Origin of the sequence: Hymenobacter sediminis, from assembly GCF_003231285.1 — a bacterium.
GTDB classification, from domain to species: domain Bacteria; phylum Bacteroidota; class Bacteroidia; order Cytophagales; family Hymenobacteraceae; genus Hymenobacter; species Hymenobacter sediminis.
The window spans coordinates 57,672-113,473 of sequence record NZ_QKNS01000010.1 but is presented as its reverse complement, the minus strand read 5'-3'; the positions used below and the strand labels follow the sequence as shown (position 1 = coordinate 113,473).

57 protein-coding genes are annotated in these 55,802 nt (G+C 56.0%); 24 read left to right on the top strand and 33 right to left on the bottom strand.

Annotation, left to right across the window (positions count from 1 at the left end; genetic code table 11):
• Positions 1 to 55: 55 nt before the first annotated feature.
• Entirely contained in the window at positions 56 to 1,060 is a 1,005-nt protein-coding gene (locus tag DNI29_RS22075; protein ID WP_110980318.1) for a S41 family peptidase, read from the bottom strand.
• A gap of 21 nt (positions 1,061 to 1,081) precedes the next feature.
• On the opposite strand from DNI29_RS22075, the gene DNI29_RS25390 reads away from it, so the two are divergent.
• Positions 1,082 to 1,303 carry a cupin domain-containing protein gene (locus DNI29_RS25390; protein WP_369073977.1) on the top strand — a complete coding sequence of 74 codons (222 nt, stop codon included), beginning with the start codon at positions 1,082 to 1,084 and terminating at the stop codon, positions 1,301 to 1,303.
• A 1,067-nt stretch (positions 1,304 to 2,370) separates the two neighbouring features.
• Here DNI29_RS25390 and DNI29_RS22060 read toward each other — a convergent pair.
• Complete coding sequence (locus DNI29_RS22060; protein WP_110980316.1) at positions 2,371 to 3,405, bottom strand: cyclic nucleotide-binding domain-containing protein; 1,035 nt, start codon at positions 3,403 to 3,405, stop codon at positions 2,371 to 2,373.
• A 334-nt stretch (positions 3,406 to 3,739) separates the two neighbouring features.
• On the opposite strand from DNI29_RS22060, the gene DNI29_RS22055 reads away from it, so the two are divergent.
• On the top strand, positions 3,740 to 4,015 hold the full coding sequence (locus tag DNI29_RS22055; protein ID WP_110980315.1) for a hypothetical protein: 276 nt from the start codon (positions 3,740 to 3,742) through the stop codon (positions 4,013 to 4,015).
• A 734-nt stretch (positions 4,016 to 4,749) separates the two neighbouring features.
• Positions 4,750 to 5,424, top strand: a complete 675-nt coding sequence (locus DNI29_RS22050) for a carboxypeptidase-like regulatory domain-containing protein (RefSeq protein ID WP_110980314.1) — start codon at positions 4,750 to 4,752, stop codon at positions 5,422 to 5,424.
• 294 nt (positions 5,425 to 5,718) lie between these two features.
• Here the strand turns inward: DNI29_RS22050 and DNI29_RS22045 are convergent, their stop codons facing one another.
• Entirely contained in the window at positions 5,719 to 6,465 is a 747-nt protein-coding gene (locus DNI29_RS22045; RefSeq protein WP_110980313.1) for an SDR family NAD(P)-dependent oxidoreductase, read from the bottom strand.
• Between the two features lie 177 nt (positions 6,466 to 6,642).
• Here DNI29_RS22045 and DNI29_RS22040 point away from each other — a divergent pair, with 177 nt between their 5' ends.
• Positions 6,643 to 7,020: a winged helix-turn-helix transcriptional regulator gene (locus tag DNI29_RS22040; protein WP_110980312.1), complete on the top strand. Its 378-nt coding sequence runs from the start codon at positions 6,643 to 6,645 to the stop codon at positions 7,018 to 7,020.
• Between the two features lie 251 nt (positions 7,021 to 7,271).
• Here the strand turns inward: DNI29_RS22040 and DNI29_RS22035 are convergent, their stop codons facing one another.
• Positions 7,272 to 7,877 (bottom strand): Crp/Fnr family transcriptional regulator, encoded by a 606-nt coding sequence (locus DNI29_RS22035; RefSeq protein ID WP_110980311.1) that lies wholly within the window; start codon positions 7,875 to 7,877, stop codon positions 7,272 to 7,274.
• Between the two features lie 241 nt (positions 7,878 to 8,118).
• Here DNI29_RS22035 and DNI29_RS22030 point away from each other — a divergent pair, with 241 nt between their 5' ends.
• Together DNI29_RS22030 and DNI29_RS22025 are read left to right on the top strand one after the other, a co-directional pair.
• On the top strand, positions 8,119 to 8,694 hold the full coding sequence (locus DNI29_RS22030; protein ID WP_110980310.1) for a DUF308 domain-containing protein: 576 nt from the start codon (positions 8,119 to 8,121) through the stop codon (positions 8,692 to 8,694).
• 292 nt (positions 8,695 to 8,986) lie between these two features.
• Positions 8,987 to 9,265, top strand: coding sequence for a DUF1294 domain-containing protein (locus DNI29_RS22025; protein WP_110980309.1), 279 nt, complete (start codon positions 8,987 to 8,989; stop codon positions 9,263 to 9,265).
• Positions 9,266 to 9,464: 199 nt separating this feature from the next.
• Here the strand turns inward: DNI29_RS22025 and DNI29_RS25185 are convergent, their stop codons facing one another.
• The 3 genes from DNI29_RS25185 to DNI29_RS22015 all read right to left on the bottom strand — a co-directional run bounded on the left by DNI29_RS25185 (position 9,465) and on the right by DNI29_RS22015 (position 10,702).
• Complete coding sequence (locus DNI29_RS25185; RefSeq protein ID WP_262510237.1) at positions 9,465 to 9,596, bottom strand: hypothetical protein; 132 nt, start codon at positions 9,594 to 9,596, stop codon at positions 9,465 to 9,467.
• Between the two features lie 148 nt (positions 9,597 to 9,744).
• Positions 9,745 to 9,954: a hypothetical protein gene (locus DNI29_RS22020; protein ID WP_110980308.1), complete on the bottom strand. Its 210-nt coding sequence runs from the start codon at positions 9,952 to 9,954 to the stop codon at positions 9,745 to 9,747.
• 61 nt (positions 9,955 to 10,015) lie between these two features.
• Positions 10,016 to 10,702, bottom strand: a complete 687-nt coding sequence (locus DNI29_RS22015) for a recombinase family protein (protein ID WP_110980307.1) — start codon at positions 10,700 to 10,702, stop codon at positions 10,016 to 10,018.
• A 1,386-nt stretch (positions 10,703 to 12,088) separates the two neighbouring features.
• Here DNI29_RS22015 and DNI29_RS22005 point away from each other — a divergent pair.
• Entirely contained in the window at positions 12,089 to 13,111 is a 1,023-nt protein-coding gene (locus DNI29_RS22005; protein ID WP_123823377.1) for a replication initiation protein, read from the top strand.
• Positions 13,112 to 13,715: 604 nt separating this feature from the next.
• On the opposite strand, the gene DNI29_RS22000 is transcribed toward DNI29_RS22005, so the two are convergent.
• Entirely contained in the window at positions 13,716 to 14,612 is an 897-nt protein-coding gene (locus DNI29_RS22000; RefSeq protein ID WP_110980304.1) for an HD domain-containing protein, read from the bottom strand.
• A 227-nt stretch (positions 14,613 to 14,839) separates the two neighbouring features.
• Here DNI29_RS22000 and DNI29_RS21995 point away from each other — a divergent pair, with 227 nt between their 5' ends.
• The 3 genes from DNI29_RS21995 to DNI29_RS25180 all read left to right on the top strand — a co-directional run bounded on the left by DNI29_RS21995 (position 14,840) and on the right by DNI29_RS25180 (position 17,053).
• Positions 14,840 to 15,661 (top strand): SDR family NAD(P)-dependent oxidoreductase, encoded by an 822-nt coding sequence (locus DNI29_RS21995; RefSeq protein ID WP_110980303.1) that lies wholly within the window; start codon positions 14,840 to 14,842, stop codon positions 15,659 to 15,661.
• 117 nt (positions 15,662 to 15,778) lie between these two features.
• Positions 15,779 to 16,678, top strand: coding sequence for a helix-turn-helix domain-containing protein (locus DNI29_RS21990; protein WP_110980302.1), 900 nt, complete (start codon positions 15,779 to 15,781; stop codon positions 16,676 to 16,678).
• Positions 16,679 to 16,903: 225 nt separating this feature from the next.
• Positions 16,904 to 17,053: a sensor histidine kinase gene (locus DNI29_RS25180; protein WP_110980301.1), complete on the top strand. Its 150-nt coding sequence runs from the start codon at positions 16,904 to 16,906 to the stop codon at positions 17,051 to 17,053.
• 86 nt (positions 17,054 to 17,139) lie between these two features.
• Here the strand turns inward: DNI29_RS25180 and DNI29_RS21980 are convergent, their stop codons facing one another.
• The 4 genes from DNI29_RS21980 to DNI29_RS21970 all read right to left on the bottom strand — a co-directional run bounded on the left by DNI29_RS21980 (position 17,140) and on the right by DNI29_RS21970 (position 20,488).
• Positions 17,140 to 18,174 (bottom strand): replication initiation protein, encoded by a 1,035-nt coding sequence (locus DNI29_RS21980; RefSeq protein WP_110980300.1) that lies wholly within the window; start codon positions 18,172 to 18,174, stop codon positions 17,140 to 17,142.
• A 133-nt stretch (positions 18,175 to 18,307) separates the two neighbouring features.
• Positions 18,308 to 18,430, bottom strand: a complete 123-nt coding sequence (locus DNI29_RS25175) for a hypothetical protein (RefSeq protein ID WP_262510236.1) — start codon at positions 18,428 to 18,430, stop codon at positions 18,308 to 18,310.
• 1,106 nt (positions 18,431 to 19,536) lie between these two features.
• Positions 19,537 to 19,845: a hypothetical protein gene (locus DNI29_RS21975; RefSeq protein WP_110980299.1), complete on the bottom strand. Its 309-nt coding sequence runs from the start codon at positions 19,843 to 19,845 to the stop codon at positions 19,537 to 19,539.
• Position 19,846: 1 nt separating this feature from the next.
• Positions 19,847 to 20,488 (bottom strand): nucleotide-binding protein, encoded by a 642-nt coding sequence (locus DNI29_RS21970; RefSeq protein ID WP_110980298.1) that lies wholly within the window; start codon positions 20,486 to 20,488, stop codon positions 19,847 to 19,849.
• A gap of 809 nt (positions 20,489 to 21,297) precedes the next feature.
• Here DNI29_RS21970 and DNI29_RS21965 point away from each other — a divergent pair.
• Positions 21,298 to 21,822, top strand: coding sequence for a DinB family protein (locus DNI29_RS21965; RefSeq protein ID WP_110980297.1), 525 nt, complete (start codon positions 21,298 to 21,300; stop codon positions 21,820 to 21,822).
• A 34-nt stretch (positions 21,823 to 21,856) separates the two neighbouring features.
• Positions 21,857 to 22,732 (top strand): helix-turn-helix transcriptional regulator, encoded by an 876-nt coding sequence (locus tag DNI29_RS21960; protein WP_110980296.1) that lies wholly within the window; start codon positions 21,857 to 21,859, stop codon positions 22,730 to 22,732.
• A 700-nt stretch (positions 22,733 to 23,432) separates the two neighbouring features.
• On the opposite strand, the gene DNI29_RS24310 is transcribed toward DNI29_RS21960, so the two are convergent.
• Entirely contained in the window at positions 23,433 to 23,693 is a 261-nt protein-coding gene (locus DNI29_RS24310; RefSeq protein ID WP_123823376.1) for a hypothetical protein, read from the bottom strand.
• 1,157 nt (positions 23,694 to 24,850) lie between these two features.
• Here DNI29_RS24310 and DNI29_RS21950 point away from each other — a divergent pair.
• The 4 genes from DNI29_RS21950 (at position 24,851) to DNI29_RS21930 (ending at position 27,509) form a co-directional block, all read left to right on the top strand.
• Positions 24,851 to 25,048: a hypothetical protein gene (locus DNI29_RS21950; RefSeq protein WP_110980294.1), complete on the top strand. Its 198-nt coding sequence runs from the start codon at positions 24,851 to 24,853 to the stop codon at positions 25,046 to 25,048.
• A 215-nt stretch (positions 25,049 to 25,263) separates the two neighbouring features.
• Positions 25,264 to 25,563, top strand: coding sequence for a hypothetical protein (locus DNI29_RS21940; RefSeq protein WP_123823375.1), 300 nt, complete (start codon positions 25,264 to 25,266; stop codon positions 25,561 to 25,563).
• A 17-nt stretch (positions 25,564 to 25,580) separates the two neighbouring features.
• Positions 25,581 to 27,077 carry a DUF5712 family protein gene (locus tag DNI29_RS24770; protein ID WP_202910562.1) on the top strand — a complete coding sequence of 499 codons (1,497 nt, stop codon included), beginning with the start codon at positions 25,581 to 25,583 and terminating at the stop codon, positions 27,075 to 27,077.
• A 147-nt stretch (positions 27,078 to 27,224) separates the two neighbouring features.
• Positions 27,225 to 27,509, top strand: coding sequence for a hypothetical protein (locus DNI29_RS21930; RefSeq protein WP_110980291.1), 285 nt, complete (start codon positions 27,225 to 27,227; stop codon positions 27,507 to 27,509).
• Here DNI29_RS21930 and DNI29_RS21925 read toward each other — a convergent pair.
• A complete protein-coding gene (locus DNI29_RS21925) occupies positions 27,496 to 27,753 on the bottom strand; it encodes a helix-turn-helix domain-containing protein (protein ID WP_110980333.1) in 258 nt (85 codons plus the stop codon). The two genes, DNI29_RS21930 and DNI29_RS21925, sit on opposite strands and share 14 nt — an antisense overlap.
• 843 nt (positions 27,754 to 28,596) lie before the next feature.
• On the opposite strand from DNI29_RS21925, the gene DNI29_RS21920 reads away from it, so the two are divergent.
• Positions 28,597 to 29,409, top strand: a complete 813-nt coding sequence (locus tag DNI29_RS21920) for a transglutaminase-like domain-containing protein (RefSeq protein ID WP_162303706.1) — start codon at positions 28,597 to 28,599, stop codon at positions 29,407 to 29,409.
• Positions 29,410 to 29,518: 109 nt separating this feature from the next.
• Here DNI29_RS21920 and mobV read toward each other — a convergent pair whose 3' ends face one another.
• Entirely contained in the window at positions 29,519 to 30,115 is a 597-nt protein-coding gene (gene mobV / locus DNI29_RS21915; RefSeq protein ID WP_110980289.1) for a MobV family relaxase, read from the bottom strand.
• Positions 30,116 to 30,143: 28 nt separating this feature from the next.
• Between mobV and DNI29_RS21910 the strand changes: the two genes are divergently transcribed.
• From DNI29_RS21910 to DNI29_RS21895, 3 genes are all read left to right on the top strand, one after another.
• Entirely contained in the window at positions 30,144 to 31,043 is a 900-nt protein-coding gene (locus DNI29_RS21910; protein ID WP_110980288.1) for a helix-turn-helix domain-containing protein, read from the top strand.
• A 78-nt stretch (positions 31,044 to 31,121) separates the two neighbouring features.
• Complete coding sequence (locus DNI29_RS21905; protein WP_110980287.1) at positions 31,122 to 31,859, top strand: SDR family oxidoreductase; 738 nt, start codon at positions 31,122 to 31,124, stop codon at positions 31,857 to 31,859.
• 804 nt (positions 31,860 to 32,663) lie between these two features.
• The gene (locus DNI29_RS21895; protein ID WP_110980285.1) at positions 32,664 to 33,182 is read left to right on the top strand and encodes a hypothetical protein; all 519 of its coding nucleotides are present in this window, start codon (positions 32,664 to 32,666) and stop codon (positions 33,180 to 33,182) included.
• 187 nt (positions 33,183 to 33,369) lie between these two features.
• Here DNI29_RS21895 and DNI29_RS21890 read toward each other — a convergent pair whose 3' ends face one another.
• The 4 genes from DNI29_RS21890 to DNI29_RS21875 all read right to left on the bottom strand — a co-directional run bounded on the left by DNI29_RS21890 (position 33,370) and on the right by DNI29_RS21875 (position 36,199).
• Positions 33,370 to 34,281: a helix-turn-helix domain-containing protein gene (locus tag DNI29_RS21890; RefSeq protein WP_110980284.1), complete on the bottom strand. Its 912-nt coding sequence runs from the start codon at positions 34,279 to 34,281 to the stop codon at positions 33,370 to 33,372.
• A gap of 13 nt (positions 34,282 to 34,294) precedes the next feature.
• The gene (locus tag DNI29_RS21885; RefSeq protein WP_238388182.1) at positions 34,295 to 34,606 is read right to left on the bottom strand and encodes a hypothetical protein; all 312 of its coding nucleotides are present in this window, start codon (positions 34,604 to 34,606) and stop codon (positions 34,295 to 34,297) included.
• Between the two features lie 38 nt (positions 34,607 to 34,644).
• Positions 34,645 to 35,421 (bottom strand): SDR family oxidoreductase, encoded by a 777-nt coding sequence (locus DNI29_RS21880; protein WP_110980282.1) that lies wholly within the window; start codon positions 35,419 to 35,421, stop codon positions 34,645 to 34,647.
• Positions 35,422 to 35,851: 430 nt separating this feature from the next.
• On the bottom strand, positions 35,852 to 36,199 hold the full coding sequence (locus DNI29_RS21875; RefSeq protein WP_123823374.1) for a hypothetical protein: 348 nt from the start codon (positions 36,197 to 36,199) through the stop codon (positions 35,852 to 35,854).
• Positions 36,200 to 36,448: 249 nt separating this feature from the next.
• On the opposite strand from DNI29_RS21875, the gene DNI29_RS21870 reads away from it, so the two are divergent.
• The 3 genes from DNI29_RS21870 (at position 36,449) to DNI29_RS21860 (ending at position 38,119) form a co-directional block, all read left to right on the top strand.
• Positions 36,449 to 36,631 (top strand): hypothetical protein, encoded by a 183-nt coding sequence (locus DNI29_RS21870; protein WP_110980280.1) that lies wholly within the window; start codon positions 36,449 to 36,451, stop codon positions 36,629 to 36,631.
• A gap of 149 nt (positions 36,632 to 36,780) precedes the next feature.
• Positions 36,781 to 37,140, top strand: a complete 360-nt coding sequence (locus tag DNI29_RS21865; RefSeq protein ID WP_110980279.1) for a putative immunity protein — start codon at positions 36,781 to 36,783, stop codon at positions 37,138 to 37,140.
• A gap of 157 nt (positions 37,141 to 37,297) precedes the next feature.
• Complete coding sequence (locus tag DNI29_RS21860; RefSeq protein WP_110980278.1) at positions 37,298 to 38,119, top strand: DUF3667 domain-containing protein; 822 nt, start codon at positions 37,298 to 37,300, stop codon at positions 38,117 to 38,119.
• Between the two features lie 66 nt (positions 38,120 to 38,185).
• Here the strand turns inward: DNI29_RS21860 and DNI29_RS21855 are convergent, their stop codons facing one another.
• Positions 38,186 to 38,407 (bottom strand): hypothetical protein, encoded by a 222-nt coding sequence (locus DNI29_RS21855; RefSeq protein ID WP_110980277.1) that lies wholly within the window; start codon positions 38,405 to 38,407, stop codon positions 38,186 to 38,188.
• A gap of 478 nt (positions 38,408 to 38,885) precedes the next feature.
• Between DNI29_RS21855 and DNI29_RS21850 the strand changes: the two genes are divergently transcribed.
• Positions 38,886 to 39,236 (top strand): hypothetical protein, encoded by a 351-nt coding sequence (locus tag DNI29_RS21850; protein WP_110980276.1) that lies wholly within the window; start codon positions 38,886 to 38,888, stop codon positions 39,234 to 39,236.
• A gap of 48 nt (positions 39,237 to 39,284) precedes the next feature.
• On the opposite strand, the gene DNI29_RS24620 is transcribed toward DNI29_RS21850, so the two are convergent.
• The 13 genes from DNI29_RS24620 to DNI29_RS21780 all read right to left on the bottom strand — a co-directional run bounded on the left by DNI29_RS24620 (position 39,285) and on the right by DNI29_RS21780 (position 55,275).
• The gene (locus DNI29_RS24620) at positions 39,285 to 39,422 is read right to left on the bottom strand and encodes a hypothetical protein (protein WP_162303705.1); all 138 of its coding nucleotides are present in this window, start codon (positions 39,420 to 39,422) and stop codon (positions 39,285 to 39,287) included.
• Between the two features lie 1,328 nt (positions 39,423 to 40,750).
• On the bottom strand, positions 40,751 to 40,930 hold the full coding sequence (locus DNI29_RS21835; RefSeq protein ID WP_162303704.1) for a hypothetical protein: 180 nt from the start codon (positions 40,928 to 40,930) through the stop codon (positions 40,751 to 40,753).
• A gap of 118 nt (positions 40,931 to 41,048) precedes the next feature.
• Positions 41,049 to 41,969 carry an IS4 family transposase gene (locus tag DNI29_RS21830; RefSeq protein ID WP_262510239.1) on the bottom strand — a complete coding sequence of 307 codons (921 nt, stop codon included), beginning with the start codon at positions 41,967 to 41,969 and terminating at the stop codon, positions 41,049 to 41,051.
• Positions 41,970 to 42,291: 322 nt separating this feature from the next.
• Positions 42,292 to 42,735: a hypothetical protein gene (locus tag DNI29_RS21825; RefSeq protein ID WP_110980271.1), complete on the bottom strand. Its 444-nt coding sequence runs from the start codon at positions 42,733 to 42,735 to the stop codon at positions 42,292 to 42,294.
• A 495-nt stretch (positions 42,736 to 43,230) separates the two neighbouring features.
• Positions 43,231 to 44,085, bottom strand: coding sequence for a hypothetical protein (locus DNI29_RS21820; protein WP_123823373.1), 855 nt, complete (start codon positions 44,083 to 44,085; stop codon positions 43,231 to 43,233).
• 101 nt (positions 44,086 to 44,186) lie between these two features.
• Positions 44,187 to 45,773 carry a DUF6850 family outer membrane beta-barrel protein gene (locus DNI29_RS21815; protein WP_123823372.1) on the bottom strand — a complete coding sequence of 529 codons (1,587 nt, stop codon included), beginning with the start codon at positions 45,771 to 45,773 and terminating at the stop codon, positions 44,187 to 44,189.
• 59 nt (positions 45,774 to 45,832) lie between these two features.
• On the bottom strand, positions 45,833 to 47,035 hold the full coding sequence (locus DNI29_RS21810; protein ID WP_110980268.1) for a DUF4876 domain-containing protein: 1,203 nt from the start codon (positions 47,033 to 47,035) through the stop codon (positions 45,833 to 45,835).
• Between the two features lie 74 nt (positions 47,036 to 47,109).
• Positions 47,110 to 49,818, bottom strand: coding sequence for a carboxypeptidase-like regulatory domain-containing protein (locus tag DNI29_RS21805; protein WP_238388180.1), 2,709 nt, complete (start codon positions 49,816 to 49,818; stop codon positions 47,110 to 47,112).
• Between the two features lie 355 nt (positions 49,819 to 50,173).
• The gene (locus DNI29_RS21800) at positions 50,174 to 50,545 is read right to left on the bottom strand and encodes a MerC domain-containing protein (protein ID WP_162303703.1); all 372 of its coding nucleotides are present in this window, start codon (positions 50,543 to 50,545) and stop codon (positions 50,174 to 50,176) included.
• Positions 50,546 to 51,264: 719 nt separating this feature from the next.
• On the bottom strand, positions 51,265 to 52,005 hold the full coding sequence (locus tag DNI29_RS21795) for an SDR family oxidoreductase (RefSeq protein WP_110980265.1): 741 nt from the start codon (positions 52,003 to 52,005) through the stop codon (positions 51,265 to 51,267).
• A gap of 133 nt (positions 52,006 to 52,138) precedes the next feature.
• Complete coding sequence (locus tag DNI29_RS21790; protein WP_110980264.1) at positions 52,139 to 52,729, bottom strand: TetR/AcrR family transcriptional regulator; 591 nt, start codon at positions 52,727 to 52,729, stop codon at positions 52,139 to 52,141.
• Positions 52,730 to 53,382: 653 nt separating this feature from the next.
• Positions 53,383 to 54,252, bottom strand: a complete 870-nt coding sequence (locus DNI29_RS21785) for an SDR family NAD(P)-dependent oxidoreductase (RefSeq protein ID WP_110980263.1) — start codon at positions 54,250 to 54,252, stop codon at positions 53,383 to 53,385.
• Between the two features lie 120 nt (positions 54,253 to 54,372).
• Entirely contained in the window at positions 54,373 to 55,275 is a 903-nt protein-coding gene (locus DNI29_RS21780) for a helix-turn-helix domain-containing protein (RefSeq protein WP_110980262.1), read from the bottom strand.
• Between the last annotated feature and the right edge of the window lie 527 nt (positions 55,276 to 55,802).

Below are 55,802 nucleotides of genomic sequence, written 5' to 3'. Positions count from 1 at the left end.
GGCGCTGTGCTGCTTGCCACCGCGGCCGCTTTCAGCGAGACGTAAGCCTAAAACGCTACTTTGCTTCCAGCAACCACTTTCTGGCGGCCTCTAGCGTCTTATCCTCCGCACCGGCCGGGCTATACTCCACCACCACATCCGGCGCGATGTTGGGCACATACGTGTTCCGGTTTTTATCCGCCATATAGCCCGTGGCCAATAACAGGTACGCTCCGTCTGAAAGCGGGTACGTTCCGTTGGTGGTGGTATACCCCGCCGAAGGCTGTCCGAAAATCTTTGCCTGGGGCAGCCCCTTCAGGGCGATGGCGACCATCTCCCCGCTACTGCCTGTCAGTGAATCAATCAGAACTGCTACTCTCTGCGGCGTTTTAGCCTTTTCAACGGCACGCTGCTTCGTTTTCTCCTTGTTGCTCCAAACCCACAGCGGTATAGTCTTCTTGATCCTGCGCCGGGGCAGAATGTAGTAGCCGTAAATCCCCTCGCCCAGCAGGGGCTGGAGCCCCTGGATCATGGGGTGCATATTCCCGCCCGTATTGTGCCGCAGGTCGACCACCCACCCCGTGAGGGTGTGTTGGCTTTCCAGCGCCTCTATCTGGTTGCGTATGTTTTGGGAAAAGGTCTGCCCGGCCGATGGGTTCATCGAGCTCAAGGCCGGAATCCGCAGGTAGGCAATCTCCTCTCCCAGGTACCGGCTTTGGGCTTGCTCGCCTGCATAGCTGGCAGAGGTCTGGCTGGTGGCTTTTTCTTTGGAGAGGAGAAAAGAATGCTTGTCCCCCGCGCTCTTGAGCATGCGCAGGATATGGTCGAGGACAGGCTTTGCCTCCTCAAGGGTGGCAAGGCCCCGTGCTTTTTCCGTGACCTCGCGGCTCACCTGAGCCCAATCAAGTGAATCTGCATACAGCGCATTTTCCTTTATGAGGAGTTGAAATGTAGCCAAGTACTCCACCACCTGCTTCGAGGGCTTGGCATCGGGCGTGCTGGTTTGGGCATACGCGCTGCTCGCCGTAACAAGGAGCGGTAAGACTAGTAGGCCTATTGGGGACTTTATTCGGTAGGGCATAAGGCTCAGCTGGCAGCGGTAATGTCAGTAAGGGGGAGCAGCTACCAGATGCAGATAAGGCCAGCGCGGTTGCCTGAGAACAACGCAGTTGAGCAGGAAGACGGAGTCTTTTTTATTCTCAAGGGCCACTTGCGCATCGAACTCGAGCACGGCACCGTCGAGTTGCCCGAAGGGGCCCTGTACGTCGTGCCGAAAGGCGTCCGGCATAACCCCGTGGCCGAGCACGAATGTACATTATGCTGATCGAACGAAAGTCCACCTTGCATACCGGTAGCGAGGGGACCGACAAAACCCGTTCCCTGGCCGATCAGCTGCGGTCTGTATAGGTAAAGAAGCTCTAGTACTGGAAAGCATTCTGACTTCTTCCGGGCGGGCCCAAGAGCCCGTTTCTCAATTAGGCTTTTCTACTGGAGCGTATGCCCCAGTTCTGCACGTAGCGGCACAGCCTGCGCCGCCCGACCTGGAGTTGTTATGGCAGAGCTTGCGGCGGGAGAGCAGCACTTCTTTTGCTGATCGCTCAGAGGTAGTGCGAGCGGATCTGCACTGGAGTAGAGTAGAACGCACTTAATTGTGCGGCCCGCCACAGCCGGGACTAATCTGACCGTCCGAGAGAACTTGGTGGGTAGTTTCATCTGGCATACCTGATGGCGGGAGTAGGCGTTAATATGGAGCGCGCCGCCAAGTCCTCTGTTGCGCATGCGTTTTTTGGGCAGAGCACGCTGGAGCCGGTATCAGGCAGCCTGCTTTAGCACTACGGGTGCGTCAGGTCAACCTATGCGGCCGCACCAGCACCGGTAAGACGCTGTTTCTCGCCATAGCCTACAATTCGGAGATGCCCCTTCAGCATCAGCCAAACAGGGCCCAGCAGGGCACCCTACCTAGGCCTGCGTCACCAAGACCGCCTCCCACCGGCTTTTATTGCGCTTGCTCAAGGTAAGCCAGTACTCGCCACTCCGCTCAGCAGCTGATAGTTCTGCAACAGCCACTACACCGCAGACCGCCTTGGGTAAGAGCAAGAGAAACCAATAACAGATCTTGGTGGCCCCGCCTTGCTGACCTGCATGGATGCTTCCGAGTCCGCCCGTGTCTGGCTACAGACCAGCTCCCCCATAGCCGCTCGGACAACTCCTAGCCGCGGGAGTCAACCGCCTATTGCACGGAAAATCAGGGGCTCCGTCCACCGGCCAGGGCTCATTAAGGTGCTGACCGCCTTGCTCACCGGGGATAAGATGACCATGGTCCACCCGACCCCGCTAGGGCGCAACAGCACCCTTCTGAGGTAGATACCTGCCAGTTCGGATGTACTGCAGTTACCACTCGGCTTGACGCATATACTCCGGCTGCAACAGGCGGATACCTTGTGGTAAAACTTCCAGTAGACCATCCCGCCGAAACTCACTTAAGGTACGGCTCAGAGACTCGGGTGCGATACCTACTAGGGCGGCTAAATCTTCGCGCGACACGCGAATAAAGGAGGTTGCCTCGTCGGCCCCATCTTGGCTCTGCAGTACTAACAGGGCATTCGCTACGCGGCGACGGAGTGACTGGTAGGCCATATCCAGTAGTTGCTGCTCGCGCGCGCGTTTACGACCCGCTAGCAAGCGAACAAATTGCTGGCTTACCTCAGGCAAACGCGACAGTTGTAAAAAGTCAGCAGCCGGGATGTATAACAGCACACAGTCCTCTACTGCTACTACTGATTCATGGTAGCACGTCTGTTCTAGTAACGCCTTATAACCGAAGAATTCGCCTGACTGATAAAAGCTGGTAATTAGCTCTTTGCCAAAGGACGTAGTCTTAGTTGCTTTAACACGGCCTGATTGAATAAAATACAAGCGTTTGGGCATCTCTCCCTCCGTATAAGCACTGTGCCGACGAGCCAAGATGTGTGGCGTACGATCAGCGACCAGAGAAGACATTGATCTCGCTACGGGGACCGCATCGGACCCGTTGGTCATATTCTCGGCAGGCAGCCGATGAAAGCGGTTGAGACGCCCAGCTATCGCCCGAAGCAGTTCGCCCGCGACTAGGGGCATGAATAGATAATCATCCGCACCAGCTTCCATGGCCCGGCGCATGTCTGTCCAAATCGCCGTAGGGCCAATGAGAATGAATGGAATGTTGGCCAGGGAAGCAGTACAACGAAACAAATGCAAGACGCCATAGCCATCTACGTCAGGCAACTCCAGAGCGCATAGGACTAAATCAGGTGGGCGGTGCTTGGCGGATTCCACTCCCGGATATCCCTCGCAGAAAGACACTACCTCGTACCCCGCTAAGCGCAATAAGGAAGCGATGGAGCTGCGCTGCTCTTCATTCCGGTGCAGTAAAAGAAGGCTTTTCACCTTGAACGAAGGAAGTAGTGGTTTGCCACAGCAGCCGTTTTTTAGCAATCAATGAAGACGAAGATAAGGCGAGTTGATTCTAATCATGAAGCGCTTGATTAAAATCAAAACCAGCTGTGACGCCAATCATAGCAGGAGGCGAACATATCCCGGAAGTTTGCACCGCGTTCACCACCCGAATAGAGGCGAAGCACTCATCGCTTCCTGGCCGATTACCTCTGCAGATAGGAGCCGCAAATAATGCGACTGTAAACTAACTGCTGGAATAGCAAATATGCTATTCTCATACCTGCAGAGTAGTGGCCTAGTTGCTAAACAACATCATTCAGATCATATGAAGCACACGTTGCTTATTTTTGACACGGACACCATGCAAGGCAAAGTCCGCTTCACTCTAATGGGCCCTGAATACGGATACACACACAATCTAGGGACTACTGAGAAAGATATAGTTTTGCCGTTGCCAGTCAATGCGGTAGCTCATCTCACTAAAAGCCCGGCACAAGCACTTGATGATACCAAGGCAATCTGCCGAGTATTAGGTGTTGATTTAAAAAACTGCGTAGTCTTCGAAGTTACCGAGTCACTTACTTTACCCACGGCTGGCTAATAGCCAAAAGGCCGTTCACCATAACCTGCCTCTATTTAAATTGTAGCTACCGGGAAGTTGATTTGCAAGTTATACACATTCAACGAGTTACTAAGCATGCTGTCGGTCGGCCGGGCCCAGGTCGGCCTGCTCTAGATGCCAGTTCTCTTAATTCAGCGTGCTCCAGTCCCGGTGGTATAAGAGGGCGTACGGGAGCTTTATCAGCAGGCAAATAGATAGTGATTCGGCTGATTGATGTCCGTCCGGGCGCCGCTCGGGTTACCCAGCGCCAGGTGTGCGCTTTCTGGGGGCAGTAGGGGCCTCGGAGCAGGATCGTCTGGGGAGTTGGAGCAGCCTATGGCGAGCAGGGCGAGCGCGAGATAGTAGGAATGGCGTGCATCCCCGAAAGGTACGGGCTCAAACGAGTAGGACAGAGAGAAGAACCGCACGCGCTTCTTCTTCTAGACAGCCGGGGTTAAAACTTGTAGGGAAACATAACTGAACACCCCACCTTTATCCCAAAAATAGAAAGTTAAGTTCCTATTTTAGGAAGCGTAGCTCGCCCCTGGTTTCTTTTCATCCCATTTCTTGACCTACTCGCCTAGAATTGCCAAGGGTTGATCGAACCAAAAACACGGCTCAAGCCCCTCTATTCTACCTTTGAGCCATCAGAAAAGCAGGAGCACTTGCTTTGTTGCACTCTCCTGATAACGCTTCTGCTTTTTACTCGCACTACCTACTTGCACGTTCTCAAAATGAAACTTAACGCTTCCCCTTTTCACTCGACAACGGGTGAACTACTCCCTGCCTACCGTGACGCTTATCTGCGCGGCGACCTCTCCAGCGTAAACACCGAACTGGTCGACGCTTATATTAAGGCCAACAGCCAACAAGCGGATGCTACCCTCCGCCGCTTCCACGAGATGAAAGCGCAGGGACATCAGGTAAGACCGGTTGGCTGGGTTCAGCGTCAGTTTGAGTTGATTCGCACCGAACCCCGGCGTTTCCGCCAGCGCGCCGCCACGATGGTTGTTGGTGCCGCACTCCTTGGCAGTGCCGTCTTTGCTGGTACGAGCCATCCTGCCACGACGGAAACAACGACTCCGCTAGCGTCTTCGCCTCTGGCCACTGCCGAAACCGACGCTTCGGCTAATTTTTTGCGTATTGCCACTGTACGGGGCCGCATCCTCGGTGAAGATGGTAAGCCGCTGGTTGGCGCGACCGTTCTGCAGAAAGGCAGCAGCTACGGAGTGAGCACTGATGCCAAAGGCGAATACACGCTGCGTGTACCCGCTAATCAGTCGGTAACGCTGCAGTACGGCTATGGGGGCTACCAGGACCAGGAAGTACAGGTAAAAGGCACCACCGTTGGGAATATGACGCTCACCCCCCGCCAAGGGGCTAAAAAGCACCGTTGGCTTTTTTTCTAGGCCGATGCTTCTGCGTGCTTGCTGCGGGTAACACTTTCTGAAAGGCAGCCAGCCAGGGCCCTGATAGAGCGAGCAAAAATGCCGCGGTCAGGTGATGGCCGCGCCCATGCTGCGGGAGGAGCCCGTAGGGAGTACTGCTTTATTGGATAGGCCCGGTATAAGAAGCCGGATTAGAAGGGTGAACAATAGGCTGTTCGTTGCTGAAACGGAGCCAGTAACGGTGCATTTTTCGCCTTCTTGTGCTTTTAGGCTTGAAGCAGACCGTTGCCTTGACTGCCAGTAGGCCTAAGAAACTCAGACCGACCAGCCGCCATCAACGTTCAGGGTGGCGCCGGTGATGTAGCCGGCGGCCTCGCTGGCCAAAAAGGCTACCACTTCGCCTACTTCCTGCGCGGTGCCAAACCGGCCTAGCATGATGGGCTCAAGCAGGCTAGCCACCGTCGCGGGGTCGGTTGGGGTCATATCTGTTTCAATCAGGCCGGGCTGGATAATGTTGACCGTAATGTTACGCGGGGCTAGGTCGCGGGCCCACCCGCGGGTGTAGGCCGCCAGCGCGCCCTTACTGGCCGCGTAGTCGCTGGTGCCCGCAAAGGGGGTGCGGATATTCGACCCTGACCCGATGGTGATGATGCGCCCGCCGGTGGACAGGTGCGCAACGGCCGCCCGTACGGTTTGGGCGGTGCCGTGCACGTTTACTTGCCACAGGTGGGTGAGGGCGGCCTCGTCAGGAGTGGCCTCGTCGACCGGGCTGTGCACGTATACCCCGGCGTTGTTAACCAAAATATCGAGCCTGCCGAAGTGCGCTACCACGGCGCTGATGGCCTGGCGTATGTCGGCGGTATTGGCCGTGTCGGCCTGCAGCGCCAGGGCTTGCCGGCCTGCCTGCTCCAGATCCGTGACCAGCGCCTGTGCTGGTCCGACGCCCCGCACGTAGGTAAATGCCACGCGCACGCCCTCGGCGGCTAAGGCCCGCACTATTCCGGCACCAATGCCCCGACTACCCCCGGTCACCAGGGCTACTTTGTTCTCTAAACCTCTCATCGTTTTGCAATTAAGCTAAGTTGCCCAGGTACGTTTAACCGGCGCAACAAAGGTCCAGGAGGGGAGCAGGGCAGACAAGTCCGGAAAATTTATTCGGGTAGCGATAACTTTAGCACCTAGGGCTGTTTTATTCCCTATGCCGCGTGGGTGCTCAAGCCGGCGGCCAACTCTACGGCGATGTATCAGAAGAAAATAGAACGTACTCTGGATTGCGGGGTAGTCCTAACCAAAGAAGTATTGCATGGGAAATGGAAGTCGACGCTGCTGCACTTTATTGCCCGCGACGTGCGGCGCCCGAGCGACTTGCAGCGGGCCATTCCAAGTGCCACCCGGCGGGTACTTAACCTCCAGCTCAATGAGCTGGAGCAACACGGCCTTGTCAGCAAAACCATCTTTCCACAACTCCCGCCCAAAGTGGAATATCATCTTACCCGCCTGGGAGAATCACTGCTGCCGGTGATTGAGGCCATGGAGCAATGGGGAAATGAACACCGCGCTACCTTGGAGCCCCTGCTTGCGGCTACGCCTAGGTCTGCGTCTGAGCCAGCAGGTTGATTTGGTTACGAAGCGGCGCGAAAGCCTGCGGTTCTAGTAGACCAGTCAGTATTCCCCCGCAAAGTCAACGTACTGCTTTAGGAGCATGCGTTCGTACGCTTGCGCCTCGAGCGTTGGACCTTTGCCTGGCCTAGCGCCAACAGCATGTTGACGAATTGCTGGCCGCCCTACAATTCATTTGCTTGTAGTCATACTGTCAATGGCAACCCGCATTGGTGGAAGATTTGGCTTATCCACGCAGTCTAGGCTCCTTACGCCCTGCCTAGCTGCGCGCGAATACGACTGAGCGAAGGACCCTTGATGCCGAGGTAGGAGGCAATATGCCCCAAGGAAATGCGATTGGTCACGCCCGGAAACTGCTTCAGCAGTGCTAAATAGCGCTGTTCCGCCGTTTGAAACAACATGGCCTCCGCCTTGGCCTGGTGCAGGATGAGATACTGCTCGGCCAGCAGGCGGCCGAACCGCTCCCAGCCGTGCGATTGCGCGTAGAGCGTATGCAGCTGTCCCACGCTGATGACCAGCAGCTCGGCCTCTTCCAGCGCGGCAATGTAGTAGGGACATGCCTCTTGGGTAAGCAGACTTTTCAGGGAGGTGAGAAAAGTGCCCTCGGGCACAAACGCCACATTGTGTTCCTGCTCGGTCACGGGGTCAACGTAGTACACGCGGAACAGGCCATGTACGATAAAGCCGACGTACTGGCACACGGCGTTGCGAAAGTTGAAAAATTCGTTGCGCGGGATAGTGCGGAGCGTCCAGTAATCCTGGGCGAGGCGCAGGTCTTCTTCGGAAAGGCGGGCAAATGCCTGCAGCTGCTGAGTCAGCAGCTGATGCGGAGAAACAGCAGAAACGGGGAGCATAGCGGAGCAAAGTAATTAGGAAAGCGCCGGCTGTGACACCCCGCCAGCTCAATTTAAGTGAAGCCAGGGCGGCCGAAGCAGGCAGATACTCCGGCCCCGGGGGAGCAAGCGGGCGGCCGCAGACCTGGAGAACCAGCTGGCTGTACTAAAATACCCGTTGGGTGACACTTTTTAACCTAGGTGAAAAATCAGGCGGGCGGACGACGGGACCTTTGTCGCATCATCCACCTCACTAGATCCGATGTCTATTTCCTCAACATCCCCTAGCCAAGCGCCCGGTCAGACCGCCCACGCTTTGCGCACGTTGTACTTGGTCCGCGCCGCTTTCTCCGTGGTCTGGGTTGGCCTGGTTTTTCTGTTAGCCAACTCTTCGCCTGCCCTCACGGCCGCCTTATTGTTGGTGTACCCGGCCTGGGACGTACTGGCCACGTTCGGGGACCTTCGAGCGATCCGCGGAACCGGGGAAACGATGCTGCCCCAATACGTGAACATCGTCGTAGGCAGCCTCACGACAGTGGCCGTCGGCTTGGCCTTGCGGGAGGGCATTCCGGCAGTACTCCTGGTGTTTGGCGTATGGGCCGTGTTGACGGGACTCCTTCAGCTGCTGCTCGGCTTGCAGCGGCGACGCCAGATGGGTGGGCAGTGGCCAATGATCCTTAGCGGCGGGCAGTCGGTTCTGGCCGGGGCGCTATTTGTGGTCCAGGCGCACGATCCCACCAAAGGGGTGACTAACGTGGCCGCTTACTCGGCGGTCGGAGCCTTCTATTTTCTGCTCGCAGCGCTGCGTCTGCACAAAGCGATTCATTCGACTCACTAGGCGCCTATACGTAGCTCGTTGCGTGTTGCCAGACGCAGCGAGTATGCCTTTGCTGCTGGGTAAGACGAACGGTCACTTCTTACGAGCGATATTCCCCTCCTCTATCTTTCCACTCTTTTCCTTGCCCGCAGCTCCCTACCTTGCGGCCCCGCTGGTGTACTCTTCGTCTGCCAGACCCCTTGCAGCTCGTCTTCCTCACGCTAGTTGGATTCGCCCAACCAGCTCAGACCAGTGCAAGAACCATCCACGCTGAAACCCAAGTTGCATACGCAGCAAGGCCCGCCCCCGCTTCATGACAATCCTCTTGCCTTGCCTGTTGTTCTTCAATCTGCTGTGTTTCCTGCTCTTCGCCTGGGATAAGCGCCAGGCCCAACGCAAACAGCGGCGTCTGGCCGAAAAAACCCTGCACCTGGCCACGCTGCCGGGCGCGGCACCCGGCGCGTGGCTGGCGATATGGCTGCTGCACCATAAAAACCGCAAAGCTGCTTTCTGGGGTGTTACCCTGGGGCTGACATTGCTGCAAGGGGGGGTACTCTATTTCGCGTGGCCCTATTTTCAGGCACTCTTGTAAGCGGGGCAAGCAACTGTCTGCGGGGAAGTAAGCCATGAATACCTAAAGCAGAGAGGTTTCATGAACGAAAGGGTAGATTAAATAAAACTGGAAACCTGAACTGCTATCCTCGTTGAGGATTGCTCTTGACTTTAGGCGCGTGAAAACCCTATCTTTATAGGGTAAAAAAATACGGGAAGCCTTTCGGCTCCCCGTATCCTTACTTCCAGTGTTCGAGCAGCGCCACGGCACTCCCGCCCACTAGAAACCCCAACAGCCACTTGACCAGCTCCTGGGGTACCCGGATTTTAAGCGTGAACCTAAAATCCGTTTCAGCACGTTCCTTATCCATTGCGTTAGAAGTAAGGTGTTGCTGCACCCACTTCTTGAAACCCTGGAGGCCTCCACGCCCCCAGGGTTTCGCCGTTCATAGGCAACCGAGTTGGCGAGGTGAATACCGTACGTTACCCTAAGATACGCATAAAAAGCTGTTTTTCGGGCTAAAAAGGCAGCTTTTGAGCGCCAGGATTCGTGGAGCCGCTTTGCCTTGAAGCACCGCTTTTCCCGTACTTGTCAGCCGCAATATCCAGTCCCACACTATCTGCGACCAAGGATTGAAGCGAGGTATTGGCAAAGCCAATCACCAGGCCTGAACCTATGCGGTATAGCTTTTCCAGTTTAGTTTTCCCCAGGAATTGAAGGCTGGACATAAACCAACAGAGCACCCTGCGCCCCCGGGTGAGCTAACTGCTGGCGGAATACGATCCAAGATCAGATGAAAGTTGTTGATCCGGTAATGATTTCCTGTCGCAGGAGTAGTCGGCGTACGGCGGTAGCATCAAACTCTTTACCCCGACGGGTGCGGTAGTCTCCGCTGTTGAGTTCCTGCGCTATCTGCAACAGGGTGTGGCCCTGCTGGCGTAAGAGGACGGCTAAGCGCGCCGCCTGGCGATTCTCCTTATTCTCCCGGGCATTTTGCTGGCGCACAACCTGACCTTGGCGCATTGCTTCAGTGGTAAGGTTGGCTGGCGTTCCGAGCGCTACCCCGCGAGCCTTTAAAGCAGCTAGCGCTTCTTTGGTTCGTTTGCTGATCAACTCCCGCTCGTGCTGGGCCAGGACGGCGAAAATGCCGACCGTGAGTGTATTGGCGTCCGGCATATCACAGCAGATAAAATCCACTCCGCTGTCGCGCAGGGCAAAGATAAAGCCGGCGTTACGCGAGAGACGATCAAGCTTGGCAATCAGCAGGGTCGCACCAGCTTGTCGCGCGTGGGCAATGGCGGCCAGCAGTTGGGGGCGCTGATTTTTCTTGCCACTCTCTACCTCCGTGTAATGGCTCAGCACCTGTGCGGGCGCCCGGACATACTGCGCGACTGCGTGCTGCTGAGCTTCCAGGCCTAAGCCGGAGGTACCCTGTTTGGTCGTGCTGACCCGATAGTAGGCAATATACTGCTGCATGAAGGCAAGATATGGGGCATTTGTCATTTTACAAACGGGCGTTTATAAAATGACAATAACAGAGTTCTTACTCTTCCAGCGTCGGGGTAAGGAGTACAAACAGCTTACAAATGAGAGTATATTTAAGTATAAACCGTATTTGCGCGATATACTAAAATATACTGCCTTCGCGGGAGGGTGAACGCGGTTTTATACCATGCCCTTATTGGCACATCCCAGCGAAAATTTAAATACTCCATTTGTCCTACACCCTTAGCATTCTGCCATGGCAAAATTCTATGTCATCTCTTAACAGTAGCACTAGCACCTACCGCTTGTCTTGCACGTCACCCGGCATTAACCACTAGGCTATCACCCTTTTGTCGTCATATTATTCCGGGGTATTCAGATCAGAAAAATACCCCCTTCCCTCCCCTACCGCCCCTGGGGAACGAGTGTGACCTCTACGAGAACTAACAAGAGTAGGGAGCAGGTGAGTCGCTCGAATGATGGAAAATCAAGGAGCAGGCAGTACGCAGCAGCCTAAGTGGTTAGCGCTGCTGACGTAACTAAAGCAACTGGCGTGCGGAAACCTTCAGCTTTAAATCGGACCACCGTACGCTTTTCCCCTTATTCAAGAGTTGCCAGCTTTGACGCTGAGCATCCATAGCAAACAGTAGCAAGAGAACTTACACCAAACCCCATACCTGTCCATCCAACGGAATTAAGTAAAGCGGGGGGGCAGTAACTCTGACGTTATCAATAACTGCCTTAGGTGCGGTAGAATAGGCAGCTGAGTTAACGATACGATGGTGTAATTTCTTCCGTAGTTGCTCTGAGAGTTTTCCCCCAAAGGCTTCTACCAGCCCTACCCCATTATTTAAAGGCTTTTACTTAACTGCAGGCAGATCTGAGAGGAAAAAAAGACAAGCTAAAAACCTGAATCCCTTTCCCTTTTTCTACTTATTCTTATTCTTTCTTCTAACACGCATAAATATCTGTAAATCAAATTATTAAGCAGGTTATCTACGGAAAGAATTACACTTTGCTACGGAAGAAACTACACCCAATTACGGAAGAAATTACACTCTATTACGGAAGGAACTACACCTATCTACGGAAGAAACTACACTTACTACGGAAGGAATTACACTACGTCCTGTCAACTACGGAAGAAGCTACACCCTCCTTTGGCCCCTTAGCAGCGGAAAAGACCTCTGCACTATTGCGGAAGAAATTACACTCTGTAAACTAACTACGGAAGAAACTACACCCATAACAGCGGCTAAATGAACTACGGAAGAAATTACACCTCGTAAAAGTTGAGCTTAAGAAACAGAGCTTCATTACGGAAGAGCTGATATTATTTTCCGTAGTTTGGGATAGCTTTAATCCGCAAGCTTGAAAATGGAATTAGCTCTATACCCCCAGGCCCGCCAAGCAAACATTCTAGTTAGGTCTCCTTTGAAGTTGAATCACATTGAGGCCCGCATCATTGCCTTGGCGCTAGGGTGCATCCACTCGAAGTCATTGGAGTTGCCTCAGATTCGGATTCCAATGAAACGGATTATTCCGAAGGCGAAGTCGGGGCCGGTTTATGAGCAGATTGATGTGGCCTGCAAAACCTTAATGGGCAAGGTAGTCAGCATTGCCCGGACAAATTCCAGAGGTAAGATGAATATCAAAAACTATGGTATCATCAGCTTTATGGAAATTGACGAAGGCACGGGCTACGTGACGGGAAATTTTGCTCCGGAGATAAAGCCGTTTTTACTTGAACTAGCCAGTGAATACACAACGGTTGAGATCGAAACCATCCTGACCCTGAAGAGTGCCCATGCGCATCGCCTCTACTGGCTGCTGAGTAGTTGGGATGATGTGGGCAGCTGGGAAGTGGAAATTGACAAGCTGCGGGAACAGATGGTCGGCACGGAAGATACGGCCTACACTATCTTCTACGACTTTAAGCGCTACGTTCTGGAACCAGCGGTAAGGGAATTACACGATATTGGCTGGCTGGTGGGTTGGGAGCCACTAAAAGTGGGTCGGAAGGTGAGCAAGATTCGTTTTACCATCCCCAAGCATGTCACGGCAGGTGGCACTACCGATGCGCAAATCATTGATATTACCCCAAGAAGCCGACAAAAGCAGAAACAGGCCGACCAACTGACCCTAGGTATCATTGCCGAATTACCTACCCTGCATCAGCGCATCATTGCCCGCCTACAGAAGCTGCAGGTGACCGACTCGCAGATCAAAACTGTATTAGATTTCTTAGGTGATGATGAAGCTGGTTTCATGAAGCTGCTGAAATCTACGCACCAACTGCTGGTGAACTACGAAACCAAGTCTAAAGTATTCGACAACATCGGTGCCACGACAATCAATCATCTGAAAACGGAGTTCCCAAGGTTGTTCTCAAGACTGTAGCCAATTCTAACAAGCTTTAACACTTAACTTACATCATTTTTTCTTTGTTAATCAGTATTTTATAATATTATTTTAAACCTATTATAACACCTGTTATTAGGTGTGGATTCAGGTGATATAATACACCAGTAATAAGTAATGATTGAGCAAAACGAACACCTTCTTTTACACCTGTATTTGGCTGTGAATTAAGGTGTAGAAGAAGGTGATTTTATATCGCGGTTTAAGTGCTTCTGCAATCTCGTATCCATCATCCTGTTAGACGAGGAAGCCGGACTGGATATAACGGGATGATTAGCTGCCAGGGCCTCCAAACAACGGGGTTAGCCTAATAGCCAGCGTTCCCGACAGATTCCCCTAAGATGTACATGCTATCGGCCGCAGCGGTAAGAATATGCCGACCAGGCGAGATGTTGGCCGTGCCCTGTACGGGCACCTAACCGCCAGATCATACTGCTGGGCGTAAGCGGCCTGCCCTGTCAGAGTAAGTAGCAATTGCCACAATTGAACGAGCTCGAAAACACCTATTACTTTGCCTGGGCGGTCCAAAACGGGAATATGCGGCTAGCAGGTTCGGCTGAACTTGCGTATTTGCTGACGCTTGCTAGGGGTGAGAGGGCGAATCATCAAGCGTGGATAAGCGAATCACCTGGTTTCCTAGTAAGATTTCGGGGTCCACGTGCCGGGGCTTCAGGGCGATGGCGGGGCGGGGCGGCTGGCTCTGTTGCCAAGCAGCGTACAGGTCAGCCACGGGCTGTCCACTCAGGGCGTGCAGCCGCGCTAGCAGCTGCGCGTCATCTTGGTGGAAGTCGTCCAGGGTCAGCTGGCCGGCCACGTAGTACGTGCGGATAAGGTCACGCAGGAACCGGCTGGCTGCTTGACTCCGCGGACCGGCAAAATAGTGCTCGATCAGGTAGGCGTACTGTTGGCTGAACCACCGAGCATGCTCCGCGCTGCCAACCACAACGCGCCCCTCGTGCACGCGCAAGCCCTGCACAAACCACCTGACGTCGTCGGGGGATAGCACCCCCAGCTGATGCAGGTCGCGCAGGGTATAGTCGATTCGGTCGGCCGCCAGGTTGGGCAAGGGCTGCTCCAGCAAAGTGAACTCGTCGAGGTCCAGAAACTCCCGGTAGTGAAAGCCGTGGCGGGCCAGCGCCCCTTGAATGGCTGAGTCCGCCAGCACCGTTTCGTAACGCTGCTCGTGGTAGTCCTCCCCCGGCAGCTCCAGCACGTAGTCGATCAGGTGCGAAAACGCCGTGTGCGAGACGTCGTGCAGCAAGCCCGCGAGCTGCTCGCGCAGGCTGCCGCCGAGCTGCCGGATTAGCAACATAACCCCCACCGAGTGGTCGAAACGGGTGTGGTTGATCGCCGGGTTAGCCAAGATAATGGCGCCGCCCTGGTGAATGCCGCGCAGACGTTGCAGCGGGGCGGTGTGCAGCAGATCCGCAACGGCCGGGGGCAGTTGCGTGGCGCCGTAGAGCATATCCTCGTAGTGCATCGGCTAAATGATTGCGGGTGATGAGACGGCAAAGATCCTCACAATGGCCTAACCGCGTCAGCTACCAGTTGTCGGCTGCGGTTGAGCCTTGCCGCAGGGGCTACGGGTGGGTAGGCGGCTGTAAATAATGGCTGACGTTAATCCGTATCACGACTTCCGCCTTTTGTATAAGTCGGACGGGGTGGCCGCGCCGGAGATTTGTGTCATCACTTCACCACTACAAAACGATGGCAAAGACAATCTTCATTACCGGTGCCTCACGGGGCTTCGGCAACCTGTGGGCCGAGGCTTTTCTGAAACGCGGCGACAACGTAGCCGCCACTTCCCGCAACGTGAGCGGCCTGCAGTACCTGGCCGACACCTACGGGTCGGCCTTCCTGCCGCTGGCCCTCGATATTACCGACCGGGCCCAGTGCCTGGCCGCCGTGCAGCAGGCCCACGCCCATTTCGGCACCCTCGACGTGGTCATTAACAACGCCGGCTACGGGCTGTTCGGGGCCGTGGAGGAGGTGGAAGAGCAGGCCGTGCGCGACATTCTCGACGCCAACCTGCTGGGCACGCTCTGGGTAATGCAAGCGGCGTTGCCCCTCATGCGGGCTCAGGGCAGCGGCCACCTTATTCAGCTTTCCAGTGTACTGGGCATTACCAGCGCGGCGGGTTCCGGCATTTACAGCGCCACCAAGTTTGCCGTGGAAGGCCTGAGCGAAGCCCTGTACCACGAAGTGAAAGGCTTCGGCATTCACGTCACGGTAGTGGAGCCCAACGTGTTCAAAACCGACTTCGGTGGCGCTTCCGCCGTGCACAGCCCCACCATTGCGGCCTACGACCAGGCCAAGGCCTCGCTCTATGGCCTGCCCGCCTTTCACCCGGACAACTACGGCGAGCCGACCGCCACGGTGCCGGCCATCCTGCAGCTGGTGGATGCGCCGAACCCGCCGCTGCGCCTGTTTATGGGCAAGGCAGCTTATCCCTGGGCCCAACACGTGTACGCTAAGCGCCTCGCCAGCTGGGCGGAGTGGCAGCCCGTGGCCGAACGGGCCCACGGCTAAGTGTTCCTTACCAATAGGACCGGCTAAACGCGAAAACCGCTCCTGCTCCTACGGGGAGTAGGGGCCGTTTTCGGTATCTTTCCCCTGGCATTTCCCCCGTTACGACGTGTCCCGCCCATGAAGCATATCACCAGCATCAGTGCCTTTCACCGCGCCTGTGGCTACCCGCCGCCCCAGCAGCCGCTGCTGAGCCTGCTCACCTGCGAACAGCTGCTGCGCTGCACCTTCGGCGAGGACCCGCTGACGACGGATTTCTACCTGATCAGCTTCCGCAAGATGAAGCCGGGTGGCCGCTTCCTCTACGGCAAAACCAGCTACGACCACGAGGCCGGCGCCCTCTCGTTTGTGAAGCCCCGACAGGTCATCCAAATCACGGACCTGCAGCTCGTCGACATGGCGTTCGTGATTATCGTGCACGAAGACTACTTGCTGGGCCACCCCCTACACGCGGAAATAAAAAAGTACGGCTTTTTCGAGTACGAAGTCAACGAGGCCCTGCACCTGGCTCCCCGCGAGGAGCAGATTCTTTGGGACTTGTACCACCAAATGGGCTTCGAGTACGGTAACAACCAGGACGAGTACAGCAAGGAGATAATTCTCAAGCACCTGGATTCCATGCTGTCCTACTCGCAGCGCTTCTACAAGCGGCAGTTTCTCAACCGCAGCACCTTGTCGGGCAGCACGGTGACCCGGTTCACGAGCTTGCTCGCCGCCTACCGCAAGCAGGGGAATCTGCAGACCCTGGGCCTGCCCACCGTGAAGTACCTGGCCGACCAGCTGCACACCTCGCCGCGCTACCTCACCGATTTGCTCAAGCAGGAAACCGGCAAAACGGCTCTCGACCACATCCATGCCTTCTTGCTGGACGAGGCTAAAAACCTGCTCATCAGCTCCGACAACACCATTGCCCAAACGGCCTACGAGCTGGGCTTCAACAATCCGCCCTACTTCACCCGGCTGTTCAAAAAAGAAATCGGCCTGACGCCCCACGAGTACCGGGCCAAATTTCTCAACTAGTTCTCCGGATGGAAAGGGCTCCAGCAATGATAGTGCTTGATGCTGGTGGATATCTAGACTCGGGCTGGAACGCAATACTGGTCCGGATCGCCAAGGGGGTACCTGCTGGCCTGCGTACGAAATGAGGCTTAGCGGCGCCGTATCCTGGTGCAACTCACCCAGGGCGAGGGGCGGCACGCGGTGGCCCGGGCCGTGTTTTACACTCAGAAGAAGAGGTCTTAGGGCATACCCCCGCCGGCATACAGCGGACACGGGATTGGCCTGAGCCTGGCCAAGCAGATCATGCAGTTGCACCAGGGCAGCATTCAGGTTCATTCGGTAGCGGGGGCGGGCAGTACGTTTCAGCTGTGGTTTCCCCCTTCAACTACCTTCTAAGGCATGGGCATAATCCTACGCTACGTACCAAGGGCGGCTTCCATACGGCCACCGGTAGGGACGGCTAAGTGCCGCTGCATTCCTGTCTATTTCAGAACCGTGTACAGCCCCGGAAATTCCGTTTTCAGCAGGTTAATGGTGGTTCCCCCAAGGTTATCAAACACTTTGTTGCCGGCTTCGAAGTCGCGCAGCAACGGGTGCGAGACTTTCATCAGGCGGGCAATCCGGGCTTCATCATCTCCCATGAACTCCAGCACGTGCTGGATCTGAGCCGCGGTCATTTTCAGTTTCTGTAGGCGGGTGATAATGCGCTGCTGCAGGGTCGGCAGCTCCGCCTGCAGGGCCAGCGTCATCTGCTTTTCCACGGGCCGGACCGGACTAGTGGTTTTTGGGGGACTCACCTCATCCGCCGGCTCCGCCAGCCGGACCTGCGGCTTGGGAATCAGGAAGCGGACGGACTTGACTTTTTTACCATCCTTGATGGGCTCGTAGTTGACCACCCAGCCCAGGGAGTGCAGCTCGCGCATGGCGGGCTCCAGCACGTAGCGCTTGAAGTCGTAGAAGAGCGTATACGTTACGTCGTTGTCATCCCCGAGTACCTGCTTGCGCAGGGCCTCAAACTCCACCTCCCACAGCCCCACGTCATCCCAGGACTTAAGCAGCCAGTACAGGCGGTGGGCGTGCGCGGATTTAAGCGTGAGCAGGGACTCCAGCTCCACGTGGGTGTACTGCTCGGCCAGCTGCAGCAGAAACGGCTTGATTTCCGGGGCGAAGTTACCCGTCAGTAAGCCCGTGCCTTCATTCAGGTCCAGGTAGCTGATAATGGAATAGGCCGTAAAGCGCTTTTTATTGCCCGTCTGCGACTCGATGCTGACGACTTTGGACATGAGGCTTTTGCAGGCATCCCGGATGGTCTCGTACACGCTGCCGCCCTTCTTTTGCGTCATGACCCGGTTGATGGGAATCGAAATTCCGGGCAGTTCCGTCTGGTCCTGGTGAATGCAGCCCAGAGCCAGGGCAAAAATCCGGGCTTCCACGTGCGTGAGCTTCAGGGGAGCTCGCACCAGCGCGTTGGCCTGATAGGCCCGGGGATACAGCACGGGAACAGTAGGAGTATTCATAAGCTAAGCAAATACGGACGGCTAACCCACGAAGTTAAAAGTATCAACGTGAAATCCTATTGGCTTTCACGCAACAGCCCGGGTAGTGCCATTTTTCACGCAGAACCTGACTTGGCCATACCGGTGCCATTTTTCACGCAGGACCTACCTCCCCTACTGCCCTGGTGCCATTCTTCACGCAGGAGTGCCATTTTTCACGCAGCAGAGTGCCGTTTTTCACGCAGATGGTGCCATTCTTCACGTAGATGGGTGCCATTTTTCACGCAGCAGAGTGCCATTTTTCACGCAGATAATCGCTTTAAGATTTTGACAATCAATACGTTACGAGGCCCTGAATATAGAATAGAAAGAATAGCTTAAGAAGACAGAAGAGGCTCTGCTTTTTTTGATTGATTATTTTTTTGCTTTTGCCTGGATAAAAAGGGCATTTAGAGCTTGTAAGGGCCGTTTTTTGGGTGTTCGGGCCGGACAAGGCAACTGGCACCTAGAGAAAATCTCTCTGGGCATCTGCGTGAAAAATGGCACCCCCCTCCCCTCCCCCGGCTGAGGTGTTCATGCCTTTGGAATCAGCTACTTGTCATCTGCGTGAAAAATGGCACCCTGCTGCCGCTGGCATTCTCACGGGCAGTACCTGAGTGGTTAGCTACCAGTAGCCGGCCGGTGGTACGGCCAACCTGGGCACCCCTTGGCGAGGGAACAGTATCCGGGTGCATCTCTGCGGGGAGTCCGCGGCTGATGAGCACCTAGTCCTTCCAACAGCCCCGGACTTGCCCGACGTCCAGAGCTGCGCCAAAGGCGGGCCGTGCATCCCCCTTCCTGGTGAGTGGGCTTAAATCCTAACCCCTGCCCCTGGTGACTGCTCGGTTATGGGTTCGCTGATCGGTGCTTAAGTCTGTCCCACCATCCGCCGCGCTACCCGTCCATCTTCATTGGCTCAATGCCGCCCCGGTGCAACGGCTACCGGCTTCCTTTGGCAGCCCTGGTGAATTCGTGGGGAGGGCTGGAGTCAGCAGGCAGTCCTGCCCTGCTTGTCAAAGCAAGTGATGTATGCGCCTTGAGTCCGCTGATATATCCTGCCTGCTATTGGCCGCTACCTGGCAGCTGCTCAGCATGTAAATTGCTACCCTTTAACAACTTCGCTTTTCCTATTTATCGTCATATGTTCATGCATGGTGATATACTATACACTGTAGATGTATGAACAAGACTACTTGATGTTGTGTATTATCCGCTGTCTATTACACGTTTATCGATTATACGAACACCTGAAAATAAACCTGGTATTAGGTTGGCTTTTAGGTGTGAATCTACACCTCGTACAAGGTATAGATTCACACGTGCAACCAGGTGGTTTTATTCACCTCACTTGTACTTCTTTTGCTCCCGCTGAATCTTTTCCTGAATTGCCTCTAACAGCCAATCCTGGGTTGAGATACCTAGCTTGGGGCTGGTAGGTTTGCGAGGGCGTTTTGCTCGCAGCTCGTCGATAACCGCCAGCATCGTAGCCGGCAGCTTGATGTTGAAATTCTTCAGCTTAACGTCGGCGGTATCCGGAGCCGTAAGCGAGGAGCTGCCCCGGTTGATGACTTCCTCAACCTTCTTTTCATCAAGGTTTGGCGCCGGTAGCGCCGGGGCCGGAGCCTTACGGATTGGGGGCTTAGAAATGGCCATACTACTTGGTCACGTGGCTGAATAAAACATTAAGCTCGGCAACGGCCTTTTCGTCCACCGGAGAGTGCTCAAAGACGGACAACCCCTTGCTGGCTGCCGTGGCAAAGGCTTTGCGGTTGACTACGGGAAAGTCCACGAAGTTGAGATCCTCATTTTCCCGCAGCACCTCCATGGCCTCGGCGTTGTCCACCCCTCGGGTATCCGCCTTGTTCAGAAAGGAGAAGGTTTGCAGGGGGCTGGTGCGCACGTCCTGCACCTCTGCCAATAGCGCGAGTACTTTGGAGAGCGTCCAGATTTCGTACGAGCGCGGAGCAAATGGCAGCAGGTACCGATCCGATACAAATAAGGCGGCCCGTTGGCTGGAAGTGTCCCGCCCACCCGTGTCGATGATAATGTGGGTGTACTTCGGCTTGAGCAGCTCAACCTGACGCCGGACTAAGGCGCCAGTCAGCTGCACCAGAGTGTAGCCCAGCTCTCCATTGCGCGTCTCTCCCCGCCACGCCGTAAAGTCAGATGAGCTTTCCTGCTCATCCGCATCCACTAGCAGCACGTCGTGTCCTTGGCGGGAAAGCCATACGGCCAAGTTTGTGGAAATGGTGGACTTGCCAGTCCCTCCTTTTATTCCTCCTACTGTGATTACCATGTAGTTGTGAAGTGATATAAGGTGTTGAATCAGGTGCAGTACCAGGTGTAGATATGAAAAGCCAGGAAGCCTTATTATAGGTGCGGTTATTCACCTATAAACCCACCTGTTTATGGTTTAGGAAGTAGGTGTAGGCTCAAAGCTGTTTTTGGGTGCAAAATACAGTTTTTTTTCAGGTGTGATACGAGTTGCGCAACAAGTTATGGTTACGGGTGCAGTTATAGGTTTATTTATAGGTGTGTATATAGGTGGCTTTACAGGTGTATTTACAGGTGTAAAAAAGCAATATTTTGCAGCCTGAATAAGGTGGATGAATACAAGTAAATGCACACCTTGATTAAAATGTAAAACAGGGTGCAAATTAAGGTGTATTTTCATACCCTAATCTGCACCCTGTTTTAGGTTGAAAAAACTTAGGATGATTAGCTTCTAGCCAGCAGGGAAGAGCAACCAATTGTTGAGGCTAGCTCGAGTAGGGGATAGGCTTAGAAAGCCTGCTTCCTTCATGATTTCGTGGTCAGATTAAGCAGCCTGCTGCCCAGCAACGAGGGCTCACAACTTGCTTTCTAATGGTGACTCACCTGCAAGTCAAGCCATCACCACTCAGTGGGGTAATGCTGGACGGAGCAGTTTGGTAGGAGCCGTTTCGAAGAGTCTGCGTGGGGTTGCCTCTGGTGCACAGAGATCAGTAGGGGGGAACCACCGGTTGAACGTTTGGCCCTACTTTTTGACCGTTTGCCTATCACTGGCCCTCCGCCAGTGCCCGGACCTTTGCGCTAGGTTTTTTCTTCTTAAGCACGACGTAGCATATGACCACAGTAGAGCAACAAGCCCGGCAGTTCCGCCTGCTGACCGATTGGTACCTTTCGGTGCTGGAAGACATTGAGCCGGCCGCCGGCCGCCGAACCCTGAGCGAGCACAACAATAGCCTGGAATGGCTGGCCGGCCACTTGCTGGTAACGCGCAGCCGCAACATTACCCGGTTAGGGGGGCCGGCGCAAGAGCTGCCCTTCCTGGACGCCTACGTAGATCCAACCTTACCGCTGCCCGGCTTCCGACCCTTCGATGCCAACCGGATCTACCCGACTCTGGCCGAGTGTGCCCGGGTCTGGGAGCAGGTTTCCCAGACCTTTCTAGCCACGCTGGAGGCTGCCGATGAGCGCGTACTGCAAGCTGAGTTGCCGCTCAGCGGTCCGACCGGCGGCACTACCCTGGAAGACTTGCTGGTTTCGGTGGTGCTGCACGAGTCTTTTCATATCGGGCAAATGAGTATCATTCGCAAAGCGCTCGGCTACCCCGCCATGTACTGGTTTCCGCGCCAGGCCCACGCGTAGAAGATTTCGTCGCCTCATCCTGCCGTTAGTGCTCATGCGTGCATCTGCCCCTTCCTCGAATAGCGAGTCCACGAAAGCCCCGATTTCGCTCGTGCGCTACCGCACCCAAACGCCCACTGCCCGGGCCCGCGTGCTGTTATCGCAGCACATGTTCACTTTTCTACTGGAAGGCGAGAAGACCGTGCATTTTGCCGGCGCCCAGGTGACGATTCACCCGCAGCAGTTTGTGCTGCTGGCGGCAGGAAACTGCCTGATGAGTGAGAAGGTGGCGGCGCCGGCCACGCAGTACCATAGCCTGCTGCTGCTCTTCGATCACCAGGTGCTCGCTGATTTCTGCCACCGTCATGCCGCGTGGCTCGGTAAGCCCACCCTGCAAGCGGCAAGCCAGCCGTTTCTGCGGTTTGAGCAAGATGCCTTTCTCACCAATTTCGTGGGGTCGTTGAACTGCTTGCTGACGGAGGAAGCGGCGGTTGTTCCCCACGAACTGCAACGCGTGAAGCTGGAGGAGCTGCTGCTATATCTGGCACTGCACTGCCCCGAGCAGTTCCAGCAACTGCGCAGTGTAGGCCAGGAGGCCAATGAGGAAGTATTGGTCCGGCAAGCCGTTACCTCCCATATCGACAGCCCGGTTGCCCTGGAGGAACTTGCCTTTCTGTGCCATATGAGCTTGTCCACCTTCAAGCGCCGGTTTGCCCAGCTCTACGGTACTAGCCCGAGCAGATGGCTGCTGGAGCGGCGGATGGAAAAGGCCGCTGCCCTGCTTCGGCAGGCGGACCGCACGGTAAGTGAGCTGTCCGACGAGCTAGGCTACGAGCATATCTCCAGCTTTATCCAGTCCTTCAAGCAATTCTACGGCGTGACCCCCAAGCAGTACCAAGGAGCAGGGGAGGGGCTGGGTACGCCCGCCTGACTTACCCGCTATGCCGCCGGTAGCTCTACCATCGCGGCAACCCAATGACCTAGCGTGGAAATCCGTCCGTTCACAAGAAGCTTTCTTGATGTGATGCCTCGCCACTTGGGTGAGAGCATCATCTCGGCCCGTGTTCGAGGTAGCTTACCACGAACTTGTCTTCTGCAACTAAGCTGGACGGGCTAGCGAGGATAAGCACAGCAAGAATGAGAGTACCGTGTTTCACCAGGCCCGAACAGGTCGTCAGGTCGTATGCAGCCAACACGCGACAAGCTTGCCTGCCGATAGTCTGGTGTTTCTTATCGGTTTGTTGCCTCGCATGAGATCAAATCCGTCGGAAGGCTATCGGAGGTAAATTCAGGGCTTAGGATCAATTAAAAATATTCAGGAAGGCAGTGATGCCAAACAGGATGAGATAGTGGCAGGAGAGGGGCTTAAAATGCTAAAATTGGCACTTACACTGTGGGGTTGAGGTGTTGGCTAGCTCTCAGGTAGCTTTTTTACCTCACCACTGGGTTTATGACTAACCGGCTATAAGCTAACCAACTGGTGTTGCAGTAGACTTTGCCCATCCTTCTTGGCAGTTGCTCACGGGGTAGTCGGCCTATTATGGCGCCAAGCCCGAGTCACACCCGCGCGGGCGCACAGCAGGCGCGAGAGCGGGTGGGTCCGCCGCGCGGATGTGCATGCGAGCGGGCACCTACGCGTGCAAGCGCCCGTCTGCCCGCGAGGAGCGAGTAGGAGAGAGGAATGCCAGTGCTGCCAGGATAGAAAGGAAGCCTTCTTTGTAAAAACTCCCTCCGAGAAAATTTACGAAATCATCCAGGTTGGCACTTTGACAAATCAGCAGCTTCCTGACCGGAAGCCAGTAGTGAAAAAAGTGTGGAGACTCTTGTTCGAGCATGAGAGTATCGTCTACGTAGCTTTCAACAAGATCGGTGAAATCAGAAATTAAACGCACACCAGTTTTTGACAGACTTTGGTTTCAGATAAAAAGCCAGCAGTGGTGAATTGCTAAAATCTCTGCTTTTCTAATCAATCAGGGTTTGGTGCTTTATGGGATTTCTTCTCTTTTGCAGGAACGCGCAAAATGAGCGAGAACAGCTTTTCGACTTAGACGGGTAATGCAGGGTAGGGGAGTCGCGGGTGGGCGTGCATGTACACGCGCAAGGGCGGGAACACGCATCCGCGGGTGCGTGCACAGGCAGACGTAAGCGCACGAGGAGTCAGGGGTGCTGGGCCGTACGATAGGCATGCGAGCTGCCCACATGCGTGCACCCGGGTGCCTGTCCACACGCGTACGCAAGCGCGAGGGCGGACACGGGCAGGAGCACAGGTGCAGGCGTGGGTGCGAGGTTCCAGCCGAGCGGCTTGTGCTATTTTAACGAAAGCCTAGTTCAAGTAATCGCAGGCAACAACGGCTGAGCCAGTTCACAGCAGAGACAAGGTTTGAGATTACAGTTCTGGATTAAGCCAGAATAGTTTGTGCGGCAGCTTTAGGGGCAGTGTTGTCGGAAACAGAGAAGTCTGGTGTGCACAAGTGCAGGGTCACGCACGCGAGAACGCATGTATGCTGGCGAGGGCACGCGCGCAGGGCATTACTGAACTCACCCAAAAACTAGTAGGCAGAAGCCAGGGACAAGGGTGGTTCGACCCAGTAGGGCAGGGGAGAGACGAACTCGCTTCCTGCCAATTCTAGGTCCGGTAGAAAAATGGGGCAGCTTCCTGCCTACGGAGGTCAGAACAAGGGACGATAGGCAGGAGCGCCTAGATAGGTGGGTAGCCGTAATCACGCAGCTAGCAGGAAGAGACATACATGCTTGCACTAGCTCACGAATAGTGAGTGAAATAAGCTGTTAATGATAGTTAGCAAGAGGGGCATCACATAATCCACGCTAAAGCGGTGGTAGTCAGTGATTTGTGACGGAAATCAGAGATTTTATGCCGGCATTTTAGTCTAACTATCTCATAATCAAGGGCAAAATGCCAAATATGAGTCTTTAAAATCCGATTTTTATGGGTCGATTTTGTGATATCAAATTTAATTGCAAAATTTTAACTGCAATTTGCTCAAAATGAAGCACATAATGCCGGATTTGTGCTCTAATTATTCACGCCATGGCCTTCACTAAATCGACGCCCAAAACGGACAAGCCTACTCCCAAAACTGAGGGTCGGTATTATGCGGAAATCACCGCTGAAGTACACAAACAGCTGGGTAATGTCGACAAAGGATGCAAGCTGACCAAGGCCGCTTATGCTTCCGCCGCCATCAGCTACTTCGCAGAAAGAGGGCCCAATCCGGAGTCCGACTAGGTGCGCGAAGGCCTGCTAATCCAGGCTAAAACAAACCAGCTGGAGACGGCTAAATCCACCCTGGGCAACCGTCTATTTGACTGGCTGACCCAGCACGGAAAGAACACGGCGGGCTTCCTGAAGGGCCACGAAAAGACTTTGTTCACCTACCTGCAGGCGATGGATCAAAACCTCATGAACACCTCAGCGGGCACGAAGAAACTTTGCTGTTGCCTATGTTCAAAGAGATGGTTTTGAACAATGTTGAGGCACTGTATGGGCGTCGATTGGAGGAGCAAATCATGCTGAAAGTACTGGGCCGAGACTTAGCTGAATACCCTGCCAAGCACCGGGAGTTCAATCAAAAACGGGACTTGGATGTAGACAAGCGCTGGAATGAATTGGTTGAAAAGCTGGTGTCAACATTGGGCCCGGCGCCCGTAACTACCCAGCCTACACCCTGGCCAGAACAAAATAAAATAGCAACTGAAGCAGCCCCCACCGCTCCTGATTCAGCACCGTCCTCGACCTTTTAGATGGTCCAGCTGCTCCTATGTACATCAAGATTATCAACCCGGCCACCAACGGAAAGAACGCTTATTCCAACCGGGGAAGCGCCCGCCAGGCTACAAACTATCTCGAAGGCGAAGCCAAAAAACAAGGTGAACAAGCAGTCTTTTTTAACTCTGAACGGACGGATCTAAGCGGGGATGATGCTGTGCAGCTCATCGACTCCAACCGCAAAGGCCTGCGCAAAGACGACGCGAAGTTCTACTCCTTGGTGATTAGTCCGAGCGCTCTGGAGCTGGAACATATTGGCCATGATCCGCAGAAGCTGCGGGCCTACACGGCCCGCGTGATGCAGGAGTACGCCGCCAATTTTGTGACCAAATCGGGCCAGCCGTTAAGCGAAAAAGACCTGGTATGGGTAGCTACCCAACATGACGAGCGGAAGCACCGGGGCCACGACGGCGCTCCGAGCGGGCAGAAAAAAGAGGGGCCGCAGACCCACATTCATATCATGGTTTCGGCCCGCGATAAGGAGCAGAAGATTACGCTCAACCCCCTGGGTAGCGTCGCTCGCTTCAACCGGGTGGACTTCATGGCCAAAGGAAATGCAGCCTTTACCGAGCAGTTTGGCCTACTGAAACGGGCTACCCGTGAGGGCGAATTCGGTAGCCATACACAGGATGATTTTAATCCATCTCGACCTGGTTTCAGACGGCGGCAGACGCATACAGTCGAAGAAATTGCGGATTCTATCCGGCGGGCCGCCGCGAAAGAAGGCAGAACACCTCCCCCAAGGCTCAGCAATTCGGCAGGAAAACCGAGTTTTATTACCGATGCGGTACGTGACAAGCAGCTATTCAATCAGGTTGATAGGGTAAATAAACAATTACCGGCTGACCGACAGCTGGAGCATAACAAGGTGCTCGAAGCGGCCCGTAAACTCGACTATAGCAGGCAGTTTTATGGCCGTTTAGGACTGTTGGGCAAGCAAGCCAGTACGCACAGCTATCATGATTTACCCTATGAGTTTCTGCGCACCGGGAAGGATGCCGAGACCGCAGCCAACGTTATTGCCCAGAATCAGAAGCGAGATGAACGGCTGTTAGAACAAATAGAAAGACTCAACAAAAAGCTTCCTGATACAAACCACTTAATAGGTAATAAAGTAGTAGAAATAGCCCGCGAGCAAGACTATAGCAAGGCATTTTACGGACGGTTGAACCGTATCGGCCGCCAAGTGGATAATGCAAAAGTTGTCCAAGAACCGTACAAATTTCTGCGCACCGGCCGGGTCCACCGAGCATTTGATGATCTGCCACTAGAGCTGTTGATGCAGCCTGCAGGAGCCATTAGCAGGCGTCAAAACAGTGCTCACAATCCGCCTACGCCTTTTAGCTACACGCGTCCAGGTGCTCGATTTGCCCACATATATCAGTTGTCAGCAACGAAAAGGGCGGTCGGAATTGGCCAGGAGTTGGGACGTGATTTGGGCACCCAAGGCTATACGCAGGACATTCGCGGAGATGAGGAACGTGATTAGCCCGAGAAACTACATCGGTCGAGTGAAGCGGTCCAACCCATTGTTGCAAGAAACCTTTAGTGTGGTTATGGGCTGATAGGTACGTGATCAGAATTGACGTCATGCTGCAGTGTGCGTCACAACCCCAATTCTGTTTTCTTTGCTTGAATGCCTACTACCCGTACCATTTACGAACAGCCAGAAGACTGGCAGCACCTGCAGCGCTGGTTTGACCGCCACAACGACCCGTTGCGTCCGTGGAATGTGTCGGCTATCAGCCGCCACGTGGGCATGGCACAAGCAGTAGTTCGGTCGTTGCTAACTGCCCCCAAAGGAGCTGACGGTCTAACCCGAGTAGGTTTCACGACCGAGCGGTTGCGGGTGTTCCAGGACTTGTTCAAGCGCTACGGCTACCGACCTCCCTCCGCTAGCAAGGAAGCTACTTCCGATTAAGCCCAGACCCGCTTACGTTCGAAAAATCAAATAGCTCGCGTACATCTACTTGCAGCGTGCGTGCTATGACGAAAACAGTACTCAGGCTAGTGTTGATGACGCCCCGTTCAATGCGGCCTATTTGGCTGAACTCCAACTCGGCCGCAGCTGCTAGGCTCTCCTGGGTAAAACCTTTTGACTGCCGCACCTGTCGCAGCCGCTGACCAAACTGCGTCAGACGTTCTTGGTCGCGGATGTACTTCACCCTGCAAAGGAGGAATTTTGCAGAATGCAGCATTAGGGCAAATTTGCCCTAATGCAAAAAAACTAGTATCTTTAGGTCATTATATCAGCGGTGCTTGCCTCATCTACACTCAAGAGCCCTAGTTCTTATGAGTAATGACAAGATTATGACTGGTAGCGAAGGTTCTCGCCACTCTCATTTGCATTCAGAGCAAACATATAGCAAGCCAACGCGTGATGAATTGCCCGGAAAGAGCATCTGTAAGCGTAGTAGATATAGCTACAGGGAAGTAATATATGGTCAGTATCCATCCACAGCTAGATGCATCTTAGGAAAAATGCTCCTTTCTAGTGCAAAGTATTACCGCTAGATAATGAGGAGCAACTAAGTATCTGCTTGCACTCGACGTTACAGCCACCAGCTACAACTTGCCACCACATCCTCAGCCATCTCTCCATATAATGAGGTTTTCTTCATTATATAGCAGCTAACTGATATCGCTCAGGCTGTTAAATCTAGGTCGAAATGACACTGTTGAGCGCTTTACTCACAGGATGAAATCAACGAGGTAACCAAGCGATCCATTTTCTGTCAAACGACTATGGGTGGAAACGAACCAGAGCCAAGAAGCCGATAACCATATTTACTAATCTGAATTGGTTATTGGGGTGTTGTTAAACAAATAGGGGGAAACCTCCGACTCGTTGGCATAACCACGCATTTCCAGCGATTAGCGCTCTGAAGGCCAATACGTTACTCGAAACCTAGGCAAAGCCATAGCCTTAATGTTCGTTTTCACTAGCTTCTTTCGATTGCATTAAGGAGCATGTAAGGCTATCGTTTTTCGATGCTCTTACGCCTCTTTTGCACCTTATCACGAGCGACTATGCCAATTGGCCACGGGCTCGGAGGTTTTGCCCTATTTGTTTAACAACACCCTACCAAAGCGCTGACGATCCGCACTTAATAGCCCTGCGCAATACCTACAAACTCGATTCCATTGCCGGTGCGGGCACCGACGTTTCCCGCATAATCAACCTCATGCATTGGGTCCATAATCGAGTACCCCACAATGGGAACATCAATAACCCAGCTTCGCGCAATGCTCAGGATTTGCTGGCCGTGTGCGCACGAGAGAAGCGCGGCCTGAACTGCCGGGGCCTAGCTACCGTGCTCAATGAAGTCTACCTCTCGATGGGCTATAAAGCGCGGTTTATCGGCTGCCTGCCCAAAGACACCGCCGACTTCGACAGCCACGTCATTAACGCCGTGTATTCACCTACCCAAAATAAGTGGCTGTGGATGGATCCCACGCACGATGCCTATGTGATGGACGAGCAAGGCAGCTTACTCAGTATCGAAGAAGTACGCCAGCGCCTGCTTATGAACAAACCCTTATTGCTCAATCCAACCGCCAACTGGAACTATAAGCAATCGACGACCAAAGAAGATTACCTGTACAGCTACATGGCGAAAAACCTGTATTATCTAGAAACTCCGATAAGCAGTCAATACGATTTGGAAACCCGCCGTGCGGGCAAAACGATTCAGTACATCCGACTGCTACCACTAGCCGTCAACGCCCAAAAACAGCCAGTAAGGACCAAAAAAAGTACCACTACTACGCTCACCACTTACCCTACCAATAGTGCAGCGACCTTCTGGCAAAAGCCTTAAGGCGAGTGTTTTTTTTAAACAAACAGGGGGAATTGTCGAGTCGATGATCAACCTACCTAGCCACTAGATTTTACGTGCTGGAACCACTCTTTATAGCACGTAAAGGCCCCTACCTGCCTATCCCGCCGCGGCTATGCTGCTGCCCTGCCTGGCGTATGCGCTGCTGGGCCACCTGGCGCTGGGCTTCCTGTTCTAACTGCGGGTTGAGCTCTTTCACTAGCCCGTAGAAGCGCTTCACCTCCTGGTACTGGGCCTGGCTGCCCTCCACCCCGCGCTGCAGCCCGAGCGGGGCCAGCTTGGCCGCTAAGCTAATCTGCATGTCGCGCATCTTCTGCCGGTCACCGAGCATCGCCCGGCAATTGAGCTTGCCGGCCTGGTCGATGGGCGTGACCGTGGCGTGGATGTGCGGGGTCTGCTCATCGAAGTGCAGCACGGCGTTCACGACGTTCTCCTTGCCGTAGCGTTCGCTCAGCCACTCCATCGCCCGGTCCCGGAAGCCGGCCAGCTTGGCCCCGTCCTCGGGCGAGCAAACCAGTTGGGCCGGCTTGTCCGTCTGGCTGGGTTCCTTATGAATGTCCAAAAAATCGGGGCTGAACGTCATCAGGTGCTCGACCGCCAGCACGGCGTTGCTGCGCACCGTGGCCTTCTTATAGTAGCGGGGGGATAAAATTACGCTAAGCCTTTTCGGTAATTTACAGGCAAACATACCGGATTGAATTGCATAACTTTTTGAAATGGAATCCAAGGAAACTATTGCAACCTATTTTCAGCGCTATGAGCGGGGCTTCCCGCAGGCCGGGCAGGTGGCGGCTTACCGCATTGAGGAGGTGCCAACGCCGGCGCAGTTCCCCTTCGTCCGGCACGACTTTTACAAGATCAAGCTCTTGTGTGGGGCCCAGGGCACGTTACGCTACGCCGATAAGCAGGTTCCGATTGAAGGTTGTGCGCTGGTTTTTGTTAATCCTCTGATTCCGTTTGCCTGGGAGCGGACAGGTGGGTCCGAAACGGGGTTTGCTTGCCTGTTTACCGAGGAGTTTATCACCGGGCAACTGCGCACAGCCAGCGTAGCCGGCTCTCCCCTATTTCGGGCCGGTGGTACGCCGGTGCTGTTTCTACCACCCGCGGCAGAGGCCCGGCTTCGCGGCTTGTTTGAGCTGGTGCTGGTGGAGCTGCAATCAACCTATGCGCACAAATACGAGCTATTACGCAACTATTTGCAAATCATCTTGCACGAGTCGCTCAAGCTGACCGATAACGTGCCTGCTGTTAGGCATACAGCGGCCACGCAGCTGAGCGCCCGGTTTCTGGAACTACTTGACCGGCAGTTTCCACTGGCCTCGCCCCAGCAGCCCGTAGTGCTGCGCAATGCCAACGAGTTTGCTCAGCACCTGGCCGTGCACACCAACCATTTGAATAAGGCCGTGCAGACTACTACTGGCCGCTCTACTACCGCTCACATCGCCGAGCGGCTGGCCGAGGAAGCCAAAGCACTACTGCGTCACAGCAACTGGAGCGTGACCGACATCGGCCACGCGTTGGGCTTTGGGCACGCCTCCAACTTCAACAGCTTCTTCCGCCGCCACGTTGGGCAGCCACCCCAGCAGTACCGCCGCCAGCCGCTTGTACATTCATAAGCTTTGGATTGATTGGCATAATTCTACCTACCCAATCGGCCCGACCTTTGCCCCACATTCACCAACTACATCGGGCACATGGACAACATCACGGGCAAAGTCATTATCATCACGGGGGCCAGTGGCGGAATTGGCGCAGCCACGGCCCGGCTACTGGCCGCACAAGGAGCCAAAGTGGTCCTGGGGGGCCGGCGCATAGAGCAGCTACAAGAGCTGGCTGCGCAAATAACCCAGGCCGGCGGACAGGCCGCCTGCGCCCGCGCCGACGTGAGCCAACGCGCCGACCTAGTGGGCCTCGTAGACCTGGCGCTGGCGCGGTTTGGGCAGCTGGATGTGCTGGTCAGCAACGCTGGCATAGGTCTGATTTCGCCTTTCGACGATCTGCGCGTGGAGGAGTGGGAGCAGATGATTGACGTGAATCTGAAGGGCGTGCTCTACGGCATTGCGGCAGCGCTGCCGGTGTTCAGGCGCCAGGGCAGTGGGCACTTTGTCAATATCCTCTCCACGGCCGGTTTGCAGATTGTGCCGACGATGGGCGTGTACGCTGGCACTAAAAATGCCGTGCGCACTATCGCCGAGGCCTTACGCCAGGAAGCCGGCCCGCAGCTGCGCGTGACCAACGTGTCGCCGGGCTTCGTGCACACCGACTTCGCGGAGGCCATGACCAATCCAGAGATAAAAGACCAGATTCTGACCCGCCGCGACCAGATTGCTATTCCGCCCGAGGCCATAGCTCAAGCTGTAGCCTATGCCATCAAGCAGCCCTCCAACGTCGACGTAGGCGACATGGTGGTGCGACCGACGGCCCAAAGTTGAGTTACTGCGCAACCTACGTCCTGCTGAGTGGTCATATGCTCGATAGATGATAAAAGTCCGCACAAGCTAGTGAGGCAACCAACATTGAGCTTTCTACGCAACCACCATCTGCCAGTAAATTCCGAGCTTTGTCAGGTTAGTTATAGCCGGGAAAACGGATAAAAACACAGTTCTTGCCCCCATCTTTGGTCAGTCTGGCATTATCTACTCGCAGTATGCACGCCGTCCCGTGGAGGCCGACCAGTGTGTGGCCCTGCACGGCTTGTCCTATCTGCTGGCGGGGAGCCTGCGGGTGATGGAAGTCGGACAAAGTCACGTTTTCGAGGCGGACAGTTTGGTGTTTTGCCGAAAAAAACTTCCTGGCTGAATTCATTAAGCAACCAGCCGGTGATGCTCCTTTCCGAGTGCTTTCGGGCAGGAAAGAGGCTTTAAGGGGGAAGAGCACGTAGCAGCAGGCTCCTGTTCCTGGGCAAGCGAGCAGCGGTAGAAGGCCAAGAAGCCGTGGTGTGCACCGGTAATGGCCGTTACTGACATGGATACCGGTACCGCTACTAGTGCAGGGCCTACGGCGCGGGAGGCAATGTTCCCAGTATTTGGGAGGTTACAGGCTAAGGAGGAACGATCAAGCTTGTAACACAAGGCTGCTTGGACAGGTGCTACTCGTTCCATTATAGCAAGTCCAGCCTATCCCCCTATAACGGGGTATTGGTACGAGATTGCAGCCGCATGTAAACCACCGTTTTCCTTAACCAAGCGAGTGTTTTTGAGCTGGCTTGTAGAAAACCGGTCCCTACCTTGCCGTTGATGGAAATAGAACTGTTTGTTGAACAGATCACCGCCTGCCGGCCCACGGCCGAAGAGCTGCGCGCGCGATACACCGACGTCGACTACGAACGTGAAGTGGATCGGCAGTTCGACGTGCAGGTGGTGAAGGCAGGCCAGCCCGGCCGCAACCAATTGGAAACGCTCCTGACCGGTACCACGGTGTCGCAACTCTCCATTGCCGGCATCCAATGGAGTAGTGCGTTCGAACCCCTCGAAGCGCCCGGCTGGGAACCCATGCTCCAATTTGCTTCCTTCCGCGAAGACTATCTCTGCGTAAGTACCGACTTTCGCACCTTGTATTACTTTGATTACCACTGCTTGTTCCAAGACACCAATAACGTGGTCTCATGGCCTTACCAGGACGCGTCCTTTTTGGAGGCGGTGCTCTTTCTGCTGCGCGTAGACACAGCGTTTGAATGCCGCAGCCAAGCGCCCGAGCCTGGAGCGGTCCGAACACTCCGAGATCTGCTGGGAGCAGGTTCGGAGCAGTTCGCATAAACCCTCATGGAGCAATATGCGCCTTGAAAGGAAGCCGCGCTACGGGTACTGACGCGCGCGTAGTCACAAGCACCTAAAGACATATGCTCCTTTAGCTGAACATAGTGTTCAACGAGACTAGGTATCTCTTTACTGGCCCTGAGCTAACCTAGTTGTTCAGCGAAACGAGGGAACCTCATCGGCGGCCCTACGACTGAAAAGATTGCCTGAACGCGACAGGCGATAACTTGGTCTTGGCTTTAAACAATTTACTAAACGAGGGCAGATGTTCAAATCCTAGCTTGTAGGCAATTTCGCTGACCGTTAACGTAGTGGTTGTCAACTCGGCTTTGGCTCGCTCGATCAGCTTTTCGTGAATCAACTGCTGGGTACTTTGCCCCGTCAGCGATTTGAGCAAGCCGCGCAAATAGCTAGGTGACACGTTGAGGCGGTCGGCAATGTCATGCACCGTGGGTAGCCCGTTTGCCAGCAAGTCCTCGGAGCTAAAATACGCGGACAGCAAGCTTTCTAATCGATCCAGCACCTGATGGCTGCTTTTCTTCCGAGTGAGAAACTGCCGCTGGTAAAACCGTTCGGCGTAGTTGAACAAGGTCTCTAGGTGAGAAACGATAATGTTTTGGCTAAAACTATCTAGGTTGGCTTCGTATTCCGTTCTGATCGTGCCCACGATGCCCTGAATCAGCGTTTGTTCTTTATCGGACAGGAAGAGGGCTTCGTGGGTGGCATACTCAAAGTACTCATACTGCTTGAGCTTGGTGGCCAGACTCGTATTCCACAAAAAGTCTGGATGAATAAAGAGCATCCAGCCTTCTACTTGCTCGGGTAGCCCGTTTTCTTCGCCGTGCAGGATCTGCCCGGGCGCCATAAAGGCCAGCACGCCTTCGTCAAAATCAAACGCCTGCTGCCCGTAGCGCAGCTTATTACAGCCTTTCTTGAGGATAACCACGTATAGCTCAAAGAGCACGGAATGGACGCCCGTGTACGATCGTACTTCTGCTAAATCGACCAGGCCAATGAGAGGGTGGTGCGGCTTGGCAAAGCCCAGCAACCGATGAATTTCGGTGATGGATTTTATGCGATGAGGGGTTAAAGGTGTCATGGTGTACCTACGCTTACTGGTGGAAAGGGTACTTAAGCCAAATCAGCAGCAACGGCAGCACTAAAAAGGGTATTTCTAGCCACACAATGGTCAGTTTACCGGCCCTAATTGCCAACGCCATGAGAACGATAATGGACAAGGCATTCAGCACGTTTCCCCACAAGAAGGTTTTGGGCAGTAGGAGCAGCATGCCCGTAATAACACTCCAACTACCTAGGATAGGAACCAGCAGCTCGCCAATACCTAGCTCGCGCATCATGTACAGGGCTTGCGGGTTGTTTTGGGAAGTAAACGCATCCCAGCCGTGTTTGAAGCTTAGCCCCACGGAAACGAGCAGTAGTGCCAGTGAAATCAGGTCCTTGATCAATTCGCGCTGGCTTTAATTTTTTTGAATTCTCGGTGGCCAAATTGGAGCAGCAAATGCGGCATGAGGCGGCTAGCTAGTTTTAGTACACCAACTAGAGGTGGCCGAAGCTCGGATTTATCATTTAGCAGACCGTTGAGCGCCACGGCCACCAGTTTGTCCGCCTCCATCAGCATGCTTGGGTTAGGTTGCACGGCCCAGTCTTTTTGCAGATTGGTTTTGACCCCGGGCGGGATCAACTCAAACACTCTCACGCGGGTGTCTTCTAGTTGCAACCGTAAGGCTTGGGTGTAGGCCCGTACGCCGGCCTTGCTCGCGCTATAAATAGGGGCCGAAGAATAGGCCATAAAGGCGATAGCGGAAGAGACATTGACAATAGCCGCGGCCGGCTGTTGAAGCAGGTGTGGCAAAAATTGGTGCACCATCTGGATAGTGCCCGAAAGATTCGTCGCTATTTCGCGGGTGAGGTCTGCCAACGCCAGGCTACGGTCCTGCAAGTCGAGCAACCGCATCTGCCCGGCGTTGTTGATGAGGATATTAAGGCTGGGAAATTGCCGGGTCACCTCTTGGTAAAGCTGCTCAATGGCGGCCGGGCTGCTCACGTCACTTTGAAAGGGGTGCACAGCCGGAAACCGCCGTTTGGTTTCCTGTAATGCGTCGAGGTCACGGCCCGTCACCAGAACGGTGGCTCCTTGCGCAAGAAGTTGTTTGACCAATTCTAGGCCGATGCCGCTGGTCCCTCCGGTAAGGAGGATAGTGCTGTTTTTCAGTTCCATGGGTTGCTGTTGTAGGTAGTGAGGCAAAGGTCCTGCACCCTACCAAAACAGCGTTAGCCAAAACGACTTTTGGTTTAGCCAAGACGCGCCTGTCAATCAATCGCGTTGCGAGCGTGTCTGGGTATCGTTGCGCTCAACAGCGGTTTCGCGCGCAGTATAGCGCAGATGTCTTATCCGGGAACAGATTGACAATATTCCCTCCTTTAGCTGAACATAGTGTTCAGCTAAAGGAGGGAATAAGATTACGCTCAGCCCCTGCGGCCGTCTGTGCTATTGGCTCAGTGTGGCCAGCAGGGGCTTGCGGTAGCGCTTACCTGATGGTAGTTAATCTGCTCGACGAGATTACTAAGCACAAGTAAGGCTGGCGCTAAGCCGCGGGTATCCCTGAGGCCTTCGCATAAGGCAGGACCATCGTAGAGGTCGTGCGGGCTTACTCGTCCAGTTGGGCCACCATCTGCCACGCTGGTCGAGTTCTTGCTTCATTGTCAGGCGTGGCCTCCTCCAGCCGGCGGCGATACACCCGGACGGGGCCTTGGTCTGCGCGGACGTAGTACTGCGAACCGGCTCCGGCATGATACGTTTGGAAGAGTAGAACCGCTGAAAGGGGAATCTGTAAGCGAGGAGCTTGGTCCAGCTCTAACAAGGAGGGCTCGGTGTCTTCCCCGACCAGCAGGCTATCCGCCTGAGACGTCGGATATAGGTAGAGCGTGAACAAGGGCACTTCCCCATTCGTGCGTCCCGTCGGAAAGGCCTTTAGGCGAACCGTACGCCCAGTCAAGATGAGTGGGCCAGATGATGGGGAAGGAATCGCGGTGATCGTATCAAGTGAGGAAGCCGAATTGGCCGGTCGCTGCTGTGTAGCAGGATGGCTATCACAGGCTGATAACCCCCCTATGCACACGCTGTTCCACAGAAAAGTACGAAACAGGGCACGAGGGGACAGAGTCAGGTAGGCGGGATACAACATAGAAGCGTATAGCTGAACAGTTTCGCCCAAGTATACGGTTGCCTTATTTCGTTAGGTTCCATGCCCTTCACAACGAAGGATAAGGACCGAGCTCTCCTCCGGAAGCCTGTCACAGAACCCAACTACGTTGATCCCTACCTCTTCGAAACAGGTTACTATGAGAGCCGCGCGGAACACGAGGAGTTGCTGGCCCGGCCGGCTAGCACTATTCAACTACGCGAAGGCGTCGCGAATGCCCCGTAGAAGAAGCGCAACTCGCGTTCTGGTAAATAGCAAAAGCCCCGACCATCCGGCTGGGGCTTTTCGTTTGTGGCTATTCCATACTACGGCCACAAGCTTGTCCTTTTGGGGGAGCTTCTTGCTAAAGAAGGCTTTCTACCTTGCTTTTCCAAATGAGTCACGCTTCCAAACAACCGTTCGCCAACCCTGCCTTACCGGTGCACCACGCACTGGCACTAGAGGCCGCTGCCTGCGCAGAACGGGTGTTACCCTTGTTTGAGCTGGCCTACACCGACGATATTCGCCCTCGCCACGCCTTGGCCACGTTGCGGGCGTGGGTGCAGGGTCAGGTAAGCATGATGGACTGTCGACAGGCAGCATTTGCCGCTCATGCGGCGGCCCGGGCTGCCCAACAGCCCGCCGCAGTGGCCGCCGCCCGCGCGGCGGGCCAAGCTGCTGCAGTAGCGCATATGTACACGCACGCTCCTCATGTCGCTACCTACGCAGCTAAAGCACTCACGTTGGCCGGATAAGCTTTACCTGGGCCACCACACCCTACCTGTGTCTGTAATCTGGGAGATTCTACCTACGATGTTTACCACTTCATAACGAGGACCTTGATCATTTTTTAGTTATTTGCTGGCTGCCGGCAGTCCGCTTCTCGGCCGTGCCACTTAGCTCCCTTGTATCATGGAATCTGTCGTAGCAGTTCCGGCTGCTGATGCGCCCCACGCAGTTACCCAAGACGTCGATTGCTTAAACTGTGGTCATGTGATGGCTCAGGGGTTATATTGCTCGCACTGTGGTCAGCAGCGGCCGCACCGGCTTTCGGTTGGGCATGTGCTACACGAACTGCTGCACATCTTTACCCACACAGACAAAAGCATTTTCGCCTACATCGGGCAAGTTCTTTTATATCCTGGCCAAGTCGTGGCCGACTACTTAGCTGGTCGACGCAAACGCTACTTCAACCCCTTCCAATTTCTGCTGCTTGCCGTGGGGGCCGCGACTCTGCTCACCACCGTCGGGCATTACTACGAAGCGACCGGCCATAGTCTACAGCAGCGGCTGCAAAGTAGCGTAACGGCTGCGCAGTTGGTACGGGTGGAGTCGTACTTTCACTTCGTAGGCAAATATCAAAACCTGTGGTGGCTGTTGTTGCTACTACCTATCTATTCACTGATTGCGTGGGGCATGTACGGCCGGCGCCGGGTGAATTATGCCGAGGCGTTTCTGGTATTCGTGGTCGTTGGCGCCGCCTTTCATATCTTCTGGGTAGTGGTGCTATTGGGACTAGTGCTGTTCATGGGCCCCTTTTCAGGCACCAGCAATCTGGCGGCCCTGCTGCAAGTGATAGTCATGTTTAGCTACCTGACTCTAATCGGCCGCCGGGCACTGGGGCTGAGCACAGCGGGAAGTCTGTGGCGAGCCGCCGTGATTGTGTTGCTGGGAGCGGCATGCGGTGCGGGCATTAATTACGTTGCGTTCCGGCTCTACGTAATGGGAGGATAGGGTGCTCATTGGGCCTTCACGTGGTGCAGGACGGTCATAGATGATTTTGAAGCCGAGGCGAGTAGGTCAAGCCTCGCGCACAAACCGAATTAACTCCCGCACCTGGTTTAGGAACCGGGTATCCTCTGATATGGGCGCAATTTCCTGCGTCGTTTGCCGGCCTAGGGCTTCGTACTCCCAAGCATTCCGCCGCGTCAACTCCGTCAAGACGCTATCGAGCCGGTCTATCTGCTGACTCTGCTGCTCCGTCGCCCACGGGTCATACCATGTATGGTCCGTAAAATTCACAGACCATAATTCGTCAACTCTTGAAGGAGGACATGAGTAAAGGATGAGGTAATCCAGTAGGAGTATTGGAATCGTAGGTTAGGTAGATTTCCCCATCTACCAATCAGGCGGGCCTTGACAGTGGGAGCTGTCAAGGCCTTTGATGTGATGTATCTTTGTGCCCTACACACCCCTTACCCCATAACTGAGAGTCCCCCCTGATCTGGAAAGCCCCGACCATTTCCCGCCGGGGCTTTTCGCTTCTATACTGGCGTAAGAGGTTCCTGTACCAACTTCTCGGCATCAGATAGCACTGAGGCAGCCCCTGGCAGCTGCCGGAAAGTGACAGGGCACGGCCGGAGTGTCGAGCTATATGGGTGAGACGGGAAGTACCTGATACGGCCTGAAAACTGCATTCAGAATGCAGAAACAGCAACCCCGGTAAGATGGGCTTTTGGTTACGCTGTAACCTCTTCCGTCTTCGTGAGTACGTAGGCAGGTGAAACCTCTTAAACAAGCCCTCGTCACCGAGCTCACGGCTGCCCTGGCTCCCCTCCTACCCGCTACGCCTTCCGGTGCGCTTCCCAAGGGGGTCGCGAATGCCGTGGAGGATCTGGCCGACAGCCTCCTGCGCTGGCGCGCCAATCAGCAACGCCCTGCGCGGTTGCCTTCTGCCAAAGACAGCTCCTCCGAGTCGGACGCGCTCGCCCGCCTCATGGACAGCCGCCTGCACGAGGAAGAGGACACCCCATTATCCGACCCGGCTCCCCTGCCTCCACCACAGGCTCCGGCCAGCGTAGCGGCACAACCCAGTCCCGAGCGAAAGCGCCGCCCCCGCCTACCCCGGTAAAGATTCTCAGCGCCGGGTTCGTTCCCCTTACGTCGCGGGACGCTCCGCCTAGCGAGAAGTAGTTAGTAACGTCAGCACCAAGGGGTTGGCAATGAGTTCCTGCGTGGCCTCCTGCAGTCTGGGGTGGGCCTGCATCTGATGGATGAGCCAGTAACATTCCAGGGGCGAAGGCTCGGTAAAGGCCATGCTCCACTGCGGAAAGCAGCGCTGTGCAGCTACCCCGGCGCGGGTCCTGTTGAATCCGGGTTCAGTTCCTGATAAATGCCTCCGTAGGGCCCCACCGTGAAGCTGACCGGAATGGTATCCGGAGGCTGTTCCATCGGGTCTTAGGAGGAAGTAGCATGGTGACTTAGCAACTGGGCCAATTCTACGTACGATTCGCTTCGTTTCGGGTGATACTGGGGCTGCCCTGTCAGACTAGACATTTATAGTAGGGCACGATGGTGTCTCGCCCGGTGTACGGATGAGAGCGCATGATGGCTTCTTGCCGGGCCATCGCTTGCTGGCGGACCCTGGCCACGGCCTGGGTGTGCTTCAGGGGCGTTTGTTGGGGATCAGCGTCTCCACTGGTCAGGCCGTAGACAAATAGCGCGACCAGTTCGACGGGGAGCAAGCCAAGCAGCACGGCCAGGGCATGCCAAAAGCGCTTGTAGCAGCAGGCAAGTATTATCCCACAGAAGCCCAGGAGAAGAGAAAAGAAGAGCAGGTGATACGTGCTTGCAGCAAGGCCTTCATTGCTTTATGTGAAGGTGCTTATTTCTAGGAAAAGGATGGCTGCTACCACCCCGCAACTACCCAGAAAGCAGAGGATGAACAGCAGCAGGCTGCTCAGCAGACTACTCATGTGTTTGGGTGGAGCTGCAGGGGGAGATGGCTGTGAGGATAGCGACGGCATGAGTGGGTGAGTTGTACAGCAGGGGACGGTGCCTTGCCACAACGATACGAAAAAGCCCCGGCCGGATGGCTTGTCCTTACCCAAATCTCTAAAGCGTTCCGGCTTATGGCTGGAACGCTTTTTTTAGTACTATTAGCGGCCTTCTAAAAATTTAAAATCACAGTACTTTGAGTGACTATTGCTCATTTTAACAATTTCTACGACGCATCACATGTATCTTATCCTATTGCTTTCCGAGGATTACTTCTCGGGTATAATAGGCTTGTTCAAGACAGCAATAGTTATTTGCCTGTACGCACTCGCCCTCTTCTTTCTTTTGCATAACCGGCGCACCTCTGAGTTAAAACCATTGGGAGTGGGCCTCGCTTTATTACTGGTTTACATTGGGTTCCATACGTGGCCTGATACCTATTCATGGGAAGGGCATCCCTTTGGGGATTATTTTTTTTTCTTTTTTCTATGTATTCCCTTGATGGTAGCCAGCCTGGTCTACGCCGTCACCCCAAAATCAGAGGAGTAATGTCCCCGTCTTAAATAACACGAAGTGCCCGCAGTCACCAGCTAAGACCTACAACAGCTTCGAAGCGGACAAGCTAGTAGCTGGGCCGTCTTACAAAGATTACCCGTCTCGCAGATGGGAGGCTAACTGTACGCCGGCAACGAGTTGGCGCAGATAAACGAAACCACGCCACAAGGTTTGCCAGCCAGGTCGCCCGTCGCTGGCGCGGCCCAGATGACCGCCTAATGCCGCCAGGGCATTGTTGACCTCGCGCACAGTGCGCACGGGTCGCCGGCTCACGGTGCACAGCACCCGCAAGGCCGTGGTCTCCAGGCCGGCCGCCTCAGCAGGTAAATCCGGGTTTAGTCGACTCTGTCCCGCCCATCCACCAAAGCAAGAGCAATAACGCTGAGCAGAGCTACCGCCGCGAACAGGCGATGGCGGTGTGTAGCTGCAACCGCTCGGCTCCGAGTCCCGTCTTCAGTGCTTTGTGAAAGTCTTCTATGAGCCAGCGCGTGGCGTATTGCCACGCCCGTTCGCGCGCCTGGATGAAGCTATCCACTACTCCATCACAGAGAAGCAGCCACTCCAAATCGCTATCTGCTTCCCATACCCGCACGACGCTGACTGCTACGGGCTGACCTTTACCAGTACTGGCCCCTGGGCGCTGCGGGGCGCGCAACGCGAGTAATGGGCTGAAACTGACCTGTAGCGTCACTCGCCGAGTTGGCCGGTCCGGGCGAGAGCGGATGGGCAACCGAAACTGCCCCGCACTGGGCTGGCTGCGGGCGACCGTGAACACGCTCTGGTGGGTACTCACCAAGCCTCGGTCCTGGCAGGCGCGCACCACGAAGCCTAGGCCATGCTGCTGGCAGGTTAATAGGTGCTCGTAGATGTCGGCCCCGCGGTCGGCGACCACCACCCAGCGGCTGCCCGGGGGCGGGGTGCCTACGTGGCGCAGGCTCTGGGTCCACAAACCAGATTCACGGGGCCGGCCCTGCCGGGGCCGGCTGCCGCCGTGAGGATGCGCCCGCTCGGCTGCGGGCACCGGCTGGCGCACATAGTACTGCTGGTCGAGGAGCCCGAGCAGCGCTACGGCCGGACGCGGAGCCGATAAGCTATCTGGACTTCCCGGCCAGCGGGCAGCCACCAGCGAGTGTAGCAGGACGCCCTGCTCGGCGTTTTTGGTGGCGGCTACCGGCCCCAGGCCGGGGCGTGGGCGGGTCGAGTAAGACCAGCGTAGCTGGGTCGTGTCTTCTACCAGCAAATAGGTACCTGGCTGCTGCAACTGCTCGGTAACGTCTTGCCGATGTGGGGCCTGAAGGACATCAGGTGTTATCCCAGGCTGGCCTAACAGCTAATACGCGGCTTTGCTGGCGTAGGCCACGCCCGCGCCCAACTGCGGAATACTCGCCCCAGGCTGCCGTACCCAGCCGGCTACCAGCGTACAGACCGACGTCGGCGACGTACATCGCCCAATTGCACGGTGCCAAACTGCGTCTGTGCCCACTGCTGGGCGTCACAAAACTGATGGGAGAGGCTCGTGATACCCAAACGCACAACCCAGAAAAAGCGCCGGCTTAGGGGCCAGCGCTTTCTGCGTAGGATTTGGGTAAGGACAAGGCCGGATGGTCGGGGCTTTTCTTAGTGGAGTAAGGCTTCTAGGGAGCAGTGCTCACCACAACTAACGCTGGTTTAGCTTGGGCGATTTGTGCCCGCTTACTGGCGTTGGCCACCACCTCGGTCAAGCCGTACGAGAGCCCCGGAATGACGCTCTCCGTGGCAAATCCGCCCTCCAAATAATACTCCTTGCCCGACTCCAGGGGCAGCGCCAATGGAACCGGCTTGCCCGGAGTGAAGACGGGAATTCGCGCCGTGAAGGTAGTAGTACCCGCCGGGAGGCTTACCTGACCGTGACTGTTGCGCCCCAGCTTGCAGACCAGTTTCCCGTCGGCATACACCCGCAGCTTAGGATAGAGAAAGCCATAGATACGATTCTGATAGAAATGCACGGTTGCTGGCTCCTTAATGGGTGCCGAGAGCTGGGCATAGGTGCTGGTAGCAGCCAAGCTGGTTACTAGCAGCGAGCATAGGACTGGTTTCATATCTCGTCAGGGAAGAAGGATAAGGTAGGTAGCTGTAACGAACATACTCACCCTCTTGGTGTAGGGCGAGTGGTAAATCAGCCCCGGCTGGATGATCGGAGCTTTTTGTTGCTGTAAAAGAGTTTGATTACTTAGCTGGCCTTGCTCATTTTCTTGCCGGGTCGAGCGGTGCGCTGGCCTTGGCCCCGGTCCTGGCGCTGCTCATACTTGGCGTACTGATCGGCCGTGAGCCCTTCCTATTCGAGGCCTGTCTTACCTTGGAGGAATGAAACGACTACGCTACTTCTGCCTTTTATTCTTTGTTTTGGCCACTTGTCGGGCATAATGCAAGCCCCCCTCCCCGGCGGTGCGGAACTGTGTGGAGGAGACACTAACTATGGAATTATCTGCTAGAATGGTAAACAAAGATCTCGCGCAGGAGGACCCACATACAGAAGTATACTTCCTTTTATGTGGGTCCTCCTGCGCGAGGCCGTGAAAGCGCTATCGGATTACTCAGCGACTAGCGTCCAACAGCAGCTCCCGTGCACGCAGGCTGCCATCAGCACGTTGGTAGCGAGGGCGCAGCTGGCGGTAACGCTCCAGTACGGGTACTGCTCGGTGGTAGAGTGCCGAGTCGGCATCAGAAGGAGACTGGTCTTTGGGTAGAGCGTACACAAAGTGGCCTTCCCGAGCCGAATGCACCGGTATTTGAAAGAAGCGCCGAGGTACTATCCCTTTCCCCGGTTGTTGCTGCTCTCCCGCCATCACGAAGAAGTCTACAGCGGCTCGGGGATAACCGAAAAGATAGCCATACGCCCGGTAGCGTAAAGGTCGCTCTTCATATTCGATAGTCGCTAAGAGCACGCTAGGCGCCACCTCCGGCGCAAATCCCCACTGCCCAAAGAATTCCTGGTTGGCAGCAATCATCTTCCGCACCCCTGAATGCCGGTACACGTTAATTTGCATGGCGCGTTTGCCGTGATCCGCCATCCGGAACGGCAACAGCACAAAACTTAGATCCGGAAAGTGCAAAGCGTCGACGGCTCGCTGATACCGGGCCAAACGAGCCAATGCAGCTTGCTGCTGGGTGGCGTCGAAGGCCCGGTGGCGGGTAGCGGGCACCGAATCGGGACGCGCCACCGGCAGGTACAAGGTGGTAACGCTGCTCATGGGCTTTAAATCACCCAGTAGGGTATACAACGCTTCATTGTCCAGGGCCAGGGTGAGCAATGAATCCGCCAGCCGCTCGTCAGCAGCGCTTAGAGTGGGCCCACCCATGGAAGGAGCTCGTCGAGAAGACAGGTGAGCGGTCGGCTGACAGGCGCTCAAGAGAAGAGTGGCCGCCAGGACCAAAGAGGGAGTTTTCAAGGGAAAGAAGTAGGCGAAAGTGCCCATCAGGTAGCGTGAGAAAAAGACTAGCGTCCACCGAAAGGCGGGTATGACGCCCAATGGAGGGCAAGAGGAGGCAGTTAAAACAGCCATTCTACCCCCGCGTGCCCCGTAATGCGGTAACCTAAGGCGTCTGTGTTCATATATCGCCCACTCAGGCGCAGGCGCAGGGCGCGTCCATCCGGCAGCCAGTGCTCAGCCGCGCCCCCCAGGCCGACGTAGGCAGCAGACGCCGTTCGGGCCTGAAAATCCGGCCGGGCAACGGCCAGCAGGAAACGGCTGGGGCGAGCCGTCAGAAAGGTCCTGCTTAGCTGAGGCTCATACCCTATGGCTGGCTCCACCATAGCGCCCCAGCGCCCCTGACCGCCCACGCGCCGCTGATACGTCAGCTCGGCCTGCCCCCGACGGCTGTCCCAGCGGGTGAGGGCGGCCAGGTCCTGCATCTGCTGGTCTCGCAGGCCCAAGCGGAGTGTAAAAGCTTGGCGACCAGCTGGTCCGGGCATCACTTGCACCCGCGCGCTGATGTAGTGCTCGTCTTCCAACGCGTTGACAAAGCCAAACAGCGGGTCCGTGCCCCGGCGACGCAGCCACTCATAGTGGCCCTGTACCAGCCAGCGCCCCCAGTTGGTAGGACGCAGCAGACTTAGCTGGCCCGTGGCCGTATGCTCGCGCAGGGTGCCGCCGGGCAGGAGCAAAATGACGGGTAAGTTCTGGTGGGAATTGCGCAGCTCACTGAGCTCCACGGCTGCGTGCCGGTAGCCAGCAGCGAACAGGGCCAGCCAATGACTTCCAGCAGCGCCTATGTACTGGTACTGGCCCTGCCCCTTCCAATGCTGGCCATCTGTCTGCCGCTCCCCCGTCACGATGGGCGTAGCCGAAAACGTACCAAGCCCGCGTAGGCGGTAGACCAGCGGGAATTGATCGGCCTGCTGACCGCTCTCATTCTGCTCCCGAGCCGTGGTGAGCGAAAAACTCAAACCAGCCGCGTGCCGTCCCTTTTGCCACCACACCCCGGGGGCAATAGTCGCTACCCGGCTTAAGAAGTACGGTCGCGGATTGGACTCCCGGGCTCCCTGGCCCGCCTGGTAACCTAGGCCGACTCCCAGGGTAAGGTGGGAACCGAAAGTGCGGGCAACTTCCATATGGGCGCGCAGGTAATCCCGCTGCCAGGTGCCCCCTACAGAATCAGCCCACTGGTAAGGGTTGCCATCAAACGGGTTTTCGTTGTTGGCCCAGCGCACCTGGGTCCCCTCTTGCCGCTCATACCCCGCATTACCGTAGGCGTGCCAGGCCCCCCGGCGGCGGTAGCCATCCGTGGAAAAGCCGCCCGCCAGCTCGCGGCGGGCCTGTTGGGGCCGTCGCCACGAGCCTTCCTGTATCCGGCCGCTAACCTCTAACCGTCCGTAGGCCGGCAGCCTGGCCTGCACCAGGGCCGCCGGGTTGTTTTCTCCCAAACCGGCAACGCTAGCCCCGCTAGGTATAGGATATTGCCAGGCATTGAGTGGAAGCAGCAGGCGACGGTACAGGAGGCTGTCAAACGAGGCGCGCAGGCTATCGGGAGGCGAAAGCGGATGCGCCGTGGCGCCACCGGCCACCAAGGCTACCGGCAGCATCAATGCTGCCGGTAGCCGGCATTGGGTAGCCAGGACACTTAAAGGGAATATCATGCGTGTTGCTGAAAGGCTGTCTCAGGGCACAAGAAGGCCGAATAGCGGAGGTCGCTGGATTAGAATCCCTTGGGGGTAGGCCGGCTCAGCTTTTCAAAATCCTGACCGCTGTTGTTGGTGTCTTTGAGCACGCGGCGGTTGCCCACCGTGGTTTCTACCCGGCGGCGGAAGCTCTCCCCCGCGTACGTATCCGTGGCGAAGACAAAGCCAGCATCCAAGACGGGAGCCAGGCGTTTAAACGAGGAACTGTTGCCATCCCGCAGGGCCTCGAAACCATCCAGAATAAGGCTGTTGGGAACCTTGATGCGGGCAGGCTGGGTGGAGTTAGGAATGGCTACCTGCTGCAGCTGGCTGAAGTTGGTCGTCTTGAAAATGATGATGCCAGGACCGAACACGGTCGTCAGCCAGTCAAAGCCTCCGGTAAAGTACAGACGGGTGAGGTTTGGTACGCCGGGCGCGTCCACATCGGCTCCGTCCGGACGCTCGTTGTAGGTTTCCCAATCAGCCCGTGACAAATCCACGGTGCTCATGGAATTGACGGCCCGGTGGTCGATACCGTCCTGGGCAATGAGAATGCTCTGACCGGGCTGCAACGGGTGCTGGCGGCCAGTGCCCGGAATCTGCCACACGCTGCTTACGTACGTGTGGTTGGCATCATTCTGAAATTCGGTTGGTCGCGTAGTGGGGTTAATCTGCCCCGAGGACCCGTAGACATCCGCAATGCAAAGCGAATCGAGGTAGATAACGCTGGTCGAGTTGTTGTAAATCTCGAAAAACTGATCGGAGAAATAGCTGCCGCCCGTCGGAGTGCGGGAGCCGGTGTAATAGGCCTCCTTGATGACTAGTCCGCCCAAGGGCGAGCCGACCAGTTGCAGTTCTACCGGCGCCGGGCTGGTGCCCGTGCTGACGGATACGCCCGATCGGCTGGCGTTGAGCACCACAGCCCGGGTGATGCCCGTCAGCTGCTGGGCCTGCTGCTCGGTCAGGGAGCGGGTAGCGGCCACCGTGTAGGTGCCCGGCAGAACGTCCGTGAAAGTAGCCCGGCCCAGCCCCGCTGCATCGTCGGTATTGACGGTCTGGCTTTGCCCGTTATCGGTGTTGGTGAGCGTCACGCGAGTTTCCTTGGCCAGCGATTCGCGGTAGTTTTCGGGGTTGCGCACGGTGACTTGCACAGTGGCCGTACGCAGTTCATCTTCGTCGTCGGAGCAGCTGGTAAGCCAGCTAAGGGGGAGCAGGAGCAGCAGTAATAGGTGTTTGCGCATGAGAACGGGAAAAGAGAAAGGTGAAAAAGACAAGTCAAATAGCCGGCCCTACCCTCGGTAGCAGCCCCATAGCTTTAGAGTCGCACGTAAAACTCAGCTCCAAAAAACAGGGGTTCGTTGCGGCGCCGGTAAGCGCCCGTGCGCGGACTCACATAGGCAGGTCGGCTGCTGGGCACGTTATTGGCGTAGAAAGCAAGGCCACTGCCCGCCCGAAACTCTTTGCTTACGCGTAGCGAAAGCAGCCACAAGGCTGGTAGGCGCTCGGGCTGGGTGTAGGTATTGTTGACGGGGCGCTGCAAGTCGGCGTTTTCGGGGGCCACCTGCTCGGCCGGACCAAGGGGTATGTACAGCCCGTCACGGTTCACGTAGCCGCTAGGCAACGGAGTGACCGGCTCCAGCTGATTTTGCTCCCACCATACGGTCTGCACCAGGCCCGTTATCACGCAGCCCACGGTGGGCAGGCGCTGCACCAGGCGCAGGCTGGTGGAAAACCGCTCGGTGCGGTAGCTGCTCCCCCCCGGGTACACGGGTACGCGCTCCGGCACCGTGGTGCCGGTCAGGACCCGGTCGGCATCGGCCAGCGAGCTTTCGTCACGGGAGCGGGTGCGCAGCCAAGCCCCCGAGAGCTGCACCGAAGTACCCAGGCGGGGTAGCTCCGGGGTTTCCAAGACAAATTCTACCCCCACGGTCTGGATGTACTGGGTGAGCGCGGGGCGGTCGTAGGCAGCAAAAAATGTATCGATGCGGGCCGGGTGCGGGTCCAGAATGGGCGGCTGACCAGGGGGCGTGACGGCGGCTTGCAGCACGGCAACGGGTAGGGGCAGCACCATCCGGTTAGTGGCATAGGCCCCGGTAGTTGTTTCGCGGAAGCCGGTAATAGCCAGCCGATACTCGGAGGTGGTAGGGTGCCAGTCCAGGCCTATTTCCTGTTTACGCGCCTGCACAGGGCGATAGTCGGTCAGAGTAGCATCCAGTACGTGGGTTGTCATTACCACTAGGCGCTCGGCCGGGTTGGTGGCGTAGTAGCTGAAGTTGACCAGGTCGATGTAGCGTAGACCGGGGTACAGGAAGTTGAAGGTAGGCGCCTTGGTGAGGTGGCCATAGCCGGCGCGGGCGCGCAGGCCAGGCAGCAGGTCAATGCCCGCATTAAGACGCGGGGCCAGCACCGGCCCGCCGAAGCGCCCGGCCCACGGGTTACGAGGCCCCACGTTATCAAAGCGCAGCCCGCCTTGTAGAGTCAGCTCCCGGGCTCCCAGGGGGAGCACTACCTGGTCTTCGACGTAGTAGGCCACCTGATGCAGGGCGGGAAGTCCGTGGTAGGAACGCGGCCGGTCACCGGCCCGATAGTTCTGGCGGGGCGGGCGGCGCACATCAAATTGCCGGCCTGGCCCCTGGTTGGCATCCGTTCGCCATTCGGAGCCTAGCAACAGTCGGTGCGTCAGGGGCCCGGTCGTAGCGCGCCATTGCCCTTCAAGCCGACCATACAGGTTGGTTTCGCGGCCTTGCACCCGTAGCTTGCTTAGGTAGTCACTCTGCCCGTATTCGGCTACCATCGTGGTGTCGCGGGTAGCGGTAGTCACCGGAAACAGGTCGCGCGTCACGCGCTCTTCCTTATAGGAGTCGCGGGCACTGGTTGTAGCGCTTAGCGTATAGACCAGGCGAAACCGGCTATCGAGGGGCTGCCAAGTACCCCGCGTATTAAGCCGCAGCTGGTGCTCATCGGAGTCGGCGCGGCGCACGCTCACGTTGCTGGCCGCAGTCCGGTAGCCATCCCGGGTAAGAAAGCCCCCCACGCTGGTTGTGGTGCGGAATGTTTCGGCAGCGCCCACTGCCCGGCTCCAGGTGAGCTGCCCGGTCAAGCGGCGGTAGCGGTCTTCGGGACGACGCACATCCGCCGTGGCCGTGGTGAAATCGGCGCTGGCGCTCAGTACCCCGTCCCGACCGGCCAGCCGCCGGCCGCCCCCGGCGGACACCTGGGCCAGGGTAGGGTTAAGGCGCAGGCGCAGCTCAGGCCGATAGGCACCAGCCCGGGTGGTTACCAGCACGGCCCCCGCCGTGAGGTCGCCGTGCCGGGCCGAGGGCACCCCGCGGATAACCTCTACTTCCTCAATGTTGTCGGCGGGTACCTGACGCAGGTCCGGGCCCCGCCCGGCAACCGAAGCAAACGCCGGCTGCGCGCCGGGACTACTATTGAGGATAGCCAGGTCGGTTTGCAGGTTGGCATTGTTGGAGATAGGCGCGCCATCGAGGATAATGGCGGTACCAGCCGCCTGCGCCGCCTCGGCCTGGGTGTCGCGCACGCCACCCGGTGAAGTGGTTACCTGCCGCAGCAGTATCTGTTGCGGGCCACCTAGCGTAGGATTTTGCGCCAACTGGCCGGGTAGCAACTGCAGTACGTCGCGCAGGCTGGCGGGCTGCACATGCTCAATGGCCGAGCGCCCGATGCGGGAGGAAGAGCCCAGCGGCTCCTCGCGGGCGGTTACCGTCACGTCAGGTAGCGCCAGCGATTCGGGGGCCAGCTGCACGACCAGGGTAGTGTCGGTGCGGAGCTTAAAGCTTAGTACCCGCGCCCGGTAACCCAGCTGCGAAATAGTTAGGGTGATAGGGCCGTTGGGCAGGCCAGCCAGCCGGAAGGTACCGGCCGAGGTAGTGGCAGTACCAGTACCCATAGACTGCACAAACACGCTCACCAACTCTAAGGGCCTCCCTGTATCCGTGGCTTCTACGCGGCCCAATACAGCGGAGGTGGTCTGTTGGGCAAAGACCGAGCTAGGCCCGATCACAGTCAGTACAGCTACAATAGGCGGGTACAGCTTCTTTTTCAACCTGATTTATTAAATGCAACTATGATGCAAATAACTAAAATCAGGTTTAGGATTCCTACTGCTCACTGAGTCAGCAAGGGCGACAAGCTATCATATATTACGCCCGAGCAGTAAACCTATCAAGCTCAAATTGCTTTATATCAACTGCTTGAAGTTGTATCTACTCCGTGCAACTCTCTCCTTTAGAGTCATGGATATTATGCAACATATTTGCATATACCGCATCACAAGCAGGTGTTCTGTACCTGAGTATGCCAGGATCCTTTGACCAAGCATCTAAGCGGCAACACGAATACCGCTGGAAAAACAACCGTTAGGCTACTGGGGCCGCGCGGCGGCAATGACGCAGATTCAGCAGATGCGTACCCAGCAGTCCCACGGAGGTGCCATACTGTGCCAACTCCATCCAGGGGTAGGCGTCAGCCAGGAGGATGGTCACTGCGAACAAAGTAAAAAAAGCCCACAGCGCTGCCTTCAGCCGCCAAGCAGTCAACCGCCAAGTGGCACCTACCACCAGTACGCCGCTAACCAACAGAAACAAGAGGTCCCACAGCGGATCGGGCTCTTGCTTCTGTCCGCTCCACCAAGCCAGCAGCAAGGGGCCGGCGGCACAGTGCAGCAAGCACAGCATGGCATTGAGCATACCGCCGTAGTCAGCCCACGCCCGAGATGAATATCCTTTCATCCTGCAAAGATAGAAACCGGGTCTTTGATTGCAACAATGATGCATTTGAAGACCCGGCTTCTTTGCTTTCTACGCTTTGACTTTGCTTTCCATTAGCAGAAGCCACCTGTCCATCCGGATGGCTTGCCCCTGTGAACGATGAATTCTACCTTGAAAGCAACTCCTCACCTATGGCATGCTTGCCGCATTATGCTTGCTGCCTGCTATCTGTGTATAGTGGTAGCGGGCATCGCATAAAGGTATAGGCGGCACTCTGAATTTTTCGTTACGGGATGCCTCCTGCAACAACGCTTTACATGCCTGCCCCACCGCTCCGACCGTGCTGTTGCCCAGCCTGTTGGATGCGCTGCTTAACTACTTGACGCTGCACTTCCTGCTCTAGCAGCGGGTTTAAACTTGTGTCCGTCCAATAATCGGCCGGTTTATGGTTCCTTTTAGCACCCCGCTCTACGGCCCCGAAAACGCGGGTTTTCGGGGCCGTTTGGTGCAGTGTTCACTATGACCAAGAAACCGGCTCTTTGGGAACAAGAACCCCTATGAGCTATAGGGGTAGCGCAAGAGTAGGAACAGAAATTTCTGTTAGGCAAATCTGAGCAGAACCAGCGCCTCAAAAAACGCCCGTTTTAACGCTATTAAGGCAGTTTTTAAGCAAAGTAAGTTCTGGCCTGGCTCGAACAGGCATAGCTAGTAGCTACTCCCTTTTTTTATAGTATCAATCCCTAGCCTTGATTCATGGCCGCAAAGGCCTCGGCTGGCGCAGCACGGTGCAGCTCGTAGAACTGAGCCGTTTGACCAACCAAAATTTCGGTAATATCCTGCTCCAGGCCCGCTACCAACTCGGTGGCCACCTGCCGCGGCGGAATGCCGTTTTCACCCCCGACTTTCGTCGTAAAGTCAGTGTTCACCAGCGGCGGGAACAACTCGAATACTTTCACTTGTGTGGTTTGGGCCAGCGTGTGGCGTAAGGACTGGGTGTAAGAGTGCAACGCCGCTTTGCTGGCCGCATAGGTAGGCATGACGGCCGCAGGTGCAAATACTACAATGGAAGTCACGTTGACGATGGCCGCCTCGGGCTGGCGGGTCAGGAGCGGCAGGAGTAGTTCGGTCAGTCGAATGGTGCCCAGGTAGTTAGCGGCCATTTCTTCCCCCGCTTTGGTCGCCGCGTCGGCCCCGACACCCAACTGGTAGACGTTGCCATGCCCGGCGTTGTTGATGAGCACGCTCAGGTCGCTGAACTCGGCTTCGAGCCGGCGCACCAGCGCGGCAACAGATGCTGCATCCGTCAGGTCGGAGGCAATAGCCGTAACACCGGGTAGCTGCGCCACTGCTTGCTGCAAGCGGGCTTCACTACGGCCGGTGATGAGGAGGCGGTTGCCTTTTTCGAGCAGGAGTTGCGCCGTAGCCAGGCCGATACCAGAGCCGCCGCCCGTGACGAGGATGGTTTTATTGGAAATGTTCATAGTGGTTGAAAAATGGGTGAAAGAGTACTAAATAGACTTTTTGGTCTATTATTGAAAATAAATTTAAGTGGCCAAGGCAGTCAACAAACAGTTGTTAAAAGACCGAAAGGTCTATTTTGAAAGCTAAAAAAGCCTACCCGAGCGAGTAAGCATCCAGTTCCTCTTTGAGGGTTTTAATCAGCCGGCGCATGGGCTGGCTGCTAGCCAGCACCCGGCAAATAACGGTAGCGCCCTCCACTGCGACGTACATCTTGAAGGCAAAATCCTCGGCCTTAAGCGTAGCGGCAAATTCGCCCTGGTCAATGCCTGCCTGCAAAATGGCCGTAAAATTGGCTTGCGTGGCTTGCATCACGGCCCCCACTTTCTGCTTTACGGCGGGGTTGTTGTCGTCGGCTTCTACGGCCAGGTTGAAGATGGGGCAGCCGCCCACGATGGCCATATCCAGCGGGTCTTGGCACGAGTCCAGATAGGCAAATATCCGGCCCTTGGCCGTGGTTGCCGCACTCATGACACCCTGGATGCAGCTGACACTCTTGTCTAAGAGAAAGTCAACCGTTTGGGCCGAGAGGTCGTCTTTGTTTTCAAAGTGACTGTAGAGACACCCTTTCGCTACTTTGGCCGCCTGCAAGATGTCATCAATGGTTGTACCGGCGATGCCCTTCTGGTTGAACAAAGGGGCCGCCTGCTCGATGATGTTTTGCTTGGTTCGCTCGGCTTTGCGCATGGTGAGGACGGATTGGTGGTGTAAATATAGACTAAAAGGTCTTATTTAAAAATTGCTTTCCTTCTTTCCCGTTTGCTGGCGAACTACAGCAGCATGCCCTCGAAATAGGACCCCTCACCGGCGAAGTACCACGCCGGCAGTGCCCCAAACGGCAGTCGAAACCCGTACATATTCCAAGAATGGGGTTAAAACAACGATTATGTTTAGTGGAGTTTCTGCGAAAAGAGTCCGCCCGCTGCGGGCCGTTTTCCCTTTCCTGTCCCAGTAGAGTGCCATCGATAGTTGCAAGCAATTTGGTACTATTGCGTTTAACTGTTTCTACCTAACTTCAGCAGCTAAGAATATGGGACGTATCATCGTCTACCTAACCCGACAGTTGATAGGCATAGCAAAAGGGCTTGCTCTCAGTATGGGCTTCCCTAATCCGTAGCAAGGATTCCAACGCCACAGGAGAATCTAAACCGACAACTCGTTAGCCTTTTCCGCAATCCAGGCGCACCTGCGGCCCCTCGTTTGTTGAGTGCCAGCGGGGCGGGTGTACTACGTGGTTGAATTGCCCTGTCGCGGCAGCTGCTCAGGGCCGGAGTAGAGACAGTTAAAGCGGCCCGCCCAGTCTTCAAAAATTGGGGCCAGGCGGACCACTCCCGTAAAAGCTACGCGTGGGCTGGTTCGGCGGCGGTGGCGTGCGACAGGGCTTGCCAGGTCACCATGTCTGCCTGTAGGCTCCTGATCTTCGCCTCGGCCAGGCCGTAGGCGTCAGCGCCCAGCAGCAGATGCACGGGCGGATTGGGCGCTGCGACCATCCGAATCAGGGCCGCGGCGCCTTTCGCGGGGTCCCCGAGCTGGGAGTTGGCTTCCCGCACCTGCTCGTGGTACGCTTCATTGTCGCGCACTACCTGGTACGCCGGTAGTTTGTCGGCGGCCAGCTTCAGGGAGCCGGACTGCAGGAAGTTGGTGCGGAAATAGCCGGGCGCCACCACCGTTACTTTCACCCCGAACGGAGCGACCTCTGCGGCCAGAGCTTCGGAGAGGCCTTCGACCGCAAACTTGGTGGCGCAGTACACGCCCCAACCGGGGAAGCCGCCCTGAATGCCGGCAATAGAGGAAAAGTTGACGATGTGCCCCCGCTGTTGCTGGCGTAGCTGCGGCATGGCCTGGCGAATGACGTTGAGCGTGGCAAACACGTTGATATCGAAGTTTTCGCGGGCCTCGGCGTCGGTTACTTCTTCCAGGCTGCCCAACTGCCCGTAGCCGGCATTGTTGACCACTACATCCAGGCGGCCGAACTGCCGCACAGTGGCCGTAATGGCTTCGCCTACGCGGGCTTCGGCCGTCAGCTCCACGGCCAGCGGCAGGAAGCTGGAAGATTCGGAGCCGACGGCGGCGCGCAGCTCCTTGACGTCGCGGGAAGTGGCGGCTACCTGGTGGCCTTGAGCCAGCAGTTGTTTTACCAGCTCGAGTCCGAAGCCTTTAGAGGCCCCGGTGATAAACCAGACTTGCGGATTGTGTGCGTGGGTGTCCATGCGGGGGGATGGTTGAAATGAGGGTTTGCGCGTTAATTCGAGCAACTCGATTAACGACAGCAAAGGTCGGGTACCCACCCAGGCAGGAGCTTATGAGATTCAAGCCGATGCTTATGAAATTCAAACCCGCCGGAAAACCGAGGGGACTAGGCCAGTGTGCTTCTTGAAGAAGTAGTTGAAGTTGGCGGGCTCGTCAAAGCCGAGGCTGTAGCCGACTTCGGCAATATTCCAGTCGGTGTGCCGGAGCAGAGCCCGGGCTTCGCCGGCCAGGCGCTCAGCAATGTGGTCCGTAGTGGTTTTGCCGGTCGTATCGCGCACGCAGCGGTTGAGATGATTGACGTGCACGGCTAACTGCCGGGCAAAGTCGCTGGCCGAGCGCAGAGCAAGGCGCTGGGTGGGGGACTCGATGGGAAACTGCCGCTCGAGAAGCTCCAGAAATACGGACGTCAGGCGTGATTTGGCATCGGGGTGCTGGTAGCGGGCCTCGGTGGGTCGCAGCTTGAGGGCGTAGTGAATCAGTTCCGACGCGTAGCTGCGCAGCAATTCGTATTTAAGGGGATAGTCGGAGTGAAGCTCGGCCAGCATTTTCTCATACAGGGCACTTACCGCTTCGTCTTGCGCGGCCGTGAGAGGGAAAGCGGGGGTGCTGCCGGGCTGAAACAGCGGCAGTTCTGTCAGGGGCGGGGTGCCCCAACCGTGAAAGAACGCTTCGCGGAATATGCAGAAAAAGCCAGTTGTGTCTTCCGAGAGCGGCTGCCAGGTGTAGGGCACCTGGGGGTTGAAAAATAACAGCGTCGGCCCGGTTATTTCCAAGCTTTTGTCGGCGTAGTGATACGCGTTGCGGCCGCGGATGAGGGTGATTTTATAAAAATCGCGGCGGCTGTACTGTACTGGCTCCGCGCTGGGGGCCAGCACGTCTTCTAGTCGGAATACATTGACTTGCCCCCGCTCCAGGGGCCTGGCCGGGGGGAGCTCCTGAAAATGGTGCTGATAAAATTCGGCCAGGCTTTCGGGCTTTGACATAGAGCAAAGTTATCAAATTCAAGCCTCTGGCGTACGGCGGCTTTTAGCTGCCTTACCCCAGCTTTTAACCAATCCTCCCAGTTGTACAGCGTACGAAAGGGAATGACCTAGAGTCAGCACCCCCGCCAGGGTGGCATGTACACCTGACTCCAGCATAAAACACCACTTTTCCCTTAGAGCCGGGAGCGTGCGATACGCGCTTGCGTGTTGGGCAGCACCAATTCAAGCACCGCACCCAGCAGCAACACAATGCTGCCACCGGCTTCCGGCCAAAAAGAACTCGGTAAACGGCGCACCAGTAGGCGAACGAGAGGGGTGCTACCCATGGGTAGGGAGAGTATACTACCCTAGCTAGGGGTAGCATCACCGCGGAGATAGAATACAGGACTGTAGTACGGTAGTCAGACTATGGGGCAATCAAAATGCAGGACTGCTCAGCAGCCTGTTTACTTGGCAAGTATCCGCCGATGTGGTAGTCGTGCTGAATCCTGTGGAGTGTATCACTAAGCTTACCCGTTTTAATGGCT

Bases quoted from the DNA above. Each gene is read 5' to 3' on its own strand.
- DNI29_RS22025 (WP_110980309.1), top strand. From the start codon at position 8,987: ATGACAATCCTCTTGCCTTGCCTGTTGTTCTTCAATCTGCTGTGTTTC.
- DNI29_RS21790 (WP_110980264.1), bottom strand. From the start codon at position 52,729: ATGCGCAAAGCCGAGCGAACCAAGCAAAACATCATCGAGCAGGCGGCC.
- DNI29_RS22035 (WP_110980311.1), bottom strand. From the start codon at position 7,877: ATGCTCCCCGTTTCTGCTGTTTCTCCGCATCAGCTGCTGACTCAGCAG.
- DNI29_RS22020 (WP_110980308.1), bottom strand. From the start codon at position 9,954: ATGTCCAGCCTTCAATTCCTGGGGAAAACTAAACTGGAAAAGCTATAC.
- DNI29_RS21785 (WP_110980263.1), bottom strand. From the start codon at position 54,252: ATGGACACCCACGCACACAATCCGCAAGTCTGGTTTATCACCGGGGCC.
- DNI29_RS21860 (WP_110980278.1), top strand. From the start codon at position 37,298: ATGGAATCTGTCGTAGCAGTTCCGGCTGCTGATGCGCCCCACGCAGTT.
- mobV (WP_110980289.1), bottom strand. From the start codon at position 30,115: ATGTTTGCCTGTAAATTACCGAAAAGGCTTAGCGTAATTTTATCCCCC.
- DNI29_RS22000 (WP_110980304.1), bottom strand. From the start codon at position 14,612: ATGCACTACGAGGATATGCTCTACGGCGCCACGCAACTGCCCCCGGCC.
- DNI29_RS21810 (WP_110980268.1), bottom strand. From the start codon at position 47,035: ATGCGCAAACACCTATTACTGCTGCTCCTGCTCCCCCTTAGCTGGCTT.
- DNI29_RS22040 (WP_110980312.1), top strand. From the start codon at position 6,643: ATGTATCAGAAGAAAATAGAACGTACTCTGGATTGCGGGGTAGTCCTA.
- DNI29_RS22055 (WP_110980315.1), top strand. From the start codon at position 3,740: ATGAAGCACACGTTGCTTATTTTTGACACGGACACCATGCAAGGCAAA.
- DNI29_RS21890 (WP_110980284.1), bottom strand. From the start codon at position 34,281: ATGACACCTTTAACCCCTCATCGCATAAAATCCATCACCGAAATTCAT.
- DNI29_RS21930 (WP_110980291.1), top strand. From the start codon at position 27,225: ATGCCTACTACCCGTACCATTTACGAACAGCCAGAAGACTGGCAGCAC.
- DNI29_RS21990 (WP_110980302.1), top strand. From the start codon at position 15,779: ATGAAGCATATCACCAGCATCAGTGCCTTTCACCGCGCCTGTGGCTAC.
- DNI29_RS21780 (WP_110980262.1), bottom strand. From the start codon at position 55,275: ATGTCAAAGCCCGAAAGCCTGGCCGAATTTTATCAGCACCATTTTCAG.
- DNI29_RS21895 (WP_110980285.1), top strand. From the start codon at position 32,664: ATGGAAATAGAACTGTTTGTTGAACAGATCACCGCCTGCCGGCCCACG.
- DNI29_RS21870 (WP_110980280.1), top strand. From the start codon at position 36,449: ATGCCCTTCACAACGAAGGATAAGGACCGAGCTCTCCTCCGGAAGCCT.
- DNI29_RS22005 (WP_123823377.1), top strand. From the start codon at position 12,089: ATGGAATTAGCTCTATACCCCCAGGCCCGCCAAGCAAACATTCTAGTT.
- DNI29_RS21965 (WP_110980297.1), top strand. From the start codon at position 21,298: ATGACCACAGTAGAGCAACAAGCCCGGCAGTTCCGCCTGCTGACCGAT.
- DNI29_RS21940 (WP_123823375.1), top strand. From the start codon at position 25,264: ATGTTCAAAGAGATGGTTTTGAACAATGTTGAGGCACTGTATGGGCGT.
- DNI29_RS21960 (WP_110980296.1), top strand. From the start codon at position 21,857: ATGCGTGCATCTGCCCCTTCCTCGAATAGCGAGTCCACGAAAGCCCCG.
- DNI29_RS22015 (WP_110980307.1), bottom strand. From the start codon at position 10,702: ATGCAGCAGTATATTGCCTACTATCGGGTCAGCACGACCAAACAGGGT.
- DNI29_RS25390 (WP_369073977.1), top strand. From the start codon at position 1,082: ATGTCAGTAAGGGGGAGCAGCTACCAGATGCAGATAAGGCCAGCGCGG.
- DNI29_RS21865 (WP_110980279.1), top strand. From the start codon at position 36,781: ATGAGTCACGCTTCCAAACAACCGTTCGCCAACCCTGCCTTACCGGTG.
- DNI29_RS22030 (WP_110980310.1), top strand. From the start codon at position 8,119: ATGTCTATTTCCTCAACATCCCCTAGCCAAGCGCCCGGTCAGACCGCC.
- DNI29_RS21825 (WP_110980271.1), bottom strand. From the start codon at position 42,735: ATGAAACCAGTCCTATGCTCGCTGCTAGTAACCAGCTTGGCTGCTACC.
- DNI29_RS21995 (WP_110980303.1), top strand. From the start codon at position 14,840: ATGGCAAAGACAATCTTCATTACCGGTGCCTCACGGGGCTTCGGCAAC.
- DNI29_RS21815 (WP_123823372.1), bottom strand. From the start codon at position 45,773: ATGATATTCCCTTTAAGTGTCCTGGCTACCCAATGCCGGCTACCGGCA.
- DNI29_RS21800 (WP_162303703.1), bottom strand. From the start codon at position 50,545: ATGAAAGGATATTCATCTCGGGCGTGGGCTGACTACGGCGGTATGCTC.
- DNI29_RS21970 (WP_110980298.1), bottom strand. From the start codon at position 20,488: ATGGTAATCACAGTAGGAGGAATAAAAGGAGGGACTGGCAAGTCCACC.
- DNI29_RS24770 (WP_202910562.1), top strand. From the start codon at position 25,581: ATGTACATCAAGATTATCAACCCGGCCACCAACGGAAAGAACGCTTAT.
- DNI29_RS21880 (WP_110980282.1), bottom strand. From the start codon at position 35,421: ATGGAACTGAAAAACAGCACTATCCTCCTTACCGGAGGGACCAGCGGC.
- DNI29_RS22050 (WP_110980314.1), top strand. From the start codon at position 4,750: ATGAAACTTAACGCTTCCCCTTTTCACTCGACAACGGGTGAACTACTC.
- DNI29_RS25185 (WP_262510237.1), bottom strand. From the start codon at position 9,596: ATGGATAAGGAACGTGCTGAAACGGATTTTAGGTTCACGCTTAAAATC.
- DNI29_RS21905 (WP_110980287.1), top strand. From the start codon at position 31,122: ATGGACAACATCACGGGCAAAGTCATTATCATCACGGGGGCCAGTGGC.
- DNI29_RS24620 (WP_162303705.1), bottom strand. From the start codon at position 39,422: ATGGCCTTTACCGAGCCTTCGCCCCTGGAATGTTACTGGCTCATCCAT.
- DNI29_RS22045 (WP_110980313.1), bottom strand. From the start codon at position 6,465: ATGAGAGGTTTAGAGAACAAAGTAGCCCTGGTGACCGGGGGTAGTCGG.
- DNI29_RS22075 (WP_110980318.1), bottom strand. From the start codon at position 1,060: ATGCCCTACCGAATAAAGTCCCCAATAGGCCTACTAGTCTTACCGCTC.
- DNI29_RS21795 (WP_110980265.1), bottom strand. From the start codon at position 52,005: ATGAACATTTCCAATAAAACCATCCTCGTCACGGGCGGCGGCTCTGGT.
- DNI29_RS21980 (WP_110980300.1), bottom strand. From the start codon at position 18,174: ATGAATACTCCTACTGTTCCCGTGCTGTATCCCCGGGCCTATCAGGCC.
- DNI29_RS21975 (WP_110980299.1), bottom strand. From the start codon at position 19,845: ATGGCCATTTCTAAGCCCCCAATCCGTAAGGCTCCGGCCCCGGCGCTA.
- DNI29_RS25175 (WP_262510236.1), bottom strand. From the start codon at position 18,430: ATGGCACCCATCTACGTGAAGAATGGCACCATCTGCGTGAAAAACGGC.
- DNI29_RS21910 (WP_110980288.1), top strand. From the start codon at position 30,144: ATGGAATCCAAGGAAACTATTGCAACCTATTTTCAGCGCTATGAGCGG.
- DNI29_RS21950 (WP_110980294.1), top strand. From the start codon at position 24,851: ATGGCCTTCACTAAATCGACGCCCAAAACGGACAAGCCTACTCCCAAA.